At 57.9% G+C, this 54,612-nt stretch carries 55 protein-coding genes and 7 pseudogenes (1 of these 62 only partly in view); 36 read left to right on the top strand and 26 right to left on the bottom strand.

All coding sequences use genetic code 11. The features are described 5' to 3' along the window. Together GWK50_RS19515 and GWK50_RS19510 are read left to right on the top strand one after the other, a co-directional pair. Positions 1–60: pseudogene (locus tag GWK50_RS19515) on the top strand (integrase core domain-containing protein); its annotated part reaches 369 nt to the left of the window's first position; the annotation flags it as partial. A 30-nt stretch (positions 61–90) separates the two neighbouring features. Beyond that, positions 91–1,026, top strand: a pseudogene (locus tag GWK50_RS19510) (IS91-like element ISPps1 family transposase); the annotation flags it as partial. A 185-nt stretch (positions 1,027–1,211) separates the two neighbouring features. On the opposite strand, the pseudogene GWK50_RS19505 reads toward GWK50_RS19510, so the two are convergent. The 3 genes and pseudogenes from GWK50_RS19505 to GWK50_RS19495 form a co-directional block, all read right to left on the bottom strand. After that, a pseudogene (locus tag GWK50_RS19505) lies at positions 1,212–1,832 on the bottom strand (LysR family transcriptional regulator); the annotation flags it as partial. Between the two features lie 40 nt (positions 1,833–1,872). Next, positions 1,873–3,198 carry a hypothetical protein gene (locus GWK50_RS19500; RefSeq protein ID WP_162018234.1) on the bottom strand — a complete coding sequence of 442 codons (1,326 nt, stop codon included), beginning with the start codon at positions 3,196–3,198 and terminating at the stop codon, positions 1,873–1,875. A gap of 76 nt (positions 3,199–3,274) precedes the next feature. After that, positions 3,275–3,589: a polyhydroxyalkanoic acid system family protein gene (locus GWK50_RS19495; protein WP_162018233.1), complete on the bottom strand. Its 315-nt coding sequence runs from the start codon at positions 3,587–3,589 to the stop codon at positions 3,275–3,277. Positions 3,590–3,738: 149 nt separating this feature from the next. Here GWK50_RS19495 and GWK50_RS19490 point away from each other — a divergent pair, with 149 nt between their 5' ends. The 6 genes and pseudogenes from GWK50_RS19490 (at position 3,739) to GWK50_RS19465 (ending at position 9,847) form a co-directional block, all read left to right on the top strand. Further along, positions 3,739–4,284: a DUF6515 family protein gene (locus GWK50_RS19490; RefSeq protein WP_162018232.1), complete on the top strand. Its 546-nt coding sequence runs from the start codon at positions 3,739–3,741 to the stop codon at positions 4,282–4,284. After that, positions 4,232–5,074 (top strand): annotated as a pseudogene (locus GWK50_RS19485) (Tn3 family transposase); the annotation flags it as partial. The gene GWK50_RS19490 and the pseudogene GWK50_RS19485, both read left to right, overlap by 53 nt. 151 nt (positions 5,075–5,225) lie before the next feature. After that, positions 5,226–5,645: a hypothetical protein gene (locus GWK50_RS19480; protein WP_162018231.1), complete on the top strand. Its 420-nt coding sequence runs from the start codon at positions 5,226–5,228 to the stop codon at positions 5,643–5,645. Next, a pseudogene (locus GWK50_RS19475) lies at positions 5,609–6,292 on the top strand (Tn3 family transposase); the annotation flags it as partial. The gene GWK50_RS19480 and the pseudogene GWK50_RS19475, both read left to right, overlap by 37 nt. A 341-nt stretch (positions 6,293–6,633) precedes the next feature. Further along, positions 6,634–7,605, top strand: coding sequence for an SOS response-associated peptidase family protein (locus GWK50_RS19470; protein ID WP_162018230.1), 972 nt, complete (start codon positions 6,634–6,636; stop codon positions 7,603–7,605). Positions 7,606–8,944: 1,339 nt separating this feature from the next. Further along, positions 8,945–9,847 carry a DNA-binding protein gene (locus GWK50_RS19465; RefSeq protein ID WP_162018229.1) on the top strand — a complete coding sequence of 301 codons (903 nt, stop codon included), beginning with the start codon at positions 8,945–8,947 and terminating at the stop codon, positions 9,845–9,847. On the opposite strand, the gene GWK50_RS19460 is transcribed toward GWK50_RS19465, so the two are convergent. Then, positions 9,844–10,674, bottom strand: coding sequence for a hypothetical protein (locus GWK50_RS19460; protein WP_162018228.1), 831 nt, complete (start codon positions 10,672–10,674; stop codon positions 9,844–9,846). The genes GWK50_RS19465 and GWK50_RS19460 overlap by 4 nt on opposite strands. Positions 10,675–10,684: 10 nt before the next feature. Next, a complete protein-coding gene (locus GWK50_RS19455; RefSeq protein ID WP_162018227.1) occupies positions 10,685–11,167 on the bottom strand; it encodes a glycine zipper 2TM domain-containing protein in 483 nt (160 codons plus the stop codon). 821 nt (positions 11,168–11,988) lie between these two features. Between GWK50_RS19455 and GWK50_RS19450 the strand changes: the two genes are divergently transcribed. From GWK50_RS19450 to GWK50_RS19430, 5 genes are all read left to right on the top strand, one after another. Then, the gene (locus GWK50_RS19450; protein ID WP_162018226.1) at positions 11,989–12,810 is read left to right on the top strand and encodes a DUF932 domain-containing protein; all 822 of its coding nucleotides are present in this window, start codon (positions 11,989–11,991) and stop codon (positions 12,808–12,810) included. 99 nt (positions 12,811–12,909) lie between these two features. Then, complete coding sequence (locus GWK50_RS19445; RefSeq protein WP_162018225.1) at positions 12,910–13,227, top strand: hypothetical protein; 318 nt, start codon at positions 12,910–12,912, stop codon at positions 13,225–13,227. Positions 13,228–13,885: 658 nt separating this feature from the next. After that, positions 13,886–14,155, top strand: a complete 270-nt coding sequence (locus tag GWK50_RS19440) for a hypothetical protein (RefSeq protein ID WP_162018224.1) — start codon at positions 13,886–13,888, stop codon at positions 14,153–14,155. 29 nt (positions 14,156–14,184) lie between these two features. After that, positions 14,185–15,036, top strand: coding sequence for a DUF3560 domain-containing protein (locus GWK50_RS19435; RefSeq protein ID WP_242455510.1), 852 nt, complete (start codon positions 14,185–14,187; stop codon positions 15,034–15,036). A 61-nt stretch (positions 15,037–15,097) separates the two neighbouring features. Continuing rightward, positions 15,098–16,135 (top strand): hypothetical protein, encoded by a 1,038-nt coding sequence (locus tag GWK50_RS19430; RefSeq protein ID WP_162018223.1) that lies wholly within the window; start codon positions 15,098–15,100, stop codon positions 16,133–16,135. Here GWK50_RS19430 and GWK50_RS19425 read toward each other — a convergent pair. Beyond that, a complete protein-coding gene (locus GWK50_RS19425) occupies positions 16,132–17,202 on the bottom strand; it encodes an RNA-guided endonuclease TnpB family protein (RefSeq protein ID WP_162018222.1) in 1,071 nt (356 codons plus the stop codon). The two genes, GWK50_RS19430 and GWK50_RS19425, sit on opposite strands and share 4 nt — an antisense overlap. A gap of 44 nt (positions 17,203–17,246) precedes the next feature. Here GWK50_RS19425 and tnpA point away from each other — a divergent pair, with 44 nt between their 5' ends. Beyond that, positions 17,247–17,675 (top strand): IS200/IS605 family transposase, encoded by a 429-nt coding sequence (gene tnpA, locus GWK50_RS19420; RefSeq protein ID WP_162018221.1) that lies wholly within the window; start codon positions 17,247–17,249, stop codon positions 17,673–17,675. Positions 17,676–18,086: 411 nt separating this feature from the next. On the opposite strand, the gene GWK50_RS19415 is transcribed toward tnpA, so the two are convergent. The 3 genes from GWK50_RS19415 to GWK50_RS19405 are packed head-to-tail and all read right to left on the bottom strand — an operon-like array spanning position 18,087 to position 19,669. Beyond that, positions 18,087–18,557, bottom strand: a complete 471-nt coding sequence (locus GWK50_RS19415; RefSeq protein ID WP_162018220.1) for a hypothetical protein — start codon at positions 18,555–18,557, stop codon at positions 18,087–18,089. Then, positions 18,554–19,261, bottom strand: a complete 708-nt coding sequence (stbB, locus tag GWK50_RS19410) for a StbB family protein (RefSeq protein ID WP_162018219.1) — start codon at positions 19,259–19,261, stop codon at positions 18,554–18,556. Before stbB ends, GWK50_RS19415 begins: the two co-directional genes overlap by 4 nt. Positions 19,262–19,270: 9 nt before the next feature. Next, positions 19,271–19,669 (bottom strand): hypothetical protein, encoded by a 399-nt coding sequence (locus GWK50_RS19405; RefSeq protein ID WP_162018218.1) that lies wholly within the window; start codon positions 19,667–19,669, stop codon positions 19,271–19,273. A 437-nt stretch (positions 19,670–20,106) separates the two neighbouring features. On the opposite strand from GWK50_RS19405, the gene GWK50_RS19400 reads away from it, so the two are divergent. The 8 genes from GWK50_RS19400 to GWK50_RS19365 all read left to right on the top strand — a co-directional run bounded on the left by GWK50_RS19400 (position 20,107) and on the right by GWK50_RS19365 (position 25,015). Further along, a complete protein-coding gene (locus GWK50_RS19400) occupies positions 20,107–20,601 on the top strand; it encodes a plasmid mobilization relaxosome protein MobC (protein ID WP_162018217.1) in 495 nt (164 codons plus the stop codon). Beyond that, complete coding sequence (locus GWK50_RS19395; RefSeq protein WP_162018216.1) at positions 20,585–22,087, top strand: relaxase/mobilization nuclease domain-containing protein; 1,503 nt, start codon at positions 20,585–20,587, stop codon at positions 22,085–22,087. The genes GWK50_RS19400 and GWK50_RS19395 overlap by 17 nt, the downstream gene beginning before the upstream one ends. Further along, a complete protein-coding gene (locus tag GWK50_RS19390) occupies positions 22,071–22,562 on the top strand; it encodes a thermonuclease family protein (protein ID WP_162018215.1) in 492 nt (163 codons plus the stop codon). Before GWK50_RS19395 ends, GWK50_RS19390 begins: the two co-directional genes overlap by 17 nt. A gap of 32 nt (positions 22,563–22,594) precedes the next feature. Next, a complete protein-coding gene (locus GWK50_RS19385; protein WP_162018214.1) occupies positions 22,595–22,867 on the top strand; it encodes a hypothetical protein in 273 nt (90 codons plus the stop codon). 125 nt (positions 22,868–22,992) lie between these two features. Next, positions 22,993–23,652 (top strand): site-specific integrase, encoded by a 660-nt coding sequence (locus GWK50_RS19380; protein WP_162018213.1) that lies wholly within the window; start codon positions 22,993–22,995, stop codon positions 23,650–23,652. Continuing rightward, positions 23,652–23,864 (top strand): transcriptional regulator, encoded by a 213-nt coding sequence (locus GWK50_RS19375; protein ID WP_162018212.1) that lies wholly within the window; start codon positions 23,652–23,654, stop codon positions 23,862–23,864. The genes GWK50_RS19380 and GWK50_RS19375 overlap by 1 nt, the downstream gene beginning before the upstream one ends. A 454-nt stretch (positions 23,865–24,318) precedes the next feature. After that, positions 24,319–24,633: a hypothetical protein gene (locus GWK50_RS19370; RefSeq protein ID WP_092942586.1), complete on the top strand. Its 315-nt coding sequence runs from the start codon at positions 24,319–24,321 to the stop codon at positions 24,631–24,633. A gap of 19 nt (positions 24,634–24,652) precedes the next feature. Continuing rightward, positions 24,653–25,015 (top strand): hypothetical protein, encoded by a 363-nt coding sequence (locus GWK50_RS19365; RefSeq protein WP_162018211.1) that lies wholly within the window; start codon positions 24,653–24,655, stop codon positions 25,013–25,015. 589 nt (positions 25,016–25,604) lie between these two features. On the opposite strand, the gene GWK50_RS19360 is transcribed toward GWK50_RS19365, so the two are convergent. The 16 genes from GWK50_RS19360 to GWK50_RS19285 form a co-directional block, all read right to left on the bottom strand. Beyond that, entirely contained in the window at positions 25,605–25,904 is a 300-nt protein-coding gene (locus GWK50_RS19360) for an H-NS histone family protein (protein WP_162018210.1), read from the bottom strand. Next, the gene (locus tag GWK50_RS19355) at positions 25,901–26,278 is read right to left on the bottom strand and encodes a hypothetical protein (protein WP_162018209.1); all 378 of its coding nucleotides are present in this window, start codon (positions 26,276–26,278) and stop codon (positions 25,901–25,903) included. Before GWK50_RS19355 ends, GWK50_RS19360 begins: the two co-directional genes overlap by 4 nt. A 17-nt stretch (positions 26,279–26,295) precedes the next feature. After that, positions 26,296–27,522, bottom strand: coding sequence for an LPD7 domain-containing protein (locus GWK50_RS19350; protein ID WP_162018208.1), 1,227 nt, complete (start codon positions 27,520–27,522; stop codon positions 26,296–26,298). A 33-nt stretch (positions 27,523–27,555) separates the two neighbouring features. Continuing rightward, positions 27,556–29,535 (bottom strand): type IV secretory system conjugative DNA transfer family protein, encoded by a 1,980-nt coding sequence (locus tag GWK50_RS19345; protein ID WP_162018207.1) that lies wholly within the window; start codon positions 29,533–29,535, stop codon positions 27,556–27,558. Further along, positions 29,501–30,550 carry a P-type DNA transfer ATPase VirB11 gene (virB11, locus tag GWK50_RS19340; protein WP_242455509.1) on the bottom strand — a complete coding sequence of 350 codons (1,050 nt, stop codon included), beginning with the start codon at positions 30,548–30,550 and terminating at the stop codon, positions 29,501–29,503. The genes GWK50_RS19345 and virB11 overlap by 35 nt, the downstream gene beginning before the upstream one ends. 7 nt (positions 30,551–30,557) lie before the next feature. After that, positions 30,558–31,805: a type IV secretion system protein VirB10 gene (gene virB10, locus GWK50_RS19335; RefSeq protein WP_162018206.1), complete on the bottom strand. Its 1,248-nt coding sequence runs from the start codon at positions 31,803–31,805 to the stop codon at positions 30,558–30,560. Beyond that, positions 31,805–32,650 carry a P-type conjugative transfer protein VirB9 gene (gene virB9 / locus GWK50_RS19330; RefSeq protein WP_242455508.1) on the bottom strand — a complete coding sequence of 282 codons (846 nt, stop codon included), beginning with the start codon at positions 32,648–32,650 and terminating at the stop codon, positions 31,805–31,807. Before virB9 ends, virB10 begins: the two co-directional genes overlap by 1 nt. Beyond that, complete coding sequence (locus GWK50_RS19325) at positions 32,650–33,714, bottom strand: virB8 family protein (RefSeq protein WP_162018205.1); 1,065 nt, start codon at positions 33,712–33,714, stop codon at positions 32,650–32,652. The genes virB9 and GWK50_RS19325 overlap by 1 nt, the downstream gene beginning before the upstream one ends. Next, a complete protein-coding gene (locus GWK50_RS19320) occupies positions 33,711–34,112 on the bottom strand; it encodes a hypothetical protein (RefSeq protein WP_162018204.1) in 402 nt (133 codons plus the stop codon). Before GWK50_RS19320 ends, GWK50_RS19325 begins: the two co-directional genes overlap by 4 nt. Then, on the bottom strand, positions 34,109–35,167 hold the full coding sequence (locus GWK50_RS19315) for a type IV secretion system protein (RefSeq protein ID WP_162018203.1): 1,059 nt from the start codon (positions 35,165–35,167) through the stop codon (positions 34,109–34,111). Before GWK50_RS19315 ends, GWK50_RS19320 begins: the two co-directional genes overlap by 4 nt. Positions 35,168–35,498: 331 nt before the next feature. Further along, positions 35,499–36,197: a type IV secretion system protein gene (locus GWK50_RS19310; protein WP_162018202.1), complete on the bottom strand. Its 699-nt coding sequence runs from the start codon at positions 36,195–36,197 to the stop codon at positions 35,499–35,501. Beyond that, positions 36,194–38,719 (bottom strand): VirB4 family type IV secretion/conjugal transfer ATPase, encoded by a 2,526-nt coding sequence (locus tag GWK50_RS19305; RefSeq protein ID WP_242455507.1) that lies wholly within the window; start codon positions 38,717–38,719, stop codon positions 36,194–36,196. Before GWK50_RS19305 ends, GWK50_RS19310 begins: the two co-directional genes overlap by 4 nt. Then, complete coding sequence (locus tag GWK50_RS19300; protein ID WP_162018201.1) at positions 38,658–39,020, bottom strand: VirB3 family type IV secretion system protein; 363 nt, start codon at positions 39,018–39,020, stop codon at positions 38,658–38,660. Before GWK50_RS19300 ends, GWK50_RS19305 begins: the two co-directional genes overlap by 62 nt. Before the next feature lie 16 nt (positions 39,021–39,036). Further along, positions 39,037–39,378: a TrbC/VirB2 family protein gene (locus GWK50_RS19295; RefSeq protein WP_162018200.1), complete on the bottom strand. Its 342-nt coding sequence runs from the start codon at positions 39,376–39,378 to the stop codon at positions 39,037–39,039. A 277-nt stretch (positions 39,379–39,655) separates the two neighbouring features. Beyond that, positions 39,656–41,686, bottom strand: a complete 2,031-nt coding sequence (locus tag GWK50_RS19290; RefSeq protein WP_162018199.1) for a DNA topoisomerase — start codon at positions 41,684–41,686, stop codon at positions 39,656–39,658. Between the two features lie 9 nt (positions 41,687–41,695). After that, entirely contained in the window at positions 41,696–42,406 is a 711-nt protein-coding gene (locus GWK50_RS19285) for a lytic transglycosylase domain-containing protein (protein WP_162018198.1), read from the bottom strand. Positions 42,407–42,600: 194 nt separating this feature from the next. Here GWK50_RS19285 and GWK50_RS19280 point away from each other — a divergent pair, with 194 nt between their 5' ends. From GWK50_RS19280 to GWK50_RS19230, 11 genes are all read left to right on the top strand, one after another. Beyond that, positions 42,601–42,861: a helix-turn-helix transcriptional regulator gene (locus GWK50_RS19280; protein WP_162018197.1), complete on the top strand. Its 261-nt coding sequence runs from the start codon at positions 42,601–42,603 to the stop codon at positions 42,859–42,861. Positions 42,862–43,578: 717 nt separating this feature from the next. Then, positions 43,579–43,998: a single-stranded DNA-binding protein gene (gene ssb / locus GWK50_RS19275; protein WP_162018196.1), complete on the top strand. Its 420-nt coding sequence runs from the start codon at positions 43,579–43,581 to the stop codon at positions 43,996–43,998. 137 nt (positions 43,999–44,135) lie between these two features. Next, positions 44,136–44,900 (top strand): ParA family protein, encoded by a 765-nt coding sequence (locus GWK50_RS19270; protein ID WP_162018195.1) that lies wholly within the window; start codon positions 44,136–44,138, stop codon positions 44,898–44,900. Next, the gene (locus tag GWK50_RS19265) at positions 44,897–46,096 is read left to right on the top strand and encodes a ParB/RepB/Spo0J family partition protein (RefSeq protein ID WP_162018194.1); all 1,200 of its coding nucleotides are present in this window, start codon (positions 44,897–44,899) and stop codon (positions 46,094–46,096) included. Before GWK50_RS19270 ends, GWK50_RS19265 begins: the two co-directional genes overlap by 4 nt. 78 nt (positions 46,097–46,174) lie before the next feature. Continuing rightward, positions 46,175–46,597, top strand: a complete 423-nt coding sequence (locus GWK50_RS19260; protein ID WP_162018193.1) for a TrfB-related DNA-binding protein — start codon at positions 46,175–46,177, stop codon at positions 46,595–46,597. 59 nt (positions 46,598–46,656) lie between these two features. After that, positions 46,657–47,688, top strand: a complete 1,032-nt coding sequence (locus tag GWK50_RS19255; protein ID WP_162018192.1) for a replication protein RepA — start codon at positions 46,657–46,659, stop codon at positions 47,686–47,688. A gap of 18 nt (positions 47,689–47,706) precedes the next feature. Beyond that, complete coding sequence (locus tag GWK50_RS19250; RefSeq protein ID WP_162018191.1) at positions 47,707–47,868, top strand: hypothetical protein; 162 nt, start codon at positions 47,707–47,709, stop codon at positions 47,866–47,868. Positions 47,869–47,873: 5 nt separating this feature from the next. Beyond that, the gene (locus GWK50_RS19245; RefSeq protein ID WP_162018190.1) at positions 47,874–48,161 is read left to right on the top strand and encodes a hypothetical protein; all 288 of its coding nucleotides are present in this window, start codon (positions 47,874–47,876) and stop codon (positions 48,159–48,161) included. 12 nt (positions 48,162–48,173) lie between these two features. Then, positions 48,174–48,452 carry a hypothetical protein gene (locus GWK50_RS19240; RefSeq protein WP_162018189.1) on the top strand — a complete coding sequence of 93 codons (279 nt, stop codon included), beginning with the start codon at positions 48,174–48,176 and terminating at the stop codon, positions 48,450–48,452. Beyond that, positions 48,449–48,616 (top strand): hypothetical protein, encoded by a 168-nt coding sequence (locus GWK50_RS19235; protein WP_162018188.1) that lies wholly within the window; start codon positions 48,449–48,451, stop codon positions 48,614–48,616. Before GWK50_RS19240 ends, GWK50_RS19235 begins: the two co-directional genes overlap by 4 nt. A 3-nt stretch (positions 48,617–48,619) precedes the next feature. After that, positions 48,620–49,741, top strand: a complete 1,122-nt coding sequence (locus GWK50_RS19230) for a zeta toxin family protein (protein ID WP_162018187.1) — start codon at positions 48,620–48,622, stop codon at positions 49,739–49,741. Positions 49,742–49,762: 21 nt separating this feature from the next. On the opposite strand, the gene GWK50_RS19990 is transcribed toward GWK50_RS19230, so the two are convergent. After that, complete coding sequence (locus GWK50_RS19990) at positions 49,763–49,915, bottom strand: DUF4113 domain-containing protein (RefSeq protein ID WP_242455511.1); 153 nt, start codon at positions 49,913–49,915, stop codon at positions 49,763–49,765. Between the two features lie 153 nt (positions 49,916–50,068). Between GWK50_RS19990 and GWK50_RS19220 the strand changes: the two are divergent. The 3 genes and pseudogenes from GWK50_RS19220 to GWK50_RS19210 all read left to right on the top strand — a co-directional run. Then, positions 50,069–52,087 (top strand): annotated as a pseudogene (locus GWK50_RS19220) (Tn3-like element IS1071 family transposase); the annotation flags it as partial. 143 nt (positions 52,088–52,230) lie between these two features. Continuing rightward, a pseudogene (locus tag GWK50_RS19215) lies at positions 52,231–52,824 on the top strand (FAD-dependent oxidoreductase); the annotation flags it as partial. A 108-nt stretch (positions 52,825–52,932) separates the two neighbouring features. After that, on the top strand, positions 52,933–54,480 hold the full coding sequence (locus GWK50_RS19210; protein ID WP_011117152.1) for an IS91-like element ISPps1 family transposase: 1,548 nt from the start codon (positions 52,933–52,935) through the stop codon (positions 54,478–54,480). Positions 54,481–54,612 lie beyond the last annotated feature (132 nt).

Below are 54,612 nucleotides of genomic sequence, written 5' to 3'. Positions count from 1 at the left end.
CGCGATCAGCCCGCAGCAGTGGTGGACAGACCCGCAAAAGTATTCGTCAAAGCTGCATGAATCAGGCGACAACTACCTTGACATTCACCGGAGGGCGAGGGCGATGCTGATGCGACCCCTCGAATCTCATCGCCGGGTGTCATCTTTCACGCGGCCACCGGCATCGATGCGGCTACCGTGGCCCCAGTGCAGACCACACTGCAAAAACGCATCCTGCGCGCCTTCGTTGCTCGGGGCCTGCTGGAGAACTGTGACGCCAAAGACATGCTGGGCTACAAACACAGCGGCTTCTCGGTGGACGCCGGTGTCTGCATCGAAGCCCACGACCGCGCTGCGCTGGAGCGGCTGCTGCGCTATTGCGCGCGTCCACCGTTTTCCATGGAGCGCCTACGCAAAGAGGGAAGCAAACTGGTGTACCGCTGTGCCAAACAGCGCAGCGAGCCCACCAGTGACAAGCGTGGTGCCAAGGCAGATGAGCTGCACCTCACACCGCTGGAACTGATCGACCGCATCGCCGCGCTGGTGCCACCGCCACGCACCCACCGGCACCGCTACTTTGGTGTGCTGGCACCAAACTCGCCGCTGAGAGCGGCGGTAACGGCGCTGGCTCAGCCTGCTGCGTCGCAACCAGCCACGGTGGAGACTGCACAACCTGGCGCGGGCGTACCTGGGGTGGCGGCGCCGGGCAACGCGGCCACACCCACACCCGAACCTGAAGCACGCCCGAAGCGAGCGGCGCATTACTTGTGGGCGGTGCTGATTGCCCGCATCTACGAGGCATTTCCGCTGCTGTGCCCCATGTGCGGTGGGCAGATGCGCATCATTGCCTTCATCACCCACAGCGCCGAAATCCGCCACATCCTGAACCACATCGGGGTGGAGTCTGCCCCCCCGCACATCACCCCGGCACGCGGGCCACCGCTGTGGGAGGGCTGCGACGCGCCGGTGGATGATGGTGCGCAAGGCGAGCCGGATTGGGATCTGGCAGCTCAACCCGACGAGGTAGACCAGCGCGTCAATTGGTGACCCAGTGAAGCGGCGGTATCCATCGCTGCGGGGAAGCAGCTGCGCGCGCGCCAGGCCCAAATGCATACTGCCTCCCAAGCTCTTGCCATTGAGCGGCAAGCGAGCGCTCAACCTTCCTTGGCCGAACGTGTTTCGAGGCCCAAAACTCGTGCCATACTTGGCCTCATGCGGTTGAATTTCCTATCCGTCCCCTGCGCGATCGAGATGTGCGCCTCGCGCCTGTACGCTTCGAGGTCCAGCGTTGCGCCTATCCGCGGGTGCTGTCCGTTCACCAGGCAGACCCAGTCCTGCGGATACAGCGCCTGCTGGTAGAAGCCCGCCTCCAGCCAGGGCAGGAAGCCGATGGCGAGATCCGCCTCGCCGTTCTGCAGGGCGCGCGCGGTGTTGCCGTCGATCCTGGCCGCTTCCAGGGTGATGCCGGGGGCGAGCGCGCGGACATGCGCCAGGATGTGCGGCAACAGCGTGACGTGGCTGGCATCGGTCATGCAGATGCGGAAGCGCCGCTCCACCAGGGCGGGGTCGAACGCGCCGGGTCCGACGGACAGCTGACGCAGGGCCTGCAAGGCCTGCCGCGCCGGCGCGATCAGTTCGGTCGCGCGCGGGGTGGGTGCCATGCGGTCCGACGTCCGCACGAACAGCGGATCGTCGAGCGCCTGCCTCAGCTTGCCGAGCCAGGTGCTGACGGTGGGCTGGCTTTGGCCCAGCTGCTCGGCCGCGCGGGTCACGCTGCCCGTGGTGTACAGCAGGTCGAACAGGCGCAGCAGCTTGGGGTCGAGCAGTTGGTCGTCCGGATGGATTTTCGTCATGGCTGGCGAAGGGTAATCCCGCGCGCGCCACCGGTCCGGCCTAGAAGCGCTGGCGCGTCCAGGCGGCCACGTAGTCGAACAGGTTCTTCACCGAGTTGGAGAAGTTGGCGGCCGGAACCCCGCAGTTGGCGCAGGGCGTGAAGCCGTGCGTGGCGCCTTCGATGAAGACCAGGTCCTTGTCGCGGCTGGCGGCGTTCTCGAACTCCTCTTCCGAATCGCGGATGAACAGGTAGCCGCCCATGCCGGCGAACATGACGGGCACGGAGATCGACTTCACAGCGCAGACCGTGTCGTTGTTGGTGCTGCAGTGGTCGATGCCGTCCAGCGAATTGGTGGAGCGCACGGCCTGCGTGCTGAGGAATGAGCGCAGCGTGAGCAGCTTGGTGCCGGTGTCGAAGGCGTTGGTGGAGTCCTTCGTGATCAGTTCGGGGGGCGCGACGGAGACCACGACCTGCTCGCTGATGGTGCCGTCGTTCTTCAGCAGCTTGCGCGGGGTCTTGGTGCGGCGCAGGCTGATGTCGGTGTCCAGGCTGTGCAGCTGCGATGCGCCGCCCGGGCCGGCGCCCGGGTTGCCACCGTGCGGAATGGCGAACAGGTCGTTGTCCGGGTAGGGGCCGCTGCCGGCGCGAATCGCCGCCATGCGCGCCAGCGCCTGGTCGATCAGCCGGTTCATGCGGCGCGACTGGGCGGCGAAGTAGCGCGCCTGGAAGTCCGGCGAGTACTTCGAGGAGCCGGTGGCGCTGTAGCCGTTGGCCGGCGCGTAGGGATCGAGGGCCGGGTCGAAGTCCCTGGGCGTTTCACTCCGCAGGGAGCCGTTGAGGCTGCGCAGCAGGATGACCGGCACGCCCGGGTGTGCGTCGACGAAGGCGATGCCGTCGGCGCGCGGCAGGCCCGCCAGGTCGGCGCGGCAGGGCACGATCTTGCGCGGGTCCTGGCAGAAGGCCAGGCCGTTCTCGGCCACGGCCTGGTAGAAGCTCAGGGTGGGCCCGCCGCCGCTGTGGGCGAGGAACAGCACCCGTTCGATGCCCGGTTGCCGGCGCAGGAACTCGACGCCGGCCTTGACGTCCAGGGCGATGCGGTCCCAGTCGACCAGCAGCTCGTTGTTGTCGTAGCGCGTGTTCATGCACAGCGCGGCGAAGCCGCGCCGGGGCAGTTCGGTGCAGCCGGGGTGCTGCAGGTAGTTGCCGGTGCGGTGGACGATCAGGAAGGCGATGCGCGGGGCGGGCCCGGCGTCGGGCTTGTAGTACATGGCCTTGGCCGGCCCGAGCATCATGAACGCGGGATTGCTCTGCGCGTGCGCGAACAGCGGGCTGGCGGTGAGCAGGAACAGCGCGAACGGTCGCAGCCAACGGAGCAGTTTCTTCATGTGCTTTTCTTGAGTGGGGACAAGTTGGCGATTCTAGCATCAATTGGTCGCGCCGGGAGCCATGTGCGCGGTGGCCTTATTTGCGTGGCAACAGCAGCTGCCCGACCTTCTCCTGCAGGCGTCCCTTGAGGCCGTTGGCGATCACGCCCAGCAGTCCCGGGAGCGTGAGCTCGAGGGTGACCGTCGTGTCGCCCACGTCGACGACTCCACCGACGGATTGACCCATGGTCGCCAGGTTGAAGCGCAGCCGGTCTCCTTCCCACTGCTGCCCGCCGGCCCCGCTGATGCCGGGAAGCTGCTGCAGCATGCGGGCGAAACCCTCGTCGATCCGGCGGCGCGCCTCCGCGCGGCCAAGCTGGTGTGGGATGGTGATCGTGATGGGTGACGTCATGGCGGCGGGGGCGAGTCGGTGCAGCTGCGAGGTTACACGCGAACGCCGCGACGATGCGCGATGCTGCCCGTGCGTGATCCGCGGCGTGTGCCAGCCGACGGCTTGATGCGCATCAAATTGCCCGGAGCCGCAGGGTCCAGCATCGCGTCATGAAGATCCTCCTCTTGAAGCTGGCCGCTGTCGCGGCAGCCACCGCGGTCATCGCGGTTCCTTCACTGGCCGACCAGCGGGTCACCCGCCCGGCCGAGCCCGCCAGGATCCTGCACCTGGACCAACGTTATCGGCATGACCACTACTATCCCGGCCCCGGGTTTGCGACGCCCGTGCTGCCAGTTGGCAGCATCGGCGTGAGCGGGCGCGACGGACAGTGGTTCTTCCATGCCGGCGTTTGGTTCCGGCCCGTGGGGCCCCGCTACATCGTGGCTCCGCCTCCACCCGGGATGATCGTGCCTTACCTTCCGCCCGCGCACGTGACGCTCTGGCTGGGCGGGGCGCCCTACTACTACGCCAACAGCGTCTACTACGCGGCGACGCCGGAAGGGTATGTCGTCGTTGCTCCTCCGCCAGGTGCCGAGCACGCTCGCGTGGCGCTGGTTCCGCCCACCTTCATCGCGTATCCGCGGCTCGGGCAGTCTGCTGCCCCATGTAAAAGACCGGTGGGGCATCTTCCATGCGCAGCCCTTTGTGCTCAATGAGCGCCAGGCGGGCGTGGCCATTGAAGGTGTCATCCGCCAAGAAAAGCTGGAGACCAGCCAGCTTGCTGTGGATACCCATGGCTACACCGACTTTGCCATGTCACATGCCCGTTTGCTTGGTTTTGATCTTTGCCCGCGGTTGAAGGAACTCAAACAGCGCCACCTCTTTGTGCCACGCGGCACCAAAGTGCCCGCAGAAATCGCTGCGGTGTGCGAAGCCAATGTCGACGTCGCTTTGATCGAAAAGCATTGGGATAGTCTGGTGCACCTGGCAGCCTCGGTCATGAGCGGACATGCCAGTGCGGTGGCAGCTCTTGCGCGGTTCGGTTCTGCCGCCCAGGGCGATCCAATCTATGAGGCTGGCGTGCAATTGGGGCGGTTGCTGCGTACGGCGTTTTTGGCTGACTACTTTGTCAAGGACGCTTTCAGGAACGAGTTGCGCCGGGTGCTCAATCGGGGCGAGGCTGTTAACGCCCTCAAGCGCGCCATTTATACCGGCCGGATCAGCCCGGCGCAGGCCAAACGTGTCGATGAAATGCAGGCTGTGGCCGATGCGTTGAGCCTGATGGCCAACATCGTGATGGCGTGGAATACCTCACAGATGCAGGCGGTCCTGGATCGCTGGTCGAACCGCCGCCAGGTCATTCCACCGGAACTGATCGGGAAGATTGCGCCCACCAGGCTGGAGAGCATCAACTTGCGGGGTGTGTTTCGCTTCCCGGTTGACCGCTATGCTGACCAAATCCTGCCTTCGCGGCCAAATGCATCGATAACTGGCACCAATGGATGAAACCGACCACGGTTTGACGCCACGAATCGCAGATTTGAAAGTGAACAGGAAAGTCAATGAAATCAACGATCTACCAACACCACCTCCGCGCCAGTGCTAGCTTTTCGTACCGTCACTTATTGCACTGAAAACGAGGAGACCCCGAGCCCAATTGGTCCAGCGCGTCGAGGACATGGAAGGACAACTGGCGCGGGAAGAAGCCCATCGAGTGTCGCTGGAGGAAAAGCACCAGCACGCGCGGGAAGCCTTGGAGCATTTCCGCTCTGCGGCGAGGGAGCAACGAGAACAGGACCAGCGGCAGTTCGAGCAGCAGATCCAGTTCCTGCAAGGGGAACTGCGCGCCGCCAAGGACACGCTGAATGCCAAGCAGCAGGAACTCATCCGCAGCCACGAAGACAATGCCCGGCTGTCGAGCGAACTGACCCAGGCTCGCAGTGAACTGCATCGCCTGGAAGGGGAGGCGCGATCGCTGCGCCCAGCCAAGGAGCAACTGGCTGTCGCCAACGAGAAACACCGGCAGCTGTCGGAACAGTTGCCCGTTTGCTTGGTTTTGATCTTTGCCCGCGGTTGAAGGAACTCAAACAGCGCCACCTCTTTGTGCCACGCGGCACCAAAGTGCCCGCAGAAATCGCTGCGGTGTGCGAAGCCAATGTCGACGTCGCTTTGATCGAAAAGCATTGGGATAGTCTGGTGCACCTGGCAGCCTCGGTCATGAGCGGACATGCCAGTGCGGTGGCAGCTCTTGCGCGGTTCGGTTCTGCCGCCCAGGGCGATCCAATCTATGAGGCTGGCGTGCAATTGGGGCGGTTGCTGCGTACGGCGTTTTTGGCTGACTACTTTGTCAAGGACGCTTTCAGGAACGAGTTGCGCCGGGTGCTCAATCGGGGCGAGGCTGTTAACGCCCTCAAGCGCGCCATTTATACCGGCCGGATCAGCCCGGCGCAGGCCAAACGTGTCGATGAAATGCAGGCTGTGGCCGATGCGTTGAGCCTGATGGCCAACATCGTGATGGCGTGGAATACCTCACAGATGCAGGCGGTCCTGGATCGCTGGTCGAACCGCCGCCAGGTCATTCCACCGGAACTGATCGGGAAGATTGCGCCCACCAGGCTGGAGAGCATCAACTTGCGGGGTGTGTTTCGCTTCCCGGTTGACCGCTATGCTGACCAAATCCTGCCTTCGCGGCCAAATGCATCGATAACTGGCACCAATGGATGAAACCGACCACGGTTTGACGCCACGAATCGCAGATTTGAAAGTGAACAGGAAAGTCAATGAAATCAACGATCTACCAACACCACCTCCGCGCCAGTGCTAGCTTTTCGTACCGTCACTTATTGCACTGAAAACGAGGAGACCAGGTAATCCTCTGCAGGCGATGGAAAGCCCGCATGCACGCTGGTATCCGCTTGCGGCAGCACAAGGGCTGCGCTGCCCAGCGGAACCGGCGTGGAGGCATGAGGGATTGCACTGTACATTCATACAGTTTAATGCCGGCGCTCGCCTTGCGCTTCATCGCCCCCTAGACTGCCGTCAAGTTTCCAGGGAAAGGACTGCCCATGTGCTACTCGGCCGCCGTTCGTGCTGACCACGCGGCGTTTCAACGCCTGTTCCCAAAGTCGCGCCTGGCGCTCAAGGATTTCTTCGAGCTGTACTGGCGGAAGAAGGCCGGTAAGCCGGTTGTACGGACGCCCAGGGCCATGGATGTGCAATTCGCAGATCCGCACACCCAGGACGAGCACGCCATCCATGACCTCATTGCGGCGCATGACGCTGCCCAGGTCATCGCCATCGAGCAGGACCTATTCAGGCAGCGCAAGCGCCAGGCCGACGCCATCCGCAGCTTGCAGGCCAAGACGACGAAGAAGGCCCAGGAGGACCAGCGCATAGCCACGGCGAAGATTGACCAGGCGCTGGCCCGCCTGGCGCGCTTGAAGCGCGGCGGGGGAGGGGAGGCCGATGCCCGGATTTTTCCGGGTTGGTGGGCGCCGGTGCTGATGATCGAGGACGGCGAGCCCGTGATTCGGCCAATGCGCTACCAGTGCCGCCCAGCGGGCAAGCCCGCTGCCTACGATACCAAGTACCCCGGCACCTACAACGCCAGGAGGGACAACCTGCAGGGATTTTGGCGCGGCCAGTTCGGACACACGCACGGCCTGATGATCGTGTCGGCCTTTTTCGAGAACGTGGCCAGGCACGCGGCCGAGGGACGCAAGCTGCTGCCAGGCGAGAGCCCGGAGAACATGGTGTTGAGATTCGAGCCACGTCCACCACAGGATATGTACGTCGCGTGCCTCTACTCGCATTGGACGAGTCCAGAGGCGGGTGAGCCCGATCTGTGGTCTTTCGCCGCCGTCACGGATGATCCGCCGCCCGAGGTGGCCGCAGCCGGGCATGACCGCTGCATTGTGCAGCTACGGCCCGAGCACGTCGCCGCATGGCTGACGCCCCAAGGGCGCACCCTGGACGAGCTTGACGGGCTGCTGGACGACAAGGAGCGGCCCTACTATGAGCACCGGAAGGCGGCATGACCCCCTGGTTTCGCGGGCGCGAAAGTACGCTGAACAACTCCCGGCACTCCGAGCGCCTGCAGCGCGGCCATGCTGCGCTGAACAACTCCCGCTCATGCAATGCGGTACGCTGAACAACTCCCGCAACCACATGTTTCCGATGTGCATAACTCTGTGGGTAAGCCTGTGGGAAATCGGTGGATTTCAAAAGTTATGTACGCTGAACAACTCCCGCGAACTTATCTCTTTAAAATCAATGACTTAGGCCTGATTTTCAGACTTATCCACGCTGAACAACCCCCGCGAAGTACGCTGAACAACTCCCGCCACCTGCAAAAAATACCGGCGTAAGTCCCCGTCAGCACAGCGAATTCACGATTTTGCGCGGCCCCCCCCTGTATTTCTCTCTCCTATACTTATTCCTCCTGTAGTCATGGGAGCCCGCCGCCTCTTGGGGCTTCGCCCCGCCGGCTCCTACGGCCCGCAAGCGGGCCTCCGCCCAGGGCCGCAAGCGGCCCTTCCCGCCCGGCATCCCCAATACCATGAATAGGCCCCCCGCTGGGGGGCAGGTAAAGGGCGTAGCGGCAAAGCCGCTCGCACTCCCCCCGGCTTCCAGCCCGCGCCTAGGGCGCTCCTCGGCGTGGGGCGTGCCGCCCCCCGACCCCCTGGGGCTGCCGCCCCCCTGTGCGCCCTTCGGCGCACGGGCACCCCCCGCGACAAATACAGAAGAAAGCGGCTCCCCTGGGGTCAAAACAGGCCCGCAACGGCCCCTGGAAGGGCGCTAGGCGGCCTTTCAGGGGAGAACACAGAAAACGGAAAAAATCGCACGCTAAGGCTTTGGCATGTGCGCCGAAGTCGCGCCGTGCTTGGGTTGTCGGTTGCGGTGTCCGGTTGGAGTACAGCCCAACCGGGCGTCAGACGAAGCGGCGAAAGAGCGTCAGAGTAGGGTCTTTCCCGGCATTTCCTGACGCCATCGGCGCGGCGTCTATGGCCTCAACCTGACACGCCAGCCCTTAGCGTGCTTTGTTGTCCGAATTCTGAGACGACCCCTTTCAGGGCTGAGGCAGGGGAGGGGTGCCCTGGCGTGCCAGGGCCGCTACGGGCCGTGGTGCCGATTTTGAGCGCTTGGCACCATGGCTCATCGGTGGCCACGGCCTGGCGCAATGGCGCTGGCCGCTGGTGTCACCGCCCTGGCCAGCTCGATATGGGCGGGCGACGGCGTGGCCGCCGCGCCAGTCTCGCGCCGAGCCGTGGCGTTGATACGAAAAAACCGCTTGTGTATCGTATCGTATTGCCGTATCATATCAATTCATATCTGTATTGATATGAAATACATTTGAACGATACGAAAGGGCAAATCATGGCGCGTCAAGGAATCACGTATGAACAGGTGTCCGCCGTGGCGGATGCTCTCATGGCTGAGGGCCTGCAGCCCGCGATTCGCGCCGTGCGCGAACGGCTGGGCTTCACGGGGTCACCGAACACCATCCACAAGCACTTATCGACGTGGCGCGAGGCCCGGCCTGTAGCGGCTGCCGCCGCTCCTGAGCTGCCCAGGGCACTCACGGCGGCTATCGCCGCCGAGATTGCGCGGACTGCATCGGAAGCTCGCGCAGAGATCGAGGCCCGGTTGGTGCAGGCCCAAGGCGAGGCGACCGACCTTGCTGCAGCCGGGGAGGCCCTGGAGGGCGAGAAGGACGAACTGATTGAGCAGGTGGCCGCTCTGACCAGCGAGCGCGATACCCTGGCGGGCAAGGCCGCGCAGCAGAGCGCCGACCTGGCCGACCAGGCGCAGCGCATCGAGCGGGAGCAGCAGGCCGCCGAAGCGGCCCGCGTCGAGCTGGCGACGGCCCGGCTCAAGATCGAGGCCCAGGCTGAACGCCTCGCGGAACAGGGCGCGGAGCTGGAGCGGCTGCGTCAGTTGCTGGAGGTCGAGGGCAAGGCGCGCATCGGTGCCGAGCAGCAGGCCGCCGTGCTGGCGGCCCGGCTGGAAGCTGCGACCGCCGATGCCCAGCGCGTCGGGGAGCGGGCCGAGCGGGCGGAACAGCTCGCCGCGCAGACAGCGGCAGCGCTGGAGAACGCCCGCGCCACTGCGGCCGATGCCCGCGAGAATGGCGCACGCCTGTCGGGTCAGGTGGAGTCGCTGCAGGCCCAGCAACAGGCACAGACCGGGGAAATCGAAAGGCTGCGCGCCCTGGCGGCCAAGAAGCCCAGCGAGCCGAAGCGGGCGGCGGGTCCGAAGGGCGGGGGCGCTGTGGCTTAACGCTCCAGATCCAGGGTCGGAGGGCGAATCTCGGCTGGTGCCGTGTCCCGTGCTTGCTCGCGCAGCGCGTTCTCTCGGCAGCGCGCTAGGACGATGGCGCGCTCCTTCTCGCTGAAATTCTGAGTGTCCAGGTGCTTGATGATCGCATCGAGTTTCGATTGCGTAGCCGGTGGCAGCTTCTCCACTTCGCGGGTGGCTCGAAACTGTGCCTGGTCGTTCTCGGGGAATATCTGCTGCTGGCGCGTGTTCTCTCGCAGGCCCTGGGCGACGTGTTCAGCAATTTGGGCCAGGCCCCAGGGTTGAAGCGGCTCATTCTGCTGCACCACCGAGTTCTGCCAGGCATGATTGAATGCCTGTGGGTTGTAGCCCTTGCGCTGGGCGACCGTTTCGACCATGAGGCAAAAAACCTCTTCGGCCTGCTCGCTGCGCTTGGTGTCGGGGTAGGCTTCCTCTACCGCTCTCCAATAGTTGTCCCTGAGTGCGCCGGGATGGTTCCTGGCCTCGATGATGGCTTCTAGAAGTGCTCGCTTGTCTTGCTCTGCGAAAGTATTGATGCCGGAATGTCCAATTCCTTCGTGGGCGAGGGTGGACGCAATTTCCGATTTGTCATGGTTGGCGGCAAGGGCCAAGGCAATTGTGTTGGTGCTTCGTGAGAAGGCGCCGAGCTTTCCGTTCCAGGCTTCAGTTGCTGATGTTGCGTTTTCCCCGTAAGCATTTTGAAAATCACTTTCCGTTTCTAGAATGACATAATTGAGATGTGCGAGTCCTTCGTATTCTTTTTTAAACTCGCTTATCGCGCTTTCAGTTTCTTTCCTGGAAACCGGCATTGGTTTTATTTTAGTTTGGGCTGAGATGTACTCGCACGCGAATTGTGTTTCCTTGTGGTGGTCGAGTGGTGTTTTCTGTGAATGTTCGCCCTGCGTATTCGTAGGTTACTGTGTAGCCGATGGGTCTACGTTGGTATGAAGTTTCATTGTAGTCTTGATAGCACCGTTGGTCTTGATTTCTGTTTCTGCCTTCTAGATAGTGTCCTGTCATGGCTCCTGTTGCTGCGCCTACTGCTGCTCCTGCAACGCGTCCGTTTCCTTTTCCGACTTGACTTCCGATGAGGCCTCCGGCGATGGCTCCTATTGCGGTTCCTGCTCCGTACTCGCTACTTTCTTGGCGGTTTTGATCGCACACCACGCGATTTGTTCTTGGTACTGTGTAGTTGCTGTAGCGTTCTCTCACGTCTACTACCCGCGCGTAGTCGTCAAAATTTGCTGCCAGGGCGTTTGTTGCGGCCAGCGCTGCGATGCAGACTGTGATCGGTTTTTTCATGCTTATCTTTCAAGGTTTGAGAAAGCATATAGTCTATTCATCTAACTCGGATTTTGTTGAATCACAACGTTATGTCTGTAATTCATTGAAACCGATTGGGTTTAATTCAAAAAGAGCATTTTCGCGTCCGCGAAAACCGGACGCCCCCGCCCCTGCGGGGCTTTGCGCTGCTCGCCTGATTCGGCTCGATCCCTGCGGGATTGCCCTGGCGGGCACAGCTCCAGGCCGCCTTGCTGTGCTCTAGGGGGCAATGCTTCGCATCTCCCCCCGCCGCTGGGGCTTCCCCCTTGGAAGACAGCAAGAAGGGCGCAAGGCCCTACTTGCGGGGCAATCCGGGGCATGTGCCCGAAGCCCGCGCGCTTGCGCGCGGGTTGGCCGGTAGGGGCCGGGGCGGTAGCCCTGCAGCTCGCTTTGCGAGCTGCACCCCGGTATCCCGGCCAAGGTATGCCCTGGCGGGCCTACGCTTCAATCTCTCTCGTGTTCGCTGCGCGAATACTCCCCTTGGTGCATTTTTGTAGCCCAACAGCCCTGTTTATCAGGGCGCGGTTTGAGGGCGGGGAAGTGCTGGGTGGGTGTTTCGCGGTGGGTGTCTGTTGCGTGTTGGCGCTGCTGGTGTTACGCCGCTGTGCGGCTACATGGGGCGTTGCCCCATACCCGGATGCTGGCCAGGTCTTAAGTGGGAGGTGATTTTGGGTTGCAATGTATTACACTTGAGCAACCTAATCAGGTTGACGGATAAAATGGGATTGGTATAATATCAATCATGGTGAACGGCAAGAAGTCACCATAACAATCTAGTCAAGTTAATGAAGGAGTTTGATATGCGTTTAGCAAGTCGTTTTGGTCGTGGTTCTAATTTGATTTACTCTAATAGCGCTTTGGCTGATGATGAAATCCGAGCGGTTGCACCTTCAATTTTTGCCGAAGCGGCGCATGAAAGCCGTTCGGGGCGATATACCTACATCCCGACGATTGATGTATTGCGCGGATTGCGCAAGGAGGGTTTTCAGCCATTTATGGCGTGCCAAACGCGCGTGCGAGATTCTGGGAAGCGCGAGCACACAAAACACATGCTGCGATTGCGCCATGCCGGTCAAATTGTCGGAAGGGAGGTTAACGAGATAATTTTGCTGAACTCCCATGATGGGACGAGCAGTTATCAAATGTTGGCCGGGATGTTTAGATTTGTTTGCCATAATGGCATGATTTGCGGGGAAGTTCAAAATGATATTCGCGTCCGCCACAATGGTGATGTGGTGGGCGAGGTTATTGAGGGTGCTTTCCGGGTTCTTGATAGTTTCGAGGCCATCACGGAGCAACGCGAGGCAATGCAGGGCCTGGCGTTAAATGACGGGGAGCAGGCGGCATTTGCGCGGGCGGCTCTGCAGCTCAAGTATGACGAGGTCACGGCACCGATAACTGAAGATCAAATTCTGATGCCGCGCCGTATCGAGGATCGTTCTAACGATATGTGGCGCACCTTCAACCGAGTTCAAGAAAACCTACTGAAAGGCGGTTTGCGCGGTCGTAATGCCTCGGGGCGTACTACCACCACCCGCCCGGTGAATGGGATTGATCAAAGCGTCAAGCTCAATCGAGCACTCTGGGTTCTGGCGGAGGAAATGCGAAAACTCAAAGCATGAACAAAGAGGGCTCGGCCCTCTTTGTAATTTATTATAAAAATACTTGATAAAAGTTTTGTGTTCTGTATTCTGGAGGTGTACGGTGTTATAGGTGATGCTATGAAAGTTAATGCAGTCAATGGTTATCGTTTTAAGGCGGGGTTTTTAAAGCTTGCAGGTGTAACTGTATTTTTGATTCGGATAACGTTGTTTTATATTCTTCTTTGGGTTCGCATCCCGATTGTTTTGGTGCTCCAGGCCGTTACGTCACTTGCTGCTGTGGCGTTTTTAATTATGGTTGTTGTCCGTGGGTGGTCTAATGCGTTTGATGTATTTTGGCCGCTATTGGTATTTTCGTTTTGTGCCTTTGTTTTGAATTGGGTATATGACGGCATATTGATGCTATTATCACCAGAAGATATTTTCATCGGCTTTTGAATTTCAATATTGCATAAAAATCAGTTTTCGCGTGCGCGAAAACTATGCGCCGCGCCCTTGGGGTCTTGCGCTGCGCTCTAGGGGGCAATGCTTCGCATCTCCCCCCGCCGCTGGGGCTTCCCCCTTGGAAGACAGCAAGAAGGGCGCAAGGCCCTACTTGCGGGGCAATCCGGGGCATGTGCCCGAAGCCCGCGCGCTTGCGCGCGGGTTGGCCGGTAGGGGCCGGGGCGGTAGCCCTGCAGCTCGCTTTGCGAGCTGCACCCCGGTATCCCGGCCAAGGTATGCCCTGGCGGGCCTACGCTTCAATCTCTCTCGTGTTCGCTGCGCGAATACTCCCCTTGGTGCATTTTTGTAGCCCAACAGCCCTGTTTATCAGGGCGCGGTTTGAGGGCGGGGAAGTGCTGGGTGGGTGTTTCGCGGTGGGTGTCTGTTGCGTGTTGGCGCTGCTGGTGTTACGCCGCTGTGCGGCTACATGGGGCGTTGCCCCATACCCGGATGCTGGCCAGGTCTTAAGTGGGAGGTGATTTTGGGTTGCAATGTATTACACTTGAGCAACCTAATCAGGTTGACGGATAAAATGGGATTGGTATAATATCAATCATGGTGAACGGCAAGAAGTCACCATAACAATCTAGTCAAGTTAATGAAGGAGTTTGATATGCAGAAAGGTGGTAATGTTGTTGGTCTGGTTCAGGCGCGAGTGATTTATAAAGTTATGCGTTTGCTGGACGAGGCTGGCGGGTTGTTGTCTTTGGAAGTTGGGGTTGAGTCTGATAAGGTTATTGTTTCGCAATTTTATGGTGATGAGGTGCGTATCAGTAAGCGAAGACTGGAAGGGGTTGATAGTGAGACTTATCCGGATCGATCCGCATTTGCTGCTGCGTATGGGATTGATGAATTTTCAGAGTCTCCATTTTCTCCCGAATAAAACCAAAAGCTATCAACCGGAATAATATTATGAACAATGTCAAAAATCGTACCGAGGAAATTATTAAGACTCGCCGCGATGTGTACGGCGACAGGGTAGAGCGCCGCCGCGATGGTTTGATTATGAAGGCCGCTACTCTGGAGAATCGAGCCAACAGCTTATTGGATTCGGCCCGCGAACGGGCATCGAGTATCCCCCTTGGGCAGCCAATTCTTATTGGTCACTATTCCGAAAATCGCGACCGTCGTTTCAGAAACAAGATTCACGACGATATGGGCAGGGGTTTTGGTTTGTTGAATCAAGCTCAGGATGTTTGTATGCAAGCCCAGGGTGTCGGTGGCGTGATTTCCTCCGACGACCCGGATGCACTGGTTAAGCTGCGCGAACAGTTGCAGCATGCCCAGGCTTCGCAGACCATGATGGTTTTGGTTAACAAACAAATCCGCAAGCACAAGGGCGACCAGGCGGCGACATTGGTTGCGCTGGTTGACCTCGGAATGACCGATGCCAATGCTTGCGAGGCCCTGAAACCCGACTTTGCGGGCCGTGTCGGCTTCCCATCCTACGCACTCAGCAACAACAACGCGAACATTCGCCGCATCGAACAGCGCATCAAGGAGATCGAACGCAACATGCAGGCCGCGGACGTGGAGCGCACCCTCGCCAGTGGCGTTATTTACCGCGAGGATGTGGCCCTGAATCGCATCATGTTCCAGTTCAATTTCAAGCCTGAGCAGGCGTCTCGCGACGTGCTGAAGCGCTGCGGGTTTCGTTGGGCACCATCCAATGGCGCATGGCAACGCCAGTTGAACAACGCCGGGCGATGGGCTGCGAAGGCTGTGATCGAGGCCCTTGTGCTGGATAAGGAACTCGGGGCCTGATCGAGTGCAGCGCGGGCCGTTTCGCGGACGAGAAACGGCCCGCACTCGCATGGGGAACACCATGAGCGAACAAGCAGGATTCGACTTTGGCCGTGAGGGGCCACTTTGCAGCTTCATCCAGCCTGCCGGGACATGGCTTGTTGCTGAATTCACGGCCGAGGAACACGCCGCCAGGTTGACCGCAGCCGAGGCCTGCGCCGCTTCGCTCGCTCCCGTGCTGCGCCCCTTTTACATGCGCGGAATCCGGGCCACCCGTGTCGAGCTGGAGCGCCTGGCGCCTCACATGGACAGCGGCGCAGTTTTCGGGCTTCATGCCATCGCCGTGACGGCCACTTGCCAAGAGGTGGACGAGCTGCAGCGCCAGGATCTGGCCGGGCTGGGCATCGAGCACAAGACACGCCGGGCAGCGGCCACCGAGCAGATGCAGGCGCTCTACGCGCCAGGCGTGGGCACTATCACCGTGCGCCCGCATACCGATGGTTCCAGATCCATCGGCTTCGCGCACTACAGGAATTCGGACATGCTTCCGAGCTATCGGGACAGCCAGCCCGTGTACGAGCTGTCGGAGGTGGTATGGGGGCCGACATACGCATCCCAGGCCATTGCCGAGGCAGGGGAGGGCATCGCCAGCGTCAAGACCTATCTCTATGGTGGCCGGGAATGGATCAACGATGGTGGGATGTATTTCAGCGGCAATGCATCCTGCGAGGCGTGGGCCATCACCAGGCGCGCATATTGGGATGGCGAAACCTACTCCTACCGTGACCAGGTGAAGGCATGGGACGCCGGGACGCTGGAGCGCGGCGACCGGCGCGGCCTGGTCGTGAAGGTGCGCGGCATCGAGTGCGTGTTGACCGGCGCGGCGACGTTCACCGACTACCGGCCAGCGGCCCAGGAGCCGCAGGCCTCGGGTGATTGTGTGGCCGAATGGGAGCCCGGCATAGGAAGCCGTGTCCGAGCCCGCAGGAAGTGCGGCATCGGCCCATTCGACAATTTCCCGCTGCTGGTGAAGAAGCGGGACGTGGTGGTGAGCAAAGGGGGTGACGTGGTGCTTTTCACGTGCGAGACAACAGGCCCGTTGACATCCTCACCGGCCTAAACGCCGGAGATTCCTTCTGCAAGACGGCGATGTCCCGCCGCGAGAATGTTTTTTGCTGCATTCACGTCCCGGTCGTGTACCGCGCCGCAGTCGCCGCAAACCCATTCTCTTATTCGCAAACCTGCTCTACCTTTCGGACTGCTGGCGGGAATGCTCCCGCAGCACGAGCAAGTCTGGGTGGTGTAGCTTTCGTTGACTACCTCGAAGACGATACCGGCCTGCTGGCTCTTGTATTCCAACATCGTCTTCAAACTGGCCCAGCCCGCATCCAGCGTGCTCTTGGCCATCTTGGTTTTGACCAGCTTGGTGCTGGCCACGTCGCCCACAAAGATGGCGGCGTTGTCCTTGACCAGCGCCGTGCTGAACTTGTGCAGCATGTCCTTGCGCTGGTTGGCTATCTTGGCGTGGATCGCCTTGGTCCGTTGCTTCTTGCCGGCCCGCTGGGCCAAGCCCAGATCGCCTTCGAGCTGGCGATAAAAGCGCCCCACGATGCGCTGGCCATCCGAGGCCACAGCAGCTTCCTTCAATCCCAGGTCGATACCGATGCTGGCAGTGCCGCTGCTGGCCTTGGCCTGCACCTTCACCACCACGTTCAGATACCAGCGTCCCCGGCTGTCTTCGCTGAACGAACCGGCACGCAACTCGTAGTCGCCCAGGCCGTAGCTGTCCCAGAGGCTGAACTTCTGGCCAGCAAAGGCGATTTGTCCAGCCTTGTATTGCAGCGCCCGAGCCTTGAATGGCACCCAGCCCAGGCTGTACTTGCTGGACTTGGGATTGGAGACACGCCAGCGCAGTTTGGTGCGCTTGAACTGTTTGCGGGCCTTGGCATAGTCCTCGCAGACCTGCTGCACGGTGGGAGAACCAATTTGCACGCCATCGCACTTGCTGAACCCGTTGGTCAGCTTTTGCAGGTCGTAGCCGGAGAGCCATCGGCTGCGTTCACGAATGGCGCGATGGCTGGTTTCGTTGCAGTAGTTCCACACCTGATTGACCTCGCGTGCCATCGCAGACAGCACGCGAGCGTGCTTGTCTTTGATGCGCAGGCGCAGGGTCTTGGTGCAATCCATGCTGCGTATTATTATTGGTCTATGAAACTGACGCAAGAGGCGCTATGGCACGTCCACGCAAGATAGATAGCGATTTAAGACACGGAAGGCACTGTGTCTTTGTCCTGCATGTGCATTTGGTATTCGTTACCAAGTACCGGCGCAATGTGTTCAAGAAGGAGCACCTGGAGGCCATGCACACCATCCTGGCCAGCGTCTGCAAGGACTTTGAGGCTGAGTTGGTGGAGTTCAACGGCGAACATGATCATGTGCATCTGCTGATCAACTACCCGCCCAAGGTGGCCTTGTCCAGCCTGGTCGCTTCGCTCAAAGGTGTGTCGGCCAGGTTGCTGCGAAAAGAGTTCGGGGATTTTCATCCCTGGCTCAAGCGCCGTGGTGTGCTGTGGTCGCCGTCGTACTTTGCTTCAAGCTGTGGCGGTGCGCCAATCGACATCCTGCGCCAATACATCGAAGAGCAACAAACACCCCATTAGGACGCCTGCGGCGTCCGCGCTCTCAACCCCGGACTGAACCCCGAGGCTTCTCGCGCCATTGGTGACTCGCAAGACGCGACGCAACGGGAGTACCTACACGGAGTTTCCGCAGTGGCAGGGCTTCTACGAAGCCGGTGAGCTGGAGCCCGACCTGTCCAGGGCGTGAGGGGTATGGGGCATCGCCCCATGTCTGCCCTTCACTCGCGCAGCGTACCCCATGGCATGGGGCGCAGCGCAACTAGCGCGCCTGGTGCCTGCCATGTCATGGAACGCATGAACATGCACAGCCGCATCCAGCAGCCAGCACCTGGGCGGGCGTTCATCGCGTGGCGCGGTACTCATGCAGGCATGCCCTGCCATCGCGCCTTGAAAGACAGGCCCGCCGCAGGCGTCCAGCCGCTGGCATGACGGCTACAGCTTGCCGAGGGCCAGGAGCAGGGCGCACACCACGGCAGCGCCGACGAGGCCGCCGGCGGCGGCCTCGGCCAGCCGCTGCCAGCCTGGCAGCGGCTGGAACTGGCTGGCCAGCGCACGCAGGCGCTGTGTCAGCCGATCCGCTTCATCTAGGGCGCTGGTGCGCCAGGCCTGCCGAGCGGCCTCCTGCATCGTCGCCATCAACTCCGAGCGCGTTTGCGTGACAACCTCGTGGGCGTGCCGTTCCACGGCTTCACGGACCTGCACCGTGGCGGCTTCGCTGAACTGCGTCACAGCGAGCCTGAAATTGTCAGCAGCCGATAAAAGCGCGGCTGTGCTGGCCTTTTCATTTTCTTCATGGCTTTGGACAATTCGGGCGGTGTTTTCCAGCCGAAGTACAAGCGCGTCAATTTCACCGAATAATTCGGCGGCAATTGCCTCACGAACAGTATTGCCCTTGCCTGTCATTTCACAAGCGCGGCATGGACGCGATCCATGTTTTCCGATGCCGTAACGGATAGACGCTTGAGCGCAATCATTTGGACGTAGCGCTCTTGCTCTTCCTTCTCTTTCGCTTCGCGCAGCTTTTGGCGGTAATCGGTTGGGTCATTAACTAAATCACCAAGAGACTTACCGAGCGCCTTCATGCGCTCGAAAACTTCATTCGTGCGGATGGTTGCATCATCGGATACAACACAAGCCTTTTCGCCTGCGGCCAGGCCGTAGATGCCTGGGAATTCATCGGATGGATTTTCATCAACATCCAGCTTGTTGAAGACGACTCGAATTTTATTGGAAGGAACACCAATTGCGCGCAATGCGCGAATGGTGTTTACCGTATCTTCCTGAACTTTCTTTTCCTTCACGGTAGGAACGATAAAAATATCAATTTCCTCATGAGAGCCATCATATTGCTGCATCATCTTCATAAAATCCTCGACGTTGGAAGCTCCAACGTCAATAATGGCTTCGTCCAGCAGCATTATGGCGTCGATCATCGAGCCGAATTTCTTTCCGCGTAGCTTTTCGACTTCAACGCCGGATGCGTCCGCGCCTGAGTTGATGGATTCAACCGAGTAAATCCGTGCGCCAGGCATGCGCGGTTTGAGCAGATGCGCCGAGATAGTGGTTTTGCCCACGTTGCCGGAGAAATTCATAACTGCGATTTTCATAAGACCCCTTTATTTACTTTGGCTTCGATGAATTTTTGCAAGTGCATCCAGATCAGGTGTGCTATTAACAATCTTGTCAATGGCACTTGGATCAGATGTTTTTGAATTGCTAACTGAGGGAGATTCCGAGTGCTTTACAAGCGTGCTATTCGGCACAGGTGCCGAAGAGTCCCGGCTTGCAGCACGTTTCTTTTCCCTATGAAGAAAATTCCTTAGCATTCCAATTGAAACGTCGATTCCATTTTCTTTCAGGACACGGACGATTTCAGATTGCGGCGCACCAGCGTTTTGCGCAGCAATGATCTTTGCGTGATAGGTGCGGAGTAGTGCCGACTTGCTCTTGTTGGATGCGCTGATGGCTAGCGCATCCAGGGCTGCGCCGGGGTCACTTTGCTTCGCTCTTGTCATGGGGTAATCCTAGCATCCAAATGTGATTAATTGATTATGAAATGCAGCGTAATTGCTTCAATATGCTACTAGCATGCTTTTCGCGGACGCGAAATGTAGTGTTGACATGGGTACGTCACATGATGACATGCTACGGCATGTGTGATGAGCTGCAAACATGGGTGCGATGGAATGCTAACGGGGGTGGCAAAGGGTAGGGGAGGTTGATTAGTGAGGGCAGGATACGCGCAAGCGCCGGTTTTTGTTTACAATCCGGGCGATTGCCCGAATTGCCTATGCCTCCCCCACCCCTTGCCACCCCCGATGAAGAACCCCGGAAGAAGGGTAGGGCTGCTGCCGCTGGCCGCTATCACAGCCTGATTTCGCGGGTGTCTGAGGCAGAGCACGCCGCGTTTTGTGCCTCTGCTGCGAGCAGTGGCGTGAAGCCAGGCAGGCATTTGCACAAGCTGATCCAGTCCTACCTTTCTGGAGAGAAGCCCTTGGTGCCCAGGGCTACGCCTGTGGCAAAAGCCAAAGCAACACCAGTCCTGCCCGGTGATTCCGAGCTGGAGCGTTTCGAGCTTCGGCTAGCTGCTTTTCTCAAAACTGAGGTGAAGCAGCGCGCAGCAAAAGAGGGCATGTCGTCCTCTGAATGGGTTGCAGCTTTAATTCAAACGGTCGTTGCTGTCGATCCAGTTTTGACGGAACGAGAAGCCGAGGCAGTCAGTTTTGCCAATCGTGAGCTTGCAGCGGTAGGCCGCAATCTCAACCAGATTGCGCGCAGCATGAATAGAGCTGAATTGATAGGTGTTAATTTCTCGAAAGATGAGATATTGACATTGCAGGGTATTTCGATCCTGAACAAGAAAATAGAAAAGCTACGTTCAACAATTTTATCTCTTATCACTGCCCGTAATCGGGCGTGGGGTGTCGTTGATGACCCGGATTCTTGAGCTGCTTTTTCAAGAATCCGGCGACCCTGGCCGGGTTAAGTCCAAAGCCAACAAGTCGGGGAAGTTGCGCAGCAGGGCAGGGAAGCGCAGCTCGCGTGATTCAGCTTCTGGTGTTGCGTCTGGTTCATCGGAAGTGATGGTGAAGATTTCCGGGTATGGAAATGGCGGGGCGCACGCCAAGGCCCATTTAATGTATATAACCCGTCACGCCATGGCGGATAAAGAAAAAGTTGCCATTGAGAATGACAAGGGGCAATTGTTCGATAACGTGGAGGATGTTAAGCAGCTATATGAGGACTGGAGCCGTGATATAGATGCAAATAAGAAGCCTGGACATTCAAAAAATCAGCGTGACACCATGCACATGATTCTTTCAATGCCTGGCAAGAACAACCCTGACTTGTTGCGCGATGCTGTAAGGGACTTCGCTGCTGATGCTTTCGGGCATAACCATGAGTATGTTTTTGCCCTTCATACTGACACCGACAACGACCATTGCCATTTGGCGGTGAAATGCCGTGGGTTCAATGGCCGTCAACTGCATGTGCCAAAAGGCCAGGTGCAGCAATGGCGGCAGGACTTTGCTGAAAGGCTGCGCGAACGCGGAATTGAAGCCGAAGCGACACCGCGCAATATGCGTGGCGTTGTTAGGAGGCCGGAAAAGCAGGCGCTACGCCATATTGATGATCCCGAGCCGCCGAAGGGCAGGGCACCGCGTCAATCCAGGGTCATGAAATCCCGCCTGCAGGAAGCCGAGGCTGCGATGCAGGGGGAGGGGCCTGATAGGCCCTGGGAGGCCGCTGTACGGGCTTCCCAGGGCCGCACAAAGGCCACGTGGCTCAGGGCCGCCCAAGACCTCGAAACGCGCCCTACGGCCCTGAAAACCACCGATGGAAAGGAACTCAAGAATGCCCGAATCGACTACGGCCGAATCGACCCTGCAGCCGCCCGTGCTGGACAACGCCGAGGTGCTGCCGTCGCCGGCATCGACCCAGGAAGAGAACGACGAGCCGATCTATATCAGCCCGGTGGTATCGAGCCTGTCCATCGAGGCCCGGCCCGACCCGTCCCCGGCCTGCGAGACGTGCCCCTTGGCAATGTGGCACGCGACCAAGGACGAGCTGCGGTGCTTTTGCGGGAGGATGCACGCCATAGTCTGGAGGGCGGGCGACACGCCGATTCTGAAATGCGACGGCCGCGAGCTGGCGTTGTTGCAGATGAGGCAGCGCGAGGAGCAGGGGGGGGGCTGAGCCTGGCTGACCGCAATCAGATGCTCGCCTCGCAGATCCGCCGCTTCGTGGCCACGATGCCCGAACCAATCACCGCCCATGAAGCGCTGCAACGTCAGATCCGCTCGCAGGTGGACGCAGCAAGGCGCGTTCAACAAAGAGCTGTTGAGCCGCAGGACATGGTGCATCGAGGCGTGGCCGCTGAACACAACCAAGGGGGCCAGGATGCCGGTAAAGACAATGGCCGCAGCCGGTAAAGCTGCCCGCGTTTTCTTCGCGCTGGCCCTGCTTGTCGCTGCGGGCATCGCTCGCGCCGAGCTGGCTGGGCCGGTGGTGGCCGTCCTTGATGGTGACACCATCGACGTGCTGATCGACCGCCAGCCTGTGCGCGTGCGCCTCGCGCAGATCGACGCGCCAGAGAAGCGCCAGGCCTTCGGCACACGTGCGCGCCAGGCGCTCGCATCCATGGTATTCCAGCAGAGCGTGAAGGTGGCCGATGCTGGACGCGACCGTTACGGGCGTGTCCTGGGGACGGTGTTTGTTTCAGGCAAGAACATCAACGCGGCCATGGTCGAGCAGGGAATGGCCTGGGTGTATCGGCAGTACGCAAAGGACCAGGCGCTTTTCGCTCTAGAAAATGAGGCCCACAAGTACAGGCGCGGGCTGTGGGTTGATGCCAACCCTGTAGCGCCTTGGGAATTCCGTAGGCCAAAGTCCGTGACAATTAACTGAATATGCACCTTTAAATCATCACTCATGTGCTCATGTTGCTGACCTTGCATATTCTTAAATTCCAGCCGGGGGAGTATCGCGCCCATGTCATGGAGGGGCAAAACCACCTTGGCGACTACGACTCAGACAACATTGTTGAGGCGATCCATTTGGCTGCTGAAAACCCGCTCCCTGAACTAGCGGGATTTCATGTCTGGTACGAGAACATTTGCGCTGGAAGTGTTTCGGTGGAAGAGATGCGAAAGGATGCGGATGTGCTGGCTTCACGTCTTGTTGAGCTGCACGCCAAGTTCAAAATCGAATAGTGTTTTTTCTCGGGCGCGAAATCCAACTTTCCTTGATGTGGCGCCAGCGCTTGCGCGGCCGGTAGCCAGGTGAGCGTGACACAGCTACACTCTATGTAATTCGTTCATTTCAAACAATTGCAAGAGTGGCAAAGCCCCCAGTTATCGAGGATCGGCAGATCGAGCATCTGCTGAAAGCGACAGCGGCATACAGCCGCGTTCCGCTGCGCGACACCGCACTGCTTCTGGTTCTTTACGGCACGGCCTTGTCGGTCACCGAGCTGGCCACCATCACGGTGGGCGACTACCTCGATGCCAAAGGCAGCGTGCGCATCGCAAGTAAGGTGCGAGTCGATGTGGCGCACAACAGCGAAGAGCGCCCGCTTTTCTGGTCGAACAAGCGCATTGTCGCGGCGCTGGATGCCTACCTGGCATGGCGTGTGGAGCGCAAGCAGGGCATCACGGTGAAGAAGGGCGCCTACCGGGGGCTCGACCCCGAAAGCGCCTTGTTCCTCACCGAGGACGGCGGAGCCTACTCGCTGACGAAACGAGCACTACCCTCCGGGGTGCTGAGCTACTCCTGCAACTCGCTTGGCGCCTACATCTCGCGCCTTCATTCGAATGCCGGGATCGAGGGCGGAAGTGCTCAGTCGGCCCGCCGCACTTTCGCTGTCAAGCAGCACCGGCAGGGGCGCGATCTGGTGCACATCGCAGCGATCCTGGGGCACAAGAGCGTGAGCACCACCAAGCGGCTTGTAGAGGGCGATCCAGTGCGCCTGGCCGACATTGTGGCGAGGGCTGTGTGATGACGGGACAGGAACTGGAGGCCATCCGCGAAAGCCTTGGCTACACGCAGGAGCAGATGGCGGATCGTATTGCATGCGACTACGTGGGCTACAAGCGCTACGCCACGGGCGCCAGGGCTGTGCCGCGCTACATCGCGCGCAATGCTGTGCTGCTGGAATTCATCCGCGTGAATGGGCTGCAGAAAAGACTGGACAAGGCCCTTGACGAGTAGCCAATGGCTACTATAATTAAGCCATCAAGACCAAGGAAACCAATGAGCAAGAAGTCGTATGAGAAGGCCAATTTCGCATCGCCGAAGGGCAGGGCGAGTTTCAAGTGGCCTGCATGGGTCTGGAGAGGCGGCGAAATATTGGCGGGACTGTTTGTCGTCGGGGCACTCCTGCGCGTCTTGCCGGATCTATGGGCGGTCATTGAGGCCTTGTTGTCTGGGCGATGAAGGAAACCTGCGCCATGGAAACTGCAGAGCTAACAGGCCCTGATCTGGCCTACTGGGTTGCACGAGCCAACATGTGTGGCCACGCGCAAGAAGGCAATGTGCTGCGACGGCACTATGGTTCGGCAAGCCGAAATGACCCCGGCGCAGAGCCATCAATGCGGGCGTTTGTGTGTCAAAAAATTGGCCCTGTTCTGCCCGTCCGCAGTGCATGGCATTGAGGAAACCAAACATGCTCAAGGCCCTAGATTTCGAAATCCTTCGCGATGTGATGGCTAGCGGGATCATCAAAATCCCACTGACTCGGAAACCCGTTCGAGTCGGCACGTTGATTAACGAGGAAGAGTTCAAGCGCGACCAGTACCTCATCCACAACAGGACCGTGTTCTTTGAAGATCGCGTTCATGATTGGGATTGGCAGGATGGTCAGTTCCGGTACTACACGCGGGTGGCAGAAGTCGCGGATGTGGTGGTGGTCTATGCGCTGGAGGAAGTGGTTCCTGTGGCGCGTTTTGATTCGATGACAGGCAAGCCGCTTGCGCAGTAAATCGAAGGAAAGCGAAGCCATGTCGAGCACGCCGAAGTTTCTACAGAACCCCACGCTGCGCAGCATCCAACTGCCAAACGGAGGGCCTGTTGCGACCGCAGAGCGTTTGGGTGAACAGCACTACCTCATCTGGATCAACGGCACGCCCGTGACGGAAGTGCAGTGCATCCCTACGGACTCGGATCGATGGTACTGGCGTGGTAGTCGATTGAACTGGGAGCGCACACGGATGAAGGCCATCGTAAATGGCCGTGTGCGTCGCATGAAAAATTGCACCCTGGATGGCAAGCCACTGGAGGCCTGGAGCGATAAGGCACAGGTGGCCATCGGCAAATCAGAGCAGGCGCAAGAAGCCCGCCGCTTCCAGATCGCCGTTAACTAAAAGGAAAGAGAAGGATGCACGCTCCCGTCGCCAAGCTCGCAGCGCCACCGCACTACTACCTTGCGAGATACGTCCCGCAATTCGAGGAGTTGGTGCTTGAGCACATGCGAGGTCTTCCATCCGTCGAGTGGAAAAGACTAAGAGAGGCAGCAAAGCGCTGCACTCAGGACGAAGCGGCAATGCCTGATTGGACCAAGCTGAGGACACTGGACTCGCCTGAGGACCTCGTACGTGAGGCGTGCTGCGAAGCAGGCGCAACTCTCATCGACGTTCTGCCTCGGCGTGGTGCGATGACAGTCATCGGTCTTATTGGTGGACAACCTGTCCTGTACTGCGAACCAAGCGGCGTGTACGCATGGTCTGATAGTCCATTTGAGGGCCCAGTTCTGGAAATCTGGGCGTCTGCTCCAGCTTACCCGCCGGGGTGGTTCGGTTCCGCAAATTAATCGAGGAAAGCATGCCCGAGTCGTTTGCCTTTACCTTGCCGGTCAACCTTGACGAAGTTGACGTTGCCGATGACGTGCATATTGCTGGCCATCTTTTGCAATAGATGCAATCTATCTTATGTTAAACGCGATAGCTGGTACGCCTAGTTTTTCGCGATGATGAAAGCCGTTCGATCCTTGCCCGCAATCCACGCGGGCGGCTTACCCCGGCCTGACCAGGTTGCGCCAGTTGCGGGATCTCGGTATTTGGGTTCTACGCGCGGGCGGACGCGGCGGACTCGTAATTGCCTATCCGTTGGCATGATCTCTTGCATCGTGATGCCATAACGATCCATGGTTTCACGGATCTGTTGAATGGCTGCACTGAGTTCTTGTGCGCGTGCATCCTCGATTTTTTTATCGAGTTCCGCTCGTTGCATTAGGAGATCTTGATAGGTTGTCATCGTGAGTTTTCTGAAAATCCGCTGTCGTATGTGGCGCCGGTTTCTGAGAATGTCCACGTCGCTGGCGACAGGACGTAGCGCATTGTATGCAGTCCGTCCGTCGCGATGAAGTCACGTTCAAGACTGTGCATCCTGTAGATGTTACCGACTTTCGTTGTTGCGATGCCTTCACCGCTCAGCCGGCTGAATTTGTAATTGGAACCTTCGCGGCCTTCGAACAGTGTTCGTTGGGCATAGACCCATGCTTTCGTTGGACCGACTTGTCCCGAAGCGATGTAGTCGGCGCTGGTCACCGTGCCCGCAGAAAATTTGTCGTTGGCACATCCGCTGAGAACCAGGCTTACGATTGTGGCGGCTAGCAGCGTGTTTTTCATTGGCGTTTCCATTTTGTTTATCTTTCGAGCTCGTTTTCGCGATTTGAGCTTTTGCCCGGTTCTTTCTCTTTGGTTCGCGCTTGCTCTTGTTCCCTGACGTTGATTTGCGGGATGTGACCGCGTTCTATAGACTTGGCTGCGTTATGGCTGATGCGGTTCATCACGACACGGGTTTCTTCTTCACTTAAACGCTCTTTCCCCGCTTTGCGGCGTGCTGCTTCGACGCCTGCATAGACTGCCGCAAGTTCTGGGAATTCCTTTATTGCTCTTTCGGGTGTCGCGCTCTTGAAGGTTTCAGCCATTTTTTGGTCGCGCGTGCGTTCGCCTTCAACTGAGTTCAATTTTTCGCGTGCGCGAAAATCATCCTTCTTGATGGCTTCCAACTTGGCCAAGTCTGCATCGTTTGGGGTGTAGCCGCGAACGTGCATGCCTTGTGAGGCCGCTTTGAACCACACTTCGCGCTTGAACGACTCAGTTCCAGTGACGCGAATTTCGTCCCAGCCTCGTGCTTGAGCGATCTTCACCATAGATTCGGCTACTGCGGGGCTGTTTGTTTGGGTTTCGAGCTTGTTCCCTCGATCTTGAAAAGCCACGGCTTCGGGGTTGCGCTGAAAGTGGTACTTATCGCCGACCTTGATGTATTTGGCGGCCACATCGGGCGGGATGAGGGGTAGGCGATCTTCCTCGGCGGTGCTGAAAATCTCATCGGACTGAACTTCGTTGTCCCCGCCGTCCACGCGTGTGCCCTGCTCTCTTTCCCGTTTGCCCTTGGACACGGCATTGATGGCCTCTTCACGCTGTTCTGCGAGCTGCTGCCGTATTGCATCGGATTCGGCGGCGCGCTTGGTCGCCAGGGTTTCCATGATGCGAGGATCAATGGTGGCCATGTCTGCGATCTTGCGGTCCTCTTTTTCGATGATTCGACGGGCGTTTTCTTCGGGCGACAGGCCGCACTCAAAGGCCAGGGCCGACCCTTTGAGGGTGCCCTTGGCTTCGCCTTCGAGAATGGCCTTGGCGTTTTTGTCGCCTACCGCGTCCTGTAGCGTGTCGGCGGTCAGGCCTTTCAGTTTGGACACGGTTTTGCTGTCAAGTGTGAACGTCACGTTGTACGACGCTGCGCGCCCTTCCCTTTCGACTCGCTCAAACCGGACGGCAGTGGCGGGCTTGCCATCTATTTCCATGGCGCCGACCAAAGGGGTTGAACGATATTGACTTGCCTCGTTATTCAATATTGAGCTATCCATAGAAAACATCCTTCAAAGATTCGATTGTGAATTTTAGAAATGAAATCCCACTTCTTTGCACGCTGCATCTGCAAATTCGTGTAACTTTTCGACAGTTCGCTCCCCTTTTGGGGGTGCCTTGATGTTGTCGAAATTCAGTGCGAAATTTATTTCTGCAATTTGTGGGTAGTCCTCTGCTGTGAATGGCCTGGTTGCGGGCTTGGGTCTTTCTATTCTTTCGATGCCACCTTCTGCAGCGGATATGGATTCCTGATAGAACTCGACGTTCAGAATTGGTACAGGGGCGGCAAGCTCTCCGCGTCGCATGGCCTCGCTGAGTTCGGCTTGGTTTGGTAATCTTTTCCCCAGAGCTGCCAAGTATGGAGAGACATCCTTGAGCCTATCCATGAATTTCGCGTCCGCGAAATATCTGATCTTCTTTGCTTGAATAGGCAATGTGTTTTCCAAAACAACCAACTCTGCGTCTTGACCAAGGGAGGTGATTTCCTGCGGCAAAAGCAATGCGCGACGTTGGTCACTGACGCTTTCTGAGTGATTTTTCCGTTTGAATATCTCGGTGTTTTTGGATTTTGAGGCGCTTTTGACGGTTGTATATCCAAGCCATTCGGAAATGTCTCTCGCGGTCGAGATTTCGGAGGCCTTTGGCGGGAAAACGATATTCAGTGCGTGATTGGTTTGGAAAGTCTGAGCAGCATCCTTGCCGTACACATCCACCAATTGGGCTGGACTTTGAATGATGGGCATCATTCGGAGACCGTAGCCAGCAATGAAGCTGATACCCTTACTCAAGATGTTTACCTTGCCCATGGCGGTAAATTCGTCCATGAGAAGCAGGCATGTATGCTTCAGTTCGGGGTTTTGCTGTGGCAATTCGCGCGTATTGAGGTCGATGAGCTGCTGAAAAAACAGATTGATAAGCGGCTGCATGCGCTCCAAGTTGTCGGGGGTGATGCCAATGAAAACCGACATCTTTTTCTTGCGCAGATCTCGCAGATCAAAATCGTTCGCGCTGGTCGCCGCGTCGATGGCCGGGTTCATCCACAGCTCGAGACGGGACCGGAAACTGGTCATGATCCCGCTGCGCGTGTTGTCGCTCGCAATGGTGGTGTAACTTTGAAGGCCGCGCACGCAGGCGCCCGTGAGGGGTGAATTTGCGTCGCGCCTATCCTTGATCGCCTTGTCAAAGTGATCCTTGCCATCGCCATCGGTTAATGTTTCGCGCAGTACTTGGCCGAGCGTGACGGGCTTTCCTGACGATTCAAGGAGGTATAAAACGACACCAAGAAACAGACTGCGTGGGGTTGCTGTCCAAATCGGGTCGGTGCCTTGCAGATCAGGGAAGATCATGTTGGCGATCTTCTGAATGTCGTCAATCCGTTTGCCGGGTTCTTCGCTGATGTAGCCCAAAGGGTTATAACGATGCGTGCGGCCATCCGCAGCACCAGGGTTGAACAGGTAGCAGCGCTGACCGTATTTGCTGCGGTAGCCGCTGGTCAAATCCCAGTTCTCGCGCTTTATGTCGAGACCGACAACGCTTTGTGGCCAGGTCAATAGATTTGGAATGACCACAGAAACGCCCTTCCCGGAGCGTGTCGGGGCCGATACAAGGACGTGCTGCGGCCCGTCGAACATGAGGTAGTCTGCCCCCTTCTTGCCCACGATGATTCCTTTGCCGTCCACCAGCCCGGCCTTCTTGATTTCGTTGGCTGATGCAAAGCGGGCGTCACCGTGCAGACTGCGTTTGCTGGGACGCATGAACAGGACAATCGGGGCCAGGAGTGCAACGGTGCTGATTGCTGCTCCAATCCATAACCACAAGCCGACCCTTTTTTGATCGCCGAAGTGGGCAGCGTATTGGATGTAAGTGATGGGTGTGGCTGTGTTGTAGTCGCGCCCGATGCCCACTAATACGACGGCGCCCGCCAGGTACAGCCAGGCCAAGGCAGCACCTAGCAGTAATGCCGTCATCAGTACGGGCTTAGGCCATTTGTGATCGTTTAAATTCAGGGTCATAAAATATTTCTCGGACTTTCCAGCGATCCATGTAGACAACCACGTCAATCGTCGTATATAGGCGACGCTTTATGTCTTGCGTTTCGAGGTGGGCGCCGGTTCTGGAGTCCTTGATGAACGCTGTCAATTGCTCAAAGGTTTCCCAGGCGCCATTCGCGTGCATCGTGCTGATGCTGCCGGGGTGTCCGGTGTTGATGGACTTGACGAATTCCCATGCCTCGTCGCCGCGCAACTCGGCCAGCAAGATGCGGTCAGGCTTCATGCGTAGGCATGAGGCCAGTGACTGCTTCGCTGTTACTTTAGAGCCGCCTTCATCTTCCCGTGCATACAGCAAGTGAACTTTGTTGGGTACATCGCCCATGAATAGTTCATGCACATCTTCGATCGTGACGAGGCGCTCATCTTTCGGAATAGAGTGAATGAGGCTACGCGTCAGGGTTGTTTTGCCGGAGCCGGTTTTGCCAGTGATTAGCAAATTTCTTTTTTCTAATACGGCACGATGAAGGAAATTGCGGATATGCCCGTCGTTTTTAAGTTTGAGCAGGTCTTTTTCGAATTGGCGAATGCCGTCATTGATGCTGAGAACATCGGAGAATGTGCCGCCCGCTTCGAGTTCGTCGAGTGTTTTGTCTGTGATGCTGGGTTTCCGGATTGTGATCGATACCGTGTTCGGGAGACATGCGGGGGGGATAATGACTTGTACTCGTTCGCCGTCAGGCAGCGTTGCCGAGAGTATCGGCCTGTCGATTGAAATATCCTTTTCGTTGTATGTGGCAATCAATTGCGCTATGTGTAAGCAGCTTTGAAATGTCAGCTCCGGCGCTGGGTGGGACTGCCAGCCGCCAGGCCCTTCTGTCCATACTTCGCCGGGCTGATTTACAGCAACTTCGGTAATATCTCCCTTGAGATATTGCTGAATGGTTTTTAGGTAGGTATCCAGCATCGCCCTGCGCATCAGCTTTTCGCCGCTGAGCGCAGGGGTTGATGCCGATTTATCAATAATAGAGTGACTCATTTCGAAATCACTGTACGGCACGCAAGCCGTAGACTTGCGAAAAATCCAGATCCCGCGCAACAAGGATCTGAATGTGCTCACCTTGGTTAACGTGCATTGTTGGTGGAATGTTGGCTTGATCTTTCAAGATGGCGCTAACTACTTGTTCCCCTGATTGGACGGTTCCGCCGTAGATGTTGTTGATATCCCCACCAGCGCCGTCTTTCTTCGTCCTGTTATTGACGACAGTGTTCACCGTGTCTTTGATGAAGCTCGTCAATATTGCTGCGCCAAAGCGCTCCCAGAAATGGTTATCGACATAGCCGCTGATGCCGCTACGTCCGAGAGAATCGGTTCCTGGAGAATTTAGGTTCACCGCTACACCAGCGGGTGTCTTTGCGCGTGTCCACAACAGGAACATTCGGGCTTGTCCGCGCTGTAGTGCACCCGCGTACTCGCCTACGAGCTGCGTGCCTCGGTCGAGCAGTAATACGCGCCCGTTATCGGAATAGACATCGCGTGTCAGTCGGCACGTTGCCATGCCTGGCACCGATGAGTCGATGGCGGTTTCCAGGGCGCAGTCCAGTGTTGCCCCTTTTGCGAGCAGGTAGTCCCGGCGCGGGAGAACTGTCGCCGCCACTGCTTCGGTTACTGTGGGTTTGAGGCGCTGGCCAAGCGTGGATGGCCCGCCGCTGGAGGAAATGGAAATGGCGTCGCTTTGTGCGCCATCTATGGTGCTTCCGTCGGGGGCTACAAAGCCCCCACCGGCGCCCGGCCCCGTGAGCCGCTGCATCCGTTCCAATTCCATGTCCGCCCGGCTGGGCGCCGTTCGCCCTGTAGAGCTTGGTGACGCGCCTCCTTGCGCAACCAGGTTGCCGCCCATTTTGCGTTTCATCACATCGTCCTCGTCTTCCGGCTCTGGGGCTGTTGCGATTTGGGCCACTGGTGCGGGTGGTTTTGGGGGCGGCACAACCAAAGGCGGCAGTCTATTGCTGATTTTTGCGTCGTCGGTTTTCTCTGCCGGTGCGCTGGGCGTGCGAGTCATTGCCAGGACTGCCGCCAGTGCGAGCAATCCCATAAATGCATAGCCTGCTGTGGTGACGAGTTTCGAGTTTCGCCTACGGGTTAACGATGGGAGGTCGGCATTCGCATCAAAATCGCCATCATTTTCTTGGGCATTGAAGTCTTTATTCTGTCCGCGCCAACCATCGTTTCGTGCCGAATTTTCCATGTTTGATGGATTGGCGTCGTCCTTATTATCTTGATCGCGGCTCATCAGTTCACCTCCTTTATGACGCGCTCCACATCGGGGGCGACAGTTCCCGTCAGGTTGTTGTTTCCACCAGCACGGTCGTATGACTTGTTCAAAATGCTTGCGACGAAATGGCCCTTTCGCAGAACGAACTTTTCCGCAAGTCGATGTATGACTATAGTGTTTCCGCTAACCACATTCGTGTTGACAAGAGATTCTTTTCCATTGGTGTCTGTTTCGTACACCGCCGGCATTTCAGAATTATTATTAAATATTAAATATGTGAATCGCCCGTCGTCGTATGCCCCGTTGGGCGTTACTTCGGTGTGGCCCGCGACCCAATAATCTAGATTATGACCGGCCTTTGAAGGTGCTTTTGTCAGTCGATTCTTGATGTCTTCGCGTTTCAGACGTTCCGCTTCGGCTTTTGCGCGGGCATTCGCATTTGCGGTTTCTTCATCAACATAGCGGAAGGATAGTGAATAAACCAGATCGCGATTAGCCCATGCTGTTTTATGCTGTTTCTCGTTGAGGACAACAACGACAAATTGGTAGGTTCTCTTATTGGTGACAACCGTTATGTTCGTGTCTCCTTCTTTTGCGGTCGGTTTAATGAATAGATTGTTTCCGCGAGGAACCACTTTCCATGCCAGGTCGTCGCCTACCGCCACATCTTTAATCTGCTCTGCCTCACTAAATTGGACGTGTGTTGATACGCCAAAAAATGTATTAAGCCGCACAACTCCCTTCGGGTCATATGTCACGACCCGCACACGAGCATCAGACGCACCTGCATCTGGTAATGTTTCGGCCAATGAATAGCAGCAAAGCATACTGAGCGCACTGGCAACTATCATTTTTTTCATCATTAGTTTGCCCTGGGTTGATGGTTATTAATAGGAGTGCTTGTTGCCACAGGCTGGCCGTTAACCTGCTGTGGAATAGGCTGCATTTGAGGTGGGGGTAACACTGGCTGCTGCACCGGGATGCCGGAAGGGGGTGCTGTGACTTGGATTGCCGGGGCGGGAGGCGCGATTTGCGGATTTGCCGGCAAGGCTGTGCCGGGCATGGGCGAAATGCCAGGTGCATTTACCGGGATTTGCTGCGGGGGTTGTTGCTGCGGCGCAATGCCGCCGCCTGGACTGGCGGTGCTTTCCATGGTGCCTGCGTGTGGCTCTGCCGGGGCGCTGGCAGGAAGACTCACTTGCGTCATTTGCGGCTGTGGTGCCTGATACGTACTCTTTTCGACAGCCGTTAATGATTCTGGATCAGTACGATAATCCGTGACTTGAAAACCGAGCGGGTTGATCGCTCTGTCTGTGTCGGACATAGGGGCGCCAACGTATTTGAAAGTGACGGTTGATGCCCAATGCGAAAGCTCTGGTCTGTCTGTCCCGCGCACCACTTCTTTGACGTAGCGAACCAGCGCGACATTCGATTTCACGAAAGACGTGCTCTTGACAGTAATATTGACCTTTGCATACTTCCCGTAGACATGCAAAGGGGATTGAGCGTTCTTTGGTGTGAAGTAATCGTAGTAGCGTTGTTGTTCGGTGCCATTGCTTAGAAGGCCAACGGTGCGATAGTTGGTATCGGATAATTCTCGGTAATATCCTTCACGCGATCGCACATATATTTGTGCGAAATATTTATTGATAGCTTCGTTGTATGTAGTGTCTCCACCATTTAAGGCGCGCGCCACATCAACAATGCCGGTCGTGTTATCGACCCGAATGACGTATGGTTCCACCGTTTTGAGCGGAACCAACATGGCGACGGCGGCGACAGACAGCACTGTGAGAAAGAGGCTCACACCTGCGATGCGCCAGGCGATTTGCCTGGATTTTTGTTCCAGAAGTACTCTATCTGTTTCCCAGCTTCGGACTTCGCAAAGGTACTTTTCGGTGTCGGATTCCGGTTTGCGCTTTGTCATTTTAGATACTTTATGAATACGTAATCTTTGCTGGCGGCAGGGTCATTTTTATAAATGACCTCGAAGACGCCCTTTCCTTGTTTCCCAATCTCGTAAAGAGCAGCTTCAAGTGATACCTGTCGAAGATCTAAGGAAACCAATTTTCGCCTTTCATTTTTGCCACTCGATGGGAGAATTGTTAATTGTGGTTGTATTTCTTGGAGTTCTCTGAAGGCGTCTTCTGCGCCGCCGCGAAATTTGAAATCAAATATTTTTGGTGTTAGCGGCGATGGTGGTTTGAAGTATGGTTGGTTAATTGGCCTGTATTCACCAACTACGGCTGGAGGCGGTTTGGGTGAACCTGCACAGCCTGTTAAAGCCAACGCGGAGCCCATAAAAATGAGAGCGAGTTTCGTCATTTGTTTTTCCCGACTGTATTTGATGAGTTGCTTTTGAATCGGTTTGCGACGGCTCGCGCCCCGCGAGCTGCCATGGATGGATTGTTTTGAGCCCATCGAGCATTTGTGGCCGCTTGTCGGCGTCTGCTGCGCCAATCGGAAAGTAAGCGACCTGATGCCAGGCGATAGCCTGCTTGCGAGGCTCCTTTAATTTTATTGAAGGCCCAGCCGACTGCTCCCATGGTATTGACTGCCGTTCCACCGCCTAAAGCCGACGCGATAGAGCTGACCTGAAATAAAAGCAGTATGATTACCACACAAATGGCTATTATCATGACCGCATCGGAAAAACCAGGTCCAGCAGCTTGAGCGTTGTTGACTGATGTTTTCAGGGAGTTTTCTAGGAAAGCGCCGGTTAGTTTTAATATTGCGGATGTTAATATCACTACGAATCCGAAACTTAATACTTGCCCTATCCATGAATCAAAGAAACGCTTTGTGCTCTCGAACATTGTGGATAAAACAAACATTGGCCCAATCGCAAGCATTACGGCCAGGGCAATTTTTGATAAGACAAATAAAAATGCCGCGTATCCTGTAAGCAAAATTGCGGCAATGCATATTACCCAAGACATAATGGTTAGCGATATGTCTGGAATCCCCATGTGCGTATTCTTATCAGCGGCTTCTCTCCATAGGTCGCTGTAGTGCCATAGCATTCCGAATATTACATCAAGAAAGTGGATTTTGTCGTTAACTTGACCCCCGGCTATTATCGCGGCCATTCTGTCTGGTGATTGCCAAAGCCAATCAACGAGGAATTGAGAGTAATAACCTAACGATAGAGCAATTGCACATACGACGGTCAATTTAACTATGCGGTGTATTCCGTCGGTGACGGGTTCTGTAATGACTCCGCGTATCATTGACCAGCCCCAGAACATTGTATAAATCATGAGCAACGTTGTCGCTACGGGAGCAATGGCTCCGATGATGGCGGCTGCTGTCGAGTTGATGTAGTTTTGTAGTGGGCTTGTAACTTGATCCATCAGCGATGTGTAGAATTTGTCGGCCATTCTATTCCGCCTTTTTTGAGATCATCATTTTTTGACGAATAATGTATTTTGATTGGGCATTCATTCTTTCCCGAAGAGTTCTTCTTTGCTGGGCATGGTTGCGAATGATCCGGGAGCTTCACGCATTGCTTTAATGGTTTTTTTCCGTTTGGCTTCGATTGCGTTTTGGCATCGGACGTGTTGTCGAAAATCGCCTTGGCAATTTGTGTCGATGTATGAAATGAGTTCGTTTATTGACGATGTGGTGACGTCAATTTCTGGCGGCGAATTTGGAGTGCAGCCCGCAAAAATCACACATGCTGTAATGATATGGAATATTTTGCTGTACATATTAGTTACCGAAAAGTTCTTCTTTGCTGGGCATGGTTGCGAATGATCCGGGAGCTTCACGCATTTGCTTAATATTAATCCGTCCTTGTTCTGATATTTTTCGTTGTTGGATTTCTTGTAGATTTTTTAACATTGCCAACTTCGTGGTTTCGTTCTGCAGCATCACTTGCTCCGCCTGGATTCGTGCTTGCAGGTCTTGCATATCCTTGGCGTCGGGGATTGAGGCATCGTTGATCTTGTCGAGCAAAATCTGAATGTCGCCGAAACGTCGGCTTGCCTGTTTGTAGCTCTCCAGGGCCATCGCTTCGTCGATGGACAGTTGATCCCGGCGCTGCTTGTAAAGGCCATCACTTCCAATGGGGTTGTCCAGAGCGGAGCGCAGCGCTTGCCAGTCACCGTAGCCACGGCTCAGAATGTCTCTGTATTCGTCCGGGAGGTAGCGCCGGAGCTGGGGATTGTTGACCAGGCTTGCCATTCCGCGAATGCCGTTGAGGCTGCGATATTCCTCGACGAGCTGGTTATATTCTTGGATCATTTGCGCGTACTGCGCAGCCCAGGATGCAATTTGAGTCGTTTCCTTTGCGATGTTCCCGCTGCCGCCGAGTCCCAGGAATGCGAAGGCAGGTGTTACGAAGACAGAGAGGGCTGCCGAGGTAATTACTGCAGTGGCGATTTTCTTAACGGTCGATTTTTTGCTCATGATGTTGTCCTTTCTTTACGGATTTTATGAAATTCTGGTAGCCAAATATCTGGGTCTTCGCCCAATTGTGAAACCAACTGTTCTGCCAAAATTGATGTGGCTGTGTTGCCGGACAGTACGGCAAGTTCATCGTCAAACCCACGCAAGTCCAATTCCGCGACTACTGAATTGGCCCCTTGCTTGATTAGGAAGCGGCGTGACTTTTCGGGAAGATCGCGGATAAGCTCATACTCTTTCTCCGAGAGCTTGAAATGTTTTATGTAGTCTTCTCTGTCTGCTTCTGGATTTGGCAGGAAAATCTTTGTTGCCGTTTGTTCAATGATCGCGAAGGCGATTGGAGAGCGGATAACTTGCTTGGGTGCTTGGGTGAAGCACACCAAAAACCCGTCTTGTTTACGGATGGTCACCAGCTTGTTTTTAACGAAATCCTCGAATTCTGGATCGTCCAATAGCTTCCAGAATTCGTCCATGAAGATGATGACTCGACGTCCATCGAAAAGTGATTGAATGCGGTGCATCAAATACATGATGATGGGGGTTCGTGTTTCGGCGTTCTCCAGGAACTCGGTAACGTCGAATCCGATGATTGGGTTTTCATCGATATTCATGGTGTCCTCGACGTTATCAAGCGCCCAACCTAAAGGGCCGATGCCGTGGCACCAGCGCGCTAGTCGCATGTGTATGCCGTTTTGTTCTGTGGGGTTGAGAAATTGCATGATTGCCGAAAGCCTGCGCTGGCTGCGTGGTACTTGCGGGTTCATGACGCCTGCGATGGCCTTTGCGATTTCTGCCTCGTCTCGCGGCGAAATCGGCATTCCCTCTCGCTTGACGAGGTAGCGCACCAAGTTTTCGAGGAATGTGATGTTGTTGGGTGTGGGATCGAGCTGGAACGGATTAAAGCCTGTTGGCACACCGTTTTTCAGCGGGTAATATTTGCCGCCCATGGCGCGAACCGCGACGGCTGCGCCCAAGTCTTTGTCGAACACAATGGAAGTAAGGCGCTTCTGTGGCGGCTTATTGAATTTCTGCACTTGTGCGAGAAGAAAGCCCTCAATCACAGTTTTGCCGGTGCCGGATTTGCCAAGAACGACCGTATTGGCGAGTTCCTTGTGATTGGGGTCTAGCTTCGCTGCCTTCTTGGCATCCGCGCCGTCTTCGCTTTTGTGAAAGCTGAAGTAGTAGGGAGTACCCGAGGTTGTTTTGAATATCGTGACTGCTGGCCCCCATTGATTACCGTTGAGTCTTCCGATGGGGAAATTATGTAAACAGGAGAAGGCGCAGAAATTGCGGCTGGTTATGTCTCCGGCTCTAACCCGGTAATCGAAATTCCCAGGCATCAACGAATAGTATGCTGCAGCCATGCCCAGGTCTTCGCGCGACCACTTGATGCCAGCGTCACTCAAGATTGATCCTGCGAGAGACACATAGCCATTGAGACTTTTTTCGTCGGGCGCTTTGATCATTAACGCGAGGGAGTGGGTTCCCATTACAAACACGTTGCTTGTTAGATCATCGAGAGCGTCGTTAATTGCTTCGACCTGGCTTGTCGCAACGTCGCCTGCATTGATTAAGCGTTTCTGTTGGCGCGTCATCCTTCCACGGGCGGCGGGTTTTGACAGGAATGTGAACGACTGTCCGAGTGTGAATTCAAACGGAACAGATAACAAATCGTCGAGCATACCCGTCGTGGTCTGAGAGGGGTATTCTTGGAAAGCCAAGGCCGCACAAAAGTAGTCATTTGTCGGTGTACGCAAACTCATCAATCCGCCTTTGCCGAAGAATGGGCGTGATGTGGGAAGCGTGTCGCGCAATTCCGCGCGGGGCAGCGGGAAGCGCTGCCACATTCCGTTCAGGATGTAATTGAGAAATTCGCAAGTCTCTGAAAAGTGATTGCCCTTGTGCTCGTAGCAACCTAACAAGGTCGGGTCATAGCGATCCAGCGCAGTGACCGTTGTTGCAATCAAGTCTTCCATCATCTCTATGCCCTCATGCTGCCGCTCCATCAGCTCTTTTTTGCTGGGGCGCGAAAACATATTGACGACTTTTGTGATGCTTACCGGATTGGGCCGGAACACTACGGATATGTAGAGTTCGTTGACCATCAGTGTCGTGTCTTCGATTCGACTTCGGTATTTGTCGTTGACGGAATTTACAAATCCATTCGGATATGAGCCGTCGGGGTATTCGAACACGGCCCTGCGCACTATGTGGCTCCATATCGCGACATGTGGGGAGCTGATGTTTCGGATGTAACCGTTTAATTGGTTGTGCCAGCCATTCAGATCCGCAATGTCGGCGCTTTGATGAGCAGCGCCGGATAGCCGCACTGTGAACATCATGTCGCCATTGATCATGGCGATGATGTTTTGTGTAATGTGTCCAGCGTAGGGCAAGAATGCGGATACACCGACCTCCTTGTCCAAAGCTGCTGCAAATTTGAGATTTCCCCTCATTTTTCCCTCACTTTTTCGCGGACGCGAAAACCTTGCTTTTTCTTGATCGCGGAAGTGCGGCGGACCCATGGGGCGTGAAACTCGCTGATTTCCAGAACCAGCGATTAAGACAGCGTCCATTCGTCTTTGCGTACTTAGTCAAACTGTCGAAACGACCGGGGTCTGTTGACGATATGACGTACATCAGACTATGAGTTGGGACGAGCAGGAGCAACCAGATGGGATTTCCAATTGCCAGGAACACGCATCCGACCAGGATCATTTCAGCGACGAACGCGGTGAAATGAACGCCAAATACTGTGGCGGGTCGTGTAAGCCCGACGAATAACTCATCAACTTCCAATTGGGCTTGTTTTTCGATTTCGTCCATGCTCGCCCTGCCTTTGTTACTGAACTGCGCTGATGATGTAATCGACGATTGCAGCGGCGCCAAAAATCAGCACGATGCCGATGATGATTTTGATAGCCCAATCCCATGACAATTTACCAGCAATAGCTGCAATGCCGCAGGCAATAACAGCGATGATTGCGAGAATCCGCGCAAGGCCGCCGGTGAAAATATCCAGCACCTTTTGTGCTGCGCTGTCCCATGGTTCTGCCATTGCAATATCTGGAGCCAAGAAGAACAATGCTATCAGTAGCATGCCGATGGTTGTCAGTGTCTTGGCGTTGATATCTTTCTTTTCGGCTGCATTTGCGATATATGCGTTTTTGATTTGAGTCAGCATTTCTTTTCCTTGTGTGTTGGTGGAATGAAAAATATCCAATCAATTTTTACGGTGAAACATTCTTGTTTTAAATGTTTTACCATTCTGTCCAAACTGGCCCACTCTCTCGGTTTTCCTCGCGTGGACAATATGGGGTGCGGTTTGTTGCTCCGTTTTAAGATTACGTGTATTTCATATCTCTCGCTTTCGTTTTCTCTGATTTGTAGCGTGTCAACTTGATTTGTTTTAAGGTAATTTAATAAATCCGCATCTAGTATTCCTGCTGGGCTTTTAAATGTCATTGCTTTGGGTGCCTTGCTACTAAATCAGGTTTGTTTCTTTTGTTTGGAAACGTCGCTTTGCAGCCGCTCTTGAATCCAGAGCAGCCCCAGAAGTCGTAGCCTTCCTTGCCTTTCTTGGTGTGGCGTAAGAGCGGTTTGCCGCACGCCGGACAGGCGTGGCCCGAGTCCTTCGGCGTTTCCTTTTCACCGGGTTGACCGTCTTTGTCTGGCTTGGTGACGGAGCAGCCTGGATAACCGCTGCAGCCCCAGAAATGCCCCGACTTGCCGGGGATGCGGCGCATTGCGCTGCCGCACTCGGGACAGGGGAAGCGTGGTGCGCCAGTCCCTTGCCTTTCCAGAGTTGCCAGCTCCTGATCGAGCCTGTTGTGGCTTGCCAGGACGGTAGCCAGGTAGGAGCTCTGACCGGTGGCGATCTTGTCCAACTCGGCTTCCACGTCGCGGGTGAAAGCCACGTCCATGAAGGAGAAGGCCTTGCTGAGTTGATCGACGATGAAAAAGGCTGTCTCGGTCGGGAAAAGAAATTGCTTCTTCACCGCGACATACCCGCGGCGCTCGATGTTGCTCATGATGGCCGCGTAGGTGGCCGGACGCCCTATTCCCTCGGCCTCTAGCTTGTCGATCAACGAGGCCTTCGTATAGCGCTTCGGTGCCCTGGTTTGCTTGGCGAGAACTTCACCGCCTGCAGGAGTGAGCTGCTGTCCGGCAGTGAGCGGCGGCACCGGGTTGGACGCCCCGCCCTGCCCTTCCTCGCCGCCTTCTTCATCGGCTTCGTCGGCCAGCAGCTCCAGCCAGCCGAGTTCTTGGAGTGCTTCGCTGCGGGCCTGGAAGTGAACGGGCTTGCTTTCGACCTGGCCGGAAAGCCGCGCAGTGCGCGTGGTGTAGATGGCATCGGCCAACTGGCTTGCGATGGCGCGCTGGCGGATCAGACGATAGACAGCCTTCGCTTCATCGGTGTCCCCGGCTTCGTCCACCTCCCAATGCGTGGGGGTGATGGCCGGGTGCCCGGCCTGGGCGGCCTCGGGAGCCTTGAAGGTGCGCAGCTTCGGTGCCATGGCCCAGCCCATGGCCTTTGCCAGCGCCTCGATATGAGGGAAGTCCTCTTCGCTGATGTTTGGGTTGTCGGTGCGGTGGTAGGTGATGTGGCCGCCCTCGAAAAGCCGCTGCGCGATACGCATGGTTTCCTCGGGATCGAGGTGCAGCTTGACGCTAGCGGCCTGCTGCAACCCGCTGGTGGCCAGGGGCGGGTGAGGGGCGCGGCGGCGCTTGCCGTCCACGCAGGATTCGACAATGGCGCAGTCGAGTTCCGACACCTTGACCGCGAAAGCGTGGTCTTGGAAGTGGGGCCGATCTTCCGGCGCGAAGTCGGGCACGACTTCCCACATTGCCGACCAAGTGCGCCAGGCGGATTTCGCGTCCGCGAAACCTGCCGTGTCGCCCTGCCCTGCCGAGAAGTCCAGGCGCACATGAAAATGGCTTGTGGGTACGAAGGCCGCAATCTCGCGCTCTCGCATGACGACCAGCGCAACGGCCGGGCTTTGCACGCGGCCTGCAGAGAGGGTCATGCCGCCCATGCGGGAAAGCACAGGACTGACGGTGTAGCCCACTAGCCGATCCAGCACGCGGCGGGCCTCTTGGGCTCCAACGAGGTTGTAGTCGATCCCTGTGGGCGCTGCCACGGCCTGGCGAACCACGGAGTCCTTGATAGCCGAGAAGCGCACGCGCTTAGCGTCGCGGCCTAGCTTGAGTTCGCGTGCGAGGTGCCAGGCGATGGCTTCGCCTTCGCGGTCGGGGTCGGTGCCGATGTAAATTTCCTGCGCGCGTGCGCAGTGGTCGCGCAGCCGTCCGACGATGGATTTCCCGCGTTCGGAGAGGGTGTAGAGCGGTTTGTACTTAGGCGGCTCCACGCCGATTTCGCGCTCGGGAAGGTCGCATATGTGGCCCAGGCTTGCGGCGACCTTCCAGCCCGGGCCGAGGATGGCCTTGAGTTCCTCGACTTTACCTTGCGATTCGACGATCAGTAGCTTCATCGGACTGCCTCAAAACACCATTGCCTGAGCGGCTTTGTTTTCGTCGCCGGGGGTCGTGTTCGTGGTCGCGCTGTTGCCGCCTCCCTCGCCAAATACCATCGATGGATCTGCGGGGCGTTGAGGTTGTGCGGGTTTCGGGTCTTTTGCTCGTGTTGCTTGTTGTGGTGTCGTAGCTAGTACGAGCGATCCGCGTGACTCGCTGTTGTCTTGCCTTGTGCTGCCTGCCGCGGCGCTTTCGGTGAACTTGATCGCTGGGACTGTGTAGCCCTGGGCGATTTGCTGATTTGCTGTTGTGACTTTGGACACGTACCCATTGCGTAGTCCTTTGGCGAAGTCGCCCGTGTTGTATGCACTCAGTGCTTTTTTGAGAGCCTCTTGTGGCTCGCCGGGGGCTCTGATGTAGTTGTTGGTCAGGATGGTTGCGGCTGCAGCGAGGTTTTTGCAGGGGTCGAATACGTCGTCCACGGTGATTCCAAGTCGTGGCAAGTTGTCTGAGTTGATTTGCCCGAGACCCATGTCGATGTTGTGGCCGCGTGTGATCAAATCTTTGGCCGTTGCTACGGCTTCGGCTTTGGTTTGCGGCTGTCTCTTGAGAACAGCGGTTCGCTTGTTGATGCCGATGGCGAACTCGCGAAACGCGCTTTCCGCTTTGACGATTGCCGCGATCGTTTGCGGGTGTACCGTTGGAGCGCATTGCTGTGCCAGTGCTATGAAGTCCATTTACTTACTTTCCGTTTCGTTTATCGATTGGCGTCAAAGTTATATGTTTTGCTTTGCGGAATGATAAATATAAAAAGTAAAAATCAATGGATTTAATAATTGTTTTAGCGGTAATTTATTGTTAATGTTGTAATCCAGTGTTTGCATAGTTGACAGCTTCGGTCATTCTGGAGAGTTGGCTGTCTTCAACTCTTATGACTAAACGCGACTACGCAGTTTTTTTGTCTTTGCTGCGCCAGGCGCGGATTGACGTTGGTATGACACAGGCTGACGTTGCGCGGCGACTTGGTGTGCCGCAGAGCTACGTGAGTCGCTGTGAGTCGGGTGTCCGCCGAATGGATGTTGTTGAGTTGTTCGCCTGGCTGGATGCGATTGACCGCGACTGGATCACCTTCGTGGTTGTGCTTGGCGATGCGCTTGGGCGACATGGCTTACAGGTCTTCCCGGAGGCTTGAGCATTTTCGCGTCCGCGAAAACCGGACGCCCCCGCCCCTGCGGGGCTTTGCGCTGCTCGCCTGATTCGGCTCGATCCCTGCGGGATTGCCCTGGCGGGCACAGCTCCAGGCCGCCTTGCTGCGCTCTAGGGGGCAATGCTTCGCATATCCCCCGCCGCTGGGGCTTCCCCCTTGGAAGACAGCAAGAAGGGCGCAAGGCCCTACTTGCGGGGCAATCCGGGGCATGTGCCCGAAGCCCGCGCGCTTGCGCGCGGGTTGGCCGGTAGGGGCCGGGGCGGTAGCCCTGCAGCTCGCTTTGCGAGCTGCACCCCGGTATCCCGGCCAAGGTATGCCCTGGCGGGCCTACGCTTCAATCTCTCTCGTGTTCGCTGCGCGAATACTCCCCTTGGTGCATTTTTGTAGCCCAACAGCCCTGTTTATCAGGGCGCGGTTTGAGGGCGGGGAAGTGCTGGGTGGGTGTTTCGCGGTGGGTGTCTGTTGCGTGTTGGCGCTGCTGGTGTTACGCCGCTGTGCGGCTACATGGGGCGTTGCCCCATACCCGGATGCTGGCCAGGTCTTAAGTGGGAGGTGATTTTGGGTTGCAATGTATTACACTTGAGCAACCTAATCAGGTTGACGGATAAAATGGGATTGGTATAATATCAATCATGGTGAGGCAAAGGAAATCACCAGTAACAAGGAAACCAACCGGCCCGAGGGTCATTTTTAGGAATCAGTATGGCTTTGAACAAGGTGCAATTGATTGGGAACATTGGTAATGCGCCGGAGGCGCGCACCATGCCCGATGGCAATGTGGTGGTCAACTTCCGTGTGGCTACAACGGAGGCTTGGCGCGACCGTGAGAGCGGCGAGCGCAAGGAGGCCACGGAATGGCACACGGTGGTTTGTTATCGTCGTCTTGGCGAGTTCGTGCGGGACTACTTGGGCAAAGGGCGCCAGGTGTACATCGAGGGCAAATTGCGCACGCGCAAGTGGACTGACAGGGAAGGTATCGACCGCTACACCACTGAGGTTGTCGCCGATGAGGTGCAGCCGCTGGGTGCGCGGCCCCAGGGGGACGGTGAACGCCCTGAGCCTTCGGGCCAGGCAGGCGGGGTGCCTTCCGGCATGCCCGAGGACGACGACCTGCCCTATTGAGGGCCGGTGGGCGGTTTTCGCGGACGCGAAAATCTAAGTCAACCGCCGAAGGTTGCACCTGTGGTAAACCGCCCGTGTCGGATCATCAACAATCGTCTAGTCAAGCATGTTGCCTTCGGGCAGGAGCAGGAGATACCATGAAAATTCTGGCAGTTGCGAATCAGAAGGGTGGCGTTGGAAAAAGTACGTTGACCGTTCACCTGGCCTACGCGGCCATCGAGGCCGGTTTGCGCGTGTTGCTGGTGGACATGGACAAGCAAGGCAGCCTGTCCCTGAGCTTCCCCCGGGCCGATGATGGAGAGCCAGGCATCGTGGCATCCCGGCTCTATGAGGCCGAGCCGCCGCAGGCCTCGCCCGAGTGGGTTGCCGATGGCCTTGCCATCATCCGCGCCGACAACGGGCTGCTGTCCATCGACAAGGCCGAGAACCAGGTGATCCGCCGTCCCGGTACTGCGCTGCGCCGCTTCGCGCAGGACTTTGACTTGTGCCTGATAGACACCCCTCCCCTGCTGGGTGTTCGCCTCATGGCATCCCTGGCCGCCGCCGATTACGTGGTTACACCGGTATCCGTGGGCCTTTACGAGCTTGCGGGCGTGGCCGACCTGATCCAGACCATCCACGTGATCCGCACCCAGGGCTTCAACCCCCGCTTGAAGCATGTCGGCATTTTGCCTATGAAGACTAATAACCGCAGCGTCGAGGAACGCGAGGCGCTGGACTCGCTGCGCGAGCAGTACGGTGCCGCCATTCTGCCCGAGGTGCTGCCCGAGCGTGCGCCCGTGCGTAAGGCAATTGCCCGGCGCCGCCCGGTATGGGTGGGTACCCGAGGGGAAGGTCATTTGCTGGCCGCCAACGAGTGGCGCGCAGCCTGTGATTCGATTTTGGGGAGGATCGCCAAGTGAAAGCCGTAACAGCCAAGAAACCAGCAGCCACGACGAAGGGGCAAAACGCCGTGAAGAAGAACGCCATCGCCACCGCCAAGAAGCCAGCCGCCAAGAATGCAGCCAATGCCTTCGCAGGAGCTGGAAACGCGCTGGGTGCCGGGATAGACGCCCTCTTTGCCCAAGACGACCTGCCCGAATTCCCGGTGAATCTGGACGACGTTGAAATTGTTGAACAGGTGCGGGAGGAATTCGAGAGCGATGACCAGAGCCTTGACGAGCTGGGCGACAGCCTGGCCAAGTTCCAGATCCAGGCGATCTTGCTGCGCGTGATGCCCGCAGGCCATCCCAAGCCGTACCGCCTGGTGGCGGGCGAACGCCGCATGCGCGCCGCGCGCATGAAGGGCCTTTTGACGCTGCGCGCCAAGGCCAAGGAAATGACGGACGAAGAGGCCGAAGACCTCCAGTTCGCGGAGAACATCCACCGCCTGAACCTCTCGCAGATTGAGGGAGCCAGGAAGGTGCAGCGCGATCTTGACGCCCTGGGATCCGTCGAGGCTGTCTTGGAGAAGCACAACAAGAGCCGTGCATGGCTGTCCAAGGTGCTGTCGCTGCTGCACCTGCCCGAGCAGGCAAAGCGCCTTGTGACCGAGAACATCAGCGCCGACACAGAAGTGATTTCCACCGTGCGCCAGGTCGAGAAGGTGAGCCCGGCCAAGGCCAAGGAGCTTGTTGACGACCTCAAGCAATCCAGGGGCAAGCAGGATGCCCGCGTCAAGGCCCAGGCCGTGCGCGATGAGGTGAAGCCTAAGAAGGACGGCAAGGACAAGAAGGGCGCGGACAAGGGAACCACCGTGGCCCAACCGAAGGACACACGCACGATTGATATTCTGGCCGAGCACGGTACAGCGGTTGACGTGTCCGGACTGCTGGTGGACATATACCAACGCCTGACTCGCGACGACCAGCGCCCCGAGCAGGTGCTTGCCGAGCTAAAGCCCGAGGAAATCAGCGCGTGTTTGACGGTTTTAAAGCCAGCTTTCGATACTGCGCGTAAGGCAGAGAGTTCGGGAAAGCATGTTTTTGCTGGCCTGCGCGCTGGGCGGTATTCCACGGAGGGTGCTGGAGCCCTGCTTCTGGCCGCGTGCATGTGCGGTTTTGATGCCACTGGTGGCGAACTGCGCCTCGATGAAATATTCGCCGTTGTTCGGGCTTGATTGGGTGTGAAGCGGGGCGGTGTGCGGTTTTGTCCCTGTCATCGTGTACCGTCAGTGGTTTCGCAATCGGGGTGATATATGACAAAAGAGACGGCTGTATCTGTGGCCGAGTTTGAGGCGCTGCAGCGGCTGGTTTGCGACAGTCTTAGCGCGGATCGCATTGCCGCCGCGCGGTTGGTGATGGTCGATGGATTGTCGTACCCGGATGCTGCGGAGCGATACGGCGTGACGAGGCAGGCCGTCTGGAAGACCGTGCAGCGGATGTTTGAGACGCTGAATGCGTACCGTGAGGCGAGGGTGTTGGAAGATGCTGCGCTTGCGCGCGTCTTGCCCCGTGGGTGGCGACGGGCGACAGTGAGTGCACCAGGTGCAATTGTTGATCGGTTCGAAGCTGAAGCCGAGGTGGCGTACCAGGCGCGTATGCATCAAGTTGCTGCTGCAGAAGCGGCATTGAGAGCGGCGCAAGTCGTAAAAAAAAGCCCGGCCAATCGGCCGGGCTAGGTCTAGTCAAGCCGGAGCGGGGTAAGCAGCGGCTTCGAAAATTATAGCGGATGGTGGATATGGCAAGCAAAAAACAGGATACGGTGATTGATTACCGGTCTGGTCATGTGCCTGAGTGGGTTCGCAGGGCTATTGATGAGCAATTCGCCATCGAAGACGAGGACGCTCGCCGTGCCGGAACTTTGGGGTATATGACTCGCGCCTTGGTGCTGGCCACCATGCCTTACAAGGATCCGAAAGCCGATGTGTTCACGCGCATCAATGGGGACTTCAAACTACGGATATTGGCCGGGTATGAGGGTGGTATTCCCTACGGTATCTATCCCCGGCTGCTCATGTCCTGGGTAACGACCGAAGCGGTGCGCAACCAATCGCCGATGATTGAGCTTGGCGACTCGCTACGCTCTTTTCTACGGGAAGTGCTTGAGCTGCGCAGCAATAGCGGCGGGCAGCGCGGCGCGGGCACGCGGGTTGCCGAGCAGATGAAGCGCTTATTTGGGGCGCTCATCACGGCGCAGATGGCGCGGGGTGCTGCCAGCGATGGCAGCTTTGTGCTGCGAAACATCCTGATCGCCGAAGGCCTGCGGCTGGAGAACGAGGACGCATTCAACCTCGACACGCCGGCGTCCGATGGCGAGCGCGCCCTCTGGGTGCCGCAGCATGCGCAAGACGCAGGCAAGTGGCAATCGCACGTCAAGCTCAGCACGCCCTTCTACAAGGAGCTGATCGAGCACCCGATACCCATTGACCTGCGGGCCTATAAAGCCTTGCGCGGCTCGCCCTTGGCGATGGACATTTATTCCTGGCTGACCTACCGGATGAGCTACACCGACCGGCCAACGAAGCCGATCCGCTGGGAGTCCCTGATGGGGCAATTCGGATCATCGTTCAACACGTCCGACATTAACCAGGCATCGCGGGACTTCAAGAAGGGGTTCTTGAAGGCGTTGAAGGCCGTCCAGATCGTGTACCCCGCCGCCCGCCTGAAAGTGGCCGACAACGGGCTTGTGCTGCTGCCCTCGCCGCCTCACATCGCGCCCGCGACCGAGTACAAGCCCAAGGATGACGATGGGCAGCCCTCGCTGTTTTGATTTTGCAAAGGGAATAGGATGAGCAAGCAACATGCACCCCTCTACATCGTCGGTGGCCTGGCGCTGGCCGTATTCGGCTATGCCGTCTCAGGGCCGTCCACGCCCAATTTCGGGCTTTGGCTGGTCATGCCCTGCGTCCTTGTCGCCGGGGGAGTCCTGCGGCTGCTGCGCCGGGGTTGAGCGTCATGGAGCAGCCCACAGTCGCCATCACCCGCGAGCTGGACGGGCTGCGCGGCAAGGCAGACCCGGAGGCCAATGCCCGCCGCGATGAGCTGTATGCAAGGCTGCGCCTGATTGGTGCCACGGCGGCTTTCTTCGGCGGCTACGATGGCATGAAGAAGTTACACGACGCTGCAGAGCAGCTTGTGGGCAACACGAACGAGGCGGGCTACTATGTCAACAGGGCGTGGGATCTAGGTGGGCGGCTGGCTCGCCTGAACCACGCCAGAGTGATTGCGCGGACGCGAAAATGAAAGGACGATGCAATGAAGCAATGGACGCAAACCGAGGCCGTGGCATACGAGTGTGCCCGCGAAGTGATTACCGACCTGATGGCGATCCAGACCGGCCAGATTGCCGAGGAATCCAGCAAGCCTGACCCTGATGCTGCACGCATCGAGGGCTTGCGCGCCGAGCGCTCGCGGCTTTTCCTTGAACGTGCAGATCTGCGCGTCAATGACAGCGCCGAGGTGGCGCGCATCCGCGCTGAATACGGGGCGCTCGTTCGTTCCTGGCGTGCCGACCGCCAAGCGGTTGCAGCATGAGCCCGCTTGCTCGCCGCCTGTTCATCACGAACAAGGCGACCATCGGCAAAGACACCTTCGGCAATGTGATCGAGGTGGAGGGCGAATTCCTGAACTGGTTTGCCCGGAGCCTGCCCTTTCTGATTGTGGGCCTGTGGGCCGCGCTGGTGATGGCGGCCCGGTAGTTCATGGCGCCGAATCCAGACCAATACCGCCTCACCGAAGAGCAGCACCAAGCCATTTTCGAGCAGGACATTAAGCCCGTGCTTTTCGCGGGCGCGAGGCCCGTTGAACGGCCCGTGGCCGTCATCTTCGGCGGCCAGCCAGGCGCAGGCAAGAGCGCAGCCGTCGAAGCCGCAAAAGAGGAACTAGGCCCGCGTGGCGGTGCCGTGGAAATCATCGGTGATGACCTGCGCGGGTTCCACCCGCACTATGCCCGCCTGATGGCGAACGACGACAAGACCGCCGCTTTCTATACCGACCGCGACACCGGCCGATGGGTCGAGAAGGCCATCGCCGAGGCCAAGGCGCAGCGCATCAATGTCGTGATCGAAGGCACCATGCGCGACGGTGCCAAAGTGGCCGCCACGATGGAAAGCCTTCGGGCCGCTGGCTATCTGATTGATGCCCGTGCGCTGGCCGTTAATGCACGCCTGAGCGAGCAGGGCATTTTGCAGCGCTACGAGAACCAGAAGGCCGACCGTGGGGTAGGGCGCATGACCACCGCCGAGGCCCACCAGGCGGCCTACGATGGCATGCTGCAGACCCTTGACCGCATCGAGCGCGACAAGCTGGCCGACCGTGTGACGATCTACCGACGCGGTGCCGAGGCGATCCACGGCAACGCGCTCGAAAACGGGCAGTGGGCGCAGGAGCCACAGGCCCGCGCCGTGGTGGAGGCAGAGCGCGCCCGGCCCATGACGTTGCTGGAGCGACGCGACTACTCGAAGGGGTTTGACGACCTGGCCGGGATGCTCGCCAAGCCTTCGCGCCAGGCCAGCGCGGCGGAAGTCAGCAGGGTTGCGGAGTTGCAGCGCCAGGCGCGGGCGATGGTGGCGGCCGAGGTGTTCCGCCAGGAATCGCCGGAGCAGGCCATGCGGCAGCATCCAGAGCTGGCACCTGCGTATGGTGCCATCCAAGCCATCGAGGCCAAGGCCAAAGTCGAAGGCCTGGACCCGCAGCAGCGCGCCCTTGTCATGGCGCGGGTGCATGAGAACGCGGCCAGGTCGATTGAGCGCGGCCACGTGCCGGACGTTCAGGTGATCGAGAAGGAACAGGCGAGGGAGAGCCGCCGCGAACCCGAGCGGTGATGCGCTGAATAACTCCCGCGCCTACGCCCGAGCGATGGGCACCTGGTGCCAGTCGGTGGTGTAGTGCGGTGTTCGCCGCGCCTGGCGCATGGCCCAATCGCGGCGCATCGTGGCGATGCCTACGCCGCCAGGCTGGATGGTGGCCTTGCCCCACCGACCGTTCAACTTGTCCATCACGGCCATCAGTGGGCCGCGGTCGCGGCCCGCATCATCATCCAGATCCAGCTCGCCCTGCAGGGTGCCGGCGTCGCACAGATCCATCAGCATGACCCCTGCTTTCGCCAGGTCGTAGCCTGGCTCGTAGATTAGACGCATGCCCAGGATGGCCGCCTCGGTGATCTGTGGCGTCAGGCTGCCGCCGATGTCCCCGCTACCGTCAATTGGGCCGCAATGTACAAAACGCTGCTCGGCGAACTTGTTGCCTTGAGCGCGCAAGGTGCGGTGCCAGATGCTGAGTTGCGTGCCCGTCTTGAAGCCTTGATCACCGAAACCCAGAAACGCAAACCACCGAGCAGGGCCTCCCTGGTCCGCGAGGGATTGATTGATGGAATTCGCCCCGTGCGGTCGTTGCTCGTCGCCATTGCAAAGCTGCCCTGGCAGGCCACCGGCGAGCATCCTGCCATCGAGTACCTTGCCAAGCTGCAAGCTTTATATCTCAAAGGATCCAGAAAGCTGCCAGTTGAAGTGGTGGCACCAAGTCTGGGAATGATCTGGCAGGTTTCGATCTCCAGCCCAGACCGGGAACGGGCGTTTCAGGCGTTGGAGGTGGCCACCCTGTTTGCCCTGCGCCGCGCGGTGCGCAATGGCTCGGTCTGGATTGAGCACAGCCTGAGCTTTCGGGGTCGTGCGCGCTTGTTCTTCACGGACGAGCGTTGGCAGGCAGAGTCCAAGAAACACTATGCCCGTCTATCGTTACCCAGCAAGGCTGCCACTTTCTTGAAGCCTTTGCTGGCCAGAGTAACTGCCGGTGTCGATGCGGTGGCCGCTGCAGCCCGCAGTGGCGTACTGCGCGTGGATGATGAACTCCATTTGTCGCCATTGCCCGCAGAGGACGAAGACCCAGAAGTGACCAAGCTGCGCGCGGCTTTGGATCACCGCATCGGTGAGGTTCAATTGCCGGAAGTGATTCTGGCCGTTGACGCCCAGGTGCGCTTTAGCTGGATCATGCTCGGACGTGAGCCGCGCTCTACCGACGAGCTGCTGATGGTCTATGCCGGCATCATGGCCCACGGCACCAGTCTGACTGCGGTCGAATGCGCGCGCATGATTCCGCAATTGTCTGCCACCAGCATTCGCCAGGCCATGCGCTGGGCGCGGGACGAACGGCGTCTGAGCCAGGCCTGCCAGGCTGTGCTGGAATTCATGCAGCGACACCCGATTGCCGCCACCTGGGGGCGGTCCGATTTGGCATCTTCTGACATGATGACCATGGAGACCACCAAACGGGTGTGGCAAGCCCGGCTTGATCCTCGGCGCAACACACCTTCCATTGGAATCTACTCCCATGTAAAAGACCGGTGGGGCATCTTCCATGCGCAGCCCTTTGTGCTCAATGAGCGCCAGGCGGGCGTGGCCATTGAAGGTGTCATCCGCCAAGAAAAGCTGGAGACCAGCCAGCTTGCTGTGGATACCCATGGCTACACCGACTTTGCCATGTCACATGCCCGTTTGCTTGGTTTTGATCTTTGCCCGCGGTTGAAGGAACTCAAACAGCGCCACCTCTTTGTGCCACGCGGCACCAAAGTGCCCGCAGAAATCGCTGCGGTGTGCGAAGCCAATGTCGACGTCGCTTTGATCGAAAAGCATTGGGATAGTCTGGTGCACCTGGCAGCCTCGGTCATGAGCGGACATGCCAGTGCGGTGGCAGCTCTTGCGCGGTTCGGTTCTGCCGCCCAGGGCGATCCAATCTATGAGGCTGGCGTGCAATTGGGGCGGTTGCTGCGTACGGCGTTTTTGGCTGACTACTTTGTCAAGGACGCTTTCAGGAACGAGTTGCGCCGGGTGCTCAATCGGGGCGAGGCTGTTAACGCCCTCAAGCGCGCCATTTATACCGGCCGGATCAGCCCGGCGCAGGCCAAACGTGTCGATGAAATGCAGGCTGTGGCCGATGCGTTGAGCCTGATGGCCAACATCGTGATGGCGTGGAATACCTCACAGATGCAGGCGGTCCTGGATCGCTGGTCGAACCGCCGCCAGGTCATTCCACCGGAACTGATCGGGAAGATTGCGCCCACCAGGCTGGAGAGCATCAACTTGCGGGGTGTGTTTCGCTTCCCGGTTGACCGCTATGCTGACCAAATCCTGCCTTCGCGGCCAAATGCATCGATAACTGGCACCAATGGATGAAACCGACCACGGTTTGACGCCACGAATCGCAGATTTGAAAGTGAACAGGAAAGTCAATGAAATCAACGATCTACCAACACCACCTCCGCGCCAGTGCTAGCTTTTCGTACCGTCACTTATTGCACTGAAAACGAGGAGACCCCAACGTGGACATCCAGATGCGCACCAATGTGCCGCACATCTTCGCCATCGGCGACATCGTGGGCCAGCCCATGCTGGCGCACAAGGCGGTGCACGAGGCGCATGTGGCGGCGGAAGTGATCGCCGGCGAATTGCAGGGCAACAAGGAACTGGCCAGCGCCGCCTTCAACGCCCGCGTGATCCCCAGCGTGGCCTACACCGACCCCGAAGTGGCCTGGGTGGGCCTGACCGAAGACCAGGCCAAGCAGCAGGGCATCAAGGTCAAGAAGGGCCTGTTCCCCTGGGCGGCCTCGGGCCGCGCCATTGCCAACGGCCGCGACGAAGGCGTCACCAAGCTGCTGTTCGACGACAGCCCCGAAGCAGGATCAGGAGACGGCCATGCTGGCCGGGGCCACGGCAAGATCCTGGGCGGCGGCATGGTCGGCACGCATGCGGGCGACATGATCGGCGAGATCGCCCTGGCCATCGAGATGGGTGCGGACGCTGTCGACATCGGCAAGACCATCCACCCGCATCCGACGCTGGGCGAGAGCATCGGCATGGCGGCGGAAGTGGCGCATGGCAGCTGCACGGATGTGCCGCCTGCGCGCAAGTAAGTCCGCAGCCAAGCTACCCTGACAAGGCCCGAACTGGCGACGGTTCGGGCCTTGTGCTTTGCGTACCCAAACAATCGCCGCAGAATACTGTGCATTTGTACAGTATTCATGTCAGCCACTTCCAAGCCCAAGCTCTACAACCCACGCCACCCCGAACGCACGCTGCTCTACCAAATGGTAGCCGAGCACTACGAGACCTGGCTAGAGTTGGCCAGCGCGGGTCAGTTCGACGGCCAGGGCGACCACCACACCCCCAAGCCCTTCGTGCGCAAAGCGTTTGCCAAGTATCTTGAGTGCGGCATCTTTGCCCATGGCTTTGCCCGCGCTCGCTGCGGCGACTGTGGGCACGACTACTTTGTAGCCTTCTCCTGCAAAGGCCGGGGAGTCTGCCCCTCGTGCACCACGCGGCGGATGGTGGAGACGGCGGCACACCTGAGCGACCACGTTTTCCCCCGCCTGCCGGTGCGCCAGTGGGTGCTCTCCGTGCCCAAGAGGTTGCGGTACTTCATGCAACGCGACGGAGCGGTGCTGAGCATGGTGCTGCGCATCTTTCTGCGGGTGATCGCACAAACTCTGCAGACCCACAGCCCCGGTGCGGCCCATATGGACAAGGCAGGCCTGCACATCGGTGCCATCGCCTTCATTCACCGATTCGGCTCCAGCCTCAATGAACACGTCCACTTCCACGTTTGTGTGGTGGACGGGGTGTTTGAGGAAGTGGAGGGCGAGGGCGATGCTGATGCGACCCCTCGAATCTCATCGCCGGGTGTCATCTTTCACGCGGCCACCGGCATCGATGCGGCTACCGTGGCCCCAGTGCAGACCACACTGCAAAAACGCATCCTGCGCGCCTTCGTTGCTCGGGGCCTGCTGGAGAACTGTGACGCCAAAGACATGCTGGGCTACAAACACAGCGGCTTCTCGGTGGACGCCGGTGTCTGCATCGAAGCCCACGACCGCGCTGCGCTGGAGCGGCTGCTGCGCTATTGCGCGCGTCCACCGTTTTCCATGGAGCGCCTACGCAAAGAGGGAAGCAAACTGGTGTACCGCTGTGCCAAACAGCGCAGCGAGCCCACCAGTGACAAGCGTGGTGCCAAGGCAGATGAGCTGCACCTCACACCGCTGGAACTGATCGACCGCATCGCCGCGCTGGTGCCACCGCCACGCACCCACCGGCACCGCTACTTTGGTGTGCTGGCACCAAACTCGCCGCTGAGAGCGGCGGTAACGGCGCTGGCTCAGCCTGCTGCGTCGCAACCAGCCACGGTGGAGACTGCACAACCTGGCGCGGGCGTACCTGGGGTGGCGGCGCCGGGCAACGCGGCCACACCCACACCCGAACCTGAAGCACGCCCGAAGCGAGCGGCGCATTACTTGTGGGCGGTGCTGATTGCCCGCATCTACGAGGCATTTCCGCTGCTGTGCCCCATGTGCGGTGGGCAGATGCGCATCATTGCCTTCATCACCCACAGCGCCGAAATCCGCCACATCCTGAACCACATCGGGGTGGAGTCTGCCCCCCCGCACATCACCCCGGCACGCGGGCCACCGCTGTGGGAGGGCTGCGACGCGCCGGTGGATGATGGTGCGCAAGGCGAGCCGGATTGGGATCTGGCAGCTCAACCCGACGAGGTAGACCAGCGCGTCAATTGGTGACCCAGTGAAGCGGCGGTATCCATCGCTGCGGGGAAGCAGCTGCGCGCGCGCCAGGCCCAAATGCATACTGCCTCCCAAGCTCTTGCCATTGAGCGGCAAGCGAGCGCTCAACCTTCCTTGGCCGAACGTGTT

Source organism: Acidovorax sp. 210-6 (assembly GCF_010020825.1).
Classification (GTDB): Bacteria; Pseudomonadota; Gammaproteobacteria; order Burkholderiales; family Burkholderiaceae_C; genus Simplicispira; species Simplicispira sedimenti.
The sequence above is the reverse complement of the archived record's forward strand: the minus strand, read 5'-3'. Positions and strand labels throughout refer to the sequence as shown.

Excerpts from the sequence above, each read along its gene's own strand:
- GWK50_RS19500 (WP_162018234.1), bottom strand. The coding sequence starts at position 3,198 with ATGAAGAAACTGCTCCGTTGGCTGCGACCGTTCGCGCTGTTCCTGCTC.
- GWK50_RS19495 (WP_162018233.1), bottom strand. The coding sequence starts at position 3,589 with ATGACGTCACCCATCACGATCACCATCCCACACCAGCTTGGCCGCGCG.
- GWK50_RS19490 (WP_162018232.1), top strand. The coding sequence starts at position 3,739 with ATGAAGATCCTCCTCTTGAAGCTGGCCGCTGTCGCGGCAGCCACCGCG.
- GWK50_RS19470 (WP_162018230.1), top strand. The coding sequence starts at position 6,634 with ATGTGCTACTCGGCCGCCGTTCGTGCTGACCACGCGGCGTTTCAACGC.
- GWK50_RS19465 (WP_162018229.1), top strand. The coding sequence starts at position 8,945 with ATGGCGCGTCAAGGAATCACGTATGAACAGGTGTCCGCCGTGGCGGAT.
- GWK50_RS19460 (WP_162018228.1), bottom strand. The coding sequence starts at position 10,674 with ATGCCGGTTTCCAGGAAAGAAACTGAAAGCGCGATAAGCGAGTTTAAA.
- GWK50_RS19455 (WP_162018227.1), bottom strand. The coding sequence starts at position 11,167 with ATGAAAAAACCGATCACAGTCTGCATCGCAGCGCTGGCCGCAACAAAC.
- GWK50_RS19450 (WP_162018226.1), top strand. The coding sequence starts at position 11,989 with ATGCGTTTAGCAAGTCGTTTTGGTCGTGGTTCTAATTTGATTTACTCT.
- GWK50_RS19445 (WP_162018225.1), top strand. The coding sequence starts at position 12,910 with ATGAAAGTTAATGCAGTCAATGGTTATCGTTTTAAGGCGGGGTTTTTA.
- GWK50_RS19440 (WP_162018224.1), top strand. The coding sequence starts at position 13,886 with ATGCAGAAAGGTGGTAATGTTGTTGGTCTGGTTCAGGCGCGAGTGATT.
- GWK50_RS19435 (WP_242455510.1), top strand. The coding sequence starts at position 14,185 with ATGAACAATGTCAAAAATCGTACCGAGGAAATTATTAAGACTCGCCGC.
- GWK50_RS19430 (WP_162018223.1), top strand. The coding sequence starts at position 15,098 with ATGAGCGAACAAGCAGGATTCGACTTTGGCCGTGAGGGGCCACTTTGC.
- GWK50_RS19425 (WP_162018222.1), bottom strand. The coding sequence starts at position 17,202 with ATGGATTGCACCAAGACCCTGCGCCTGCGCATCAAAGACAAGCACGCT.
- tnpA (WP_162018221.1), top strand. The coding sequence starts at position 17,247 with ATGGCACGTCCACGCAAGATAGATAGCGATTTAAGACACGGAAGGCAC.
- GWK50_RS19415 (WP_162018220.1), bottom strand. The coding sequence starts at position 18,557 with ATGACAGGCAAGGGCAATACTGTTCGTGAGGCAATTGCCGCCGAATTA.
- stbB (WP_162018219.1), bottom strand. The coding sequence starts at position 19,261 with ATGAAAATCGCAGTTATGAATTTCTCCGGCAACGTGGGCAAAACCACT.
- GWK50_RS19405 (WP_162018218.1), bottom strand. The coding sequence starts at position 19,669 with ATGACAAGAGCGAAGCAAAGTGACCCCGGCGCAGCCCTGGATGCGCTA.
- GWK50_RS19395 (WP_162018216.1), top strand. The coding sequence starts at position 20,585 with ATGACCCGGATTCTTGAGCTGCTTTTTCAAGAATCCGGCGACCCTGGC.
- GWK50_RS19390 (WP_162018215.1), top strand. The coding sequence starts at position 22,071 with ATGGCCGCAGCCGGTAAAGCTGCCCGCGTTTTCTTCGCGCTGGCCCTG.
- GWK50_RS19385 (WP_162018214.1), top strand. The coding sequence starts at position 22,595 with ATGTTGCTGACCTTGCATATTCTTAAATTCCAGCCGGGGGAGTATCGC.
- GWK50_RS19375 (WP_162018212.1), top strand. The coding sequence starts at position 23,652 with ATGACGGGACAGGAACTGGAGGCCATCCGCGAAAGCCTTGGCTACACG.
- GWK50_RS19370 (WP_092942586.1), top strand. The coding sequence starts at position 24,319 with ATGCTCAAGGCCCTAGATTTCGAAATCCTTCGCGATGTGATGGCTAGC.
- GWK50_RS19365 (WP_162018211.1), top strand. The coding sequence starts at position 24,653 with ATGTCGAGCACGCCGAAGTTTCTACAGAACCCCACGCTGCGCAGCATC.
- GWK50_RS19360 (WP_162018210.1), bottom strand. The coding sequence starts at position 25,904 with ATGACAACCTATCAAGATCTCCTAATGCAACGAGCGGAACTCGATAAA.
- GWK50_RS19355 (WP_162018209.1), bottom strand. The coding sequence starts at position 26,278 with ATGAAAAACACGCTGCTAGCCGCCACAATCGTAAGCCTGGTTCTCAGC.
- GWK50_RS19350 (WP_162018208.1), bottom strand. The coding sequence starts at position 27,522 with ATGGATAGCTCAATATTGAATAACGAGGCAAGTCAATATCGTTCAACC.
- GWK50_RS19345 (WP_162018207.1), bottom strand. The coding sequence starts at position 29,535 with ATGACCCTGAATTTAAACGATCACAAATGGCCTAAGCCCGTACTGATG.
- virB11 (WP_242455509.1), bottom strand. The coding sequence starts at position 30,550 with ATGAGTCACTCTATTATTGATAAATCGGCATCAACCCCTGCGCTCAGC.
- virB10 (WP_162018206.1), bottom strand. The coding sequence starts at position 31,805 with ATGAGCCGCGATCAAGATAATAAGGACGACGCCAATCCATCAAACATG.
- virB9 (WP_242455508.1), bottom strand. The coding sequence starts at position 32,650 with ATGATGAAAAAAATGATAGTTGCCAGTGCGCTCAGTATGCTTTGCTGC.
- GWK50_RS19325 (WP_162018205.1), bottom strand. The coding sequence starts at position 33,714 with ATGACAAAGCGCAAACCGGAATCCGACACCGAAAAGTACCTTTGCGAA.
- GWK50_RS19320 (WP_162018204.1), bottom strand. The coding sequence starts at position 34,112 with ATGACGAAACTCGCTCTCATTTTTATGGGCTCCGCGTTGGCTTTAACA.
- GWK50_RS19315 (WP_162018203.1), bottom strand. The coding sequence starts at position 35,167 with ATGGCCGACAAATTCTACACATCGCTGATGGATCAAGTTACAAGCCCA.
- GWK50_RS19310 (WP_162018202.1), bottom strand. The coding sequence starts at position 36,197 with ATGAGCAAAAAATCGACCGTTAAGAAAATCGCCACTGCAGTAATTACC.
- GWK50_RS19305 (WP_242455507.1), bottom strand. The coding sequence starts at position 38,719 with ATGGGTCCGCCGCACTTCCGCGATCAAGAAAAAGCAAGGTTTTCGCGT.
- GWK50_RS19300 (WP_162018201.1), bottom strand. The coding sequence starts at position 39,020 with ATGGACGAAATCGAAAAACAAGCCCAATTGGAAGTTGATGAGTTATTC.
- GWK50_RS19295 (WP_162018200.1), bottom strand. The coding sequence starts at position 39,378 with ATGCTGACTCAAATCAAAAACGCATATATCGCAAATGCAGCCGAAAAG.
- GWK50_RS19290 (WP_162018199.1), bottom strand. The coding sequence starts at position 41,686 with ATGAAGCTACTGATCGTCGAATCGCAAGGTAAAGTCGAGGAACTCAAG.
- GWK50_RS19285 (WP_162018198.1), bottom strand. The coding sequence starts at position 42,406 with ATGGACTTCATAGCACTGGCACAGCAATGCGCTCCAACGGTACACCCG.
- GWK50_RS19280 (WP_162018197.1), top strand. The coding sequence starts at position 42,601 with ATGACTAAACGCGACTACGCAGTTTTTTTGTCTTTGCTGCGCCAGGCG.
- ssb (WP_162018196.1), top strand. The coding sequence starts at position 43,579 with ATGGCTTTGAACAAGGTGCAATTGATTGGGAACATTGGTAATGCGCCG.
- GWK50_RS19270 (WP_162018195.1), top strand. The coding sequence starts at position 44,136 with ATGAAAATTCTGGCAGTTGCGAATCAGAAGGGTGGCGTTGGAAAAAGT.
- GWK50_RS19260 (WP_162018193.1), top strand. The coding sequence starts at position 46,175 with ATGACAAAAGAGACGGCTGTATCTGTGGCCGAGTTTGAGGCGCTGCAG.
- GWK50_RS19255 (WP_162018192.1), top strand. The coding sequence starts at position 46,657 with ATGGCAAGCAAAAAACAGGATACGGTGATTGATTACCGGTCTGGTCAT.
- GWK50_RS19250 (WP_162018191.1), top strand. The coding sequence starts at position 47,707 with ATGAGCAAGCAACATGCACCCCTCTACATCGTCGGTGGCCTGGCGCTG.
- GWK50_RS19245 (WP_162018190.1), top strand. The coding sequence starts at position 47,874 with ATGGAGCAGCCCACAGTCGCCATCACCCGCGAGCTGGACGGGCTGCGC.
- GWK50_RS19240 (WP_162018189.1), top strand. The coding sequence starts at position 48,174 with ATGAAGCAATGGACGCAAACCGAGGCCGTGGCATACGAGTGTGCCCGC.
- GWK50_RS19235 (WP_162018188.1), top strand. The coding sequence starts at position 48,449 with ATGAGCCCGCTTGCTCGCCGCCTGTTCATCACGAACAAGGCGACCATC.
- GWK50_RS19230 (WP_162018187.1), top strand. The coding sequence starts at position 48,620 with ATGGCGCCGAATCCAGACCAATACCGCCTCACCGAAGAGCAGCACCAA.
- GWK50_RS19990 (WP_242455511.1), bottom strand. The coding sequence starts at position 49,915 with ATGGACAAGTTGAACGGTCGGTGGGGCAAGGCCACCATCCAGCCTGGC.
- GWK50_RS19210 (WP_011117152.1), top strand. The coding sequence starts at position 52,933 with ATGTCAGCCACTTCCAAGCCCAAGCTCTACAACCCACGCCACCCCGAA.